General features: G+C 35.7%; 65 protein-coding genes and 1 tRNA gene (2 of these 66 running past the window's edge). 42 read left to right on the top strand and 24 right to left on the bottom strand.

All coding sequences use genetic code 11. The annotated features are described in order from the left end of the window. The 4 genes from purH to M9C83_07360 all read left to right on the top strand — a co-directional run. Positions 1-750 carry the final stretch of a bifunctional phosphoribosylaminoimidazolecarboxamide formyltransferase/IMP cyclohydrolase gene (purH, locus tag M9C83_07345; protein ID URQ66454.1) on the top strand. It extends 819 nt beyond the left edge of the window, so 750 of the gene's 1,569 nt are visible here — the last part of the coding sequence; its start codon lies off the left edge, out of view; it ends in the stop codon at positions 748-750. A 3-nt stretch (positions 751-753) separates the two neighbouring features. Beyond that, positions 754-2,040 carry a phosphoribosylamine--glycine ligase gene (purD, locus tag M9C83_07350; GenBank protein ID URQ66455.1) on the top strand — a complete coding sequence of 429 codons (1,287 nt, stop codon included), beginning with the start codon at positions 754-756 and terminating at the stop codon, positions 2,038-2,040. Further along, complete coding sequence (coq7, locus tag M9C83_07355; GenBank protein URQ66456.1) at positions 2,037-2,666, top strand: 2-polyprenyl-3-methyl-6-methoxy-1,4-benzoquinone monooxygenase; 630 nt, start codon at positions 2,037-2,039, stop codon at positions 2,664-2,666. The genes purD and coq7 overlap by 4 nt, the downstream gene beginning before the upstream one ends. A 95-nt stretch (positions 2,667-2,761) precedes the next feature. Then, positions 2,762-3,007, top strand: a complete 246-nt coding sequence (locus tag M9C83_07360) for an RNA-binding protein (protein URQ66457.1) — start codon at positions 2,762-2,764, stop codon at positions 3,005-3,007. A 95-nt stretch (positions 3,008-3,102) separates the two neighbouring features. Here the strand turns inward: M9C83_07360 and trpC are convergent, their stop codons facing one another. From trpC to M9C83_07395, 7 genes are read right to left on the bottom strand one after another with little or no spacing between them, the layout of a single operon-like run. After that, the gene (trpC, locus tag M9C83_07365) at positions 3,103-3,897 is read right to left on the bottom strand and encodes an indole-3-glycerol phosphate synthase TrpC (protein ID URQ66458.1); all 795 of its coding nucleotides are present in this window, start codon (positions 3,895-3,897) and stop codon (positions 3,103-3,105) included. Further along, positions 3,897-4,913, bottom strand: a complete 1,017-nt coding sequence (gene trpD, locus M9C83_07370) for an anthranilate phosphoribosyltransferase (GenBank protein ID URQ66459.1) — start codon at positions 4,911-4,913, stop codon at positions 3,897-3,899. Before trpD ends, trpC begins: the two co-directional genes overlap by 1 nt. A gap of 2 nt (positions 4,914-4,915) precedes the next feature. Next, positions 4,916-5,482 (bottom strand): aminodeoxychorismate/anthranilate synthase component II, encoded by a 567-nt coding sequence (locus M9C83_07375; GenBank protein URQ66460.1) that lies wholly within the window; start codon positions 5,480-5,482, stop codon positions 4,916-4,918. A 3-nt stretch (positions 5,483-5,485) separates the two neighbouring features. Further along, positions 5,486-6,880 (bottom strand): anthranilate synthase component I, encoded by a 1,395-nt coding sequence (gene trpE / locus M9C83_07380; GenBank protein URQ67410.1) that lies wholly within the window; start codon positions 6,878-6,880, stop codon positions 5,486-5,488. A 52-nt stretch (positions 6,881-6,932) separates the two neighbouring features. Further along, complete coding sequence (rpe, locus tag M9C83_07385) at positions 6,933-7,607, bottom strand: ribulose-phosphate 3-epimerase (protein URQ66461.1); 675 nt, start codon at positions 7,605-7,607, stop codon at positions 6,933-6,935. 12 nt (positions 7,608-7,619) lie between these two features. Next, entirely contained in the window at positions 7,620-8,285 is a 666-nt protein-coding gene (locus M9C83_07390; protein URQ66462.1) for a nucleotidyltransferase family protein, read from the bottom strand. Beyond that, positions 8,282-9,295 (bottom strand): phosphotransferase, encoded by a 1,014-nt coding sequence (locus M9C83_07395; GenBank protein ID URQ66463.1) that lies wholly within the window; start codon positions 9,293-9,295, stop codon positions 8,282-8,284. Before M9C83_07395 ends, M9C83_07390 begins: the two co-directional genes overlap by 4 nt. 87 nt (positions 9,296-9,382) lie before the next feature. Between M9C83_07395 and lptD the strand changes: the two genes are divergently transcribed. Genes lptD through M9C83_07450 form a run of 11 tightly spaced genes read left to right on the top strand, consistent with a single transcriptional unit; the run spans position 9,383 to position 20,988 of the window. Continuing rightward, positions 9,383-11,596, top strand: coding sequence for an LPS assembly protein LptD (gene lptD, locus M9C83_07400; protein ID URQ66464.1), 2,214 nt, complete (start codon positions 9,383-9,385; stop codon positions 11,594-11,596). Positions 11,597-11,631: 35 nt separating this feature from the next. Next, the gene (locus M9C83_07405) at positions 11,632-12,951 is read left to right on the top strand and encodes a peptidylprolyl isomerase (protein ID URQ66465.1); all 1,320 of its coding nucleotides are present in this window, start codon (positions 11,632-11,634) and stop codon (positions 12,949-12,951) included. Further along, positions 12,948-13,946: a 4-hydroxythreonine-4-phosphate dehydrogenase PdxA gene (pdxA, locus tag M9C83_07410; protein URQ66466.1), complete on the top strand. Its 999-nt coding sequence runs from the start codon at positions 12,948-12,950 to the stop codon at positions 13,944-13,946. Before M9C83_07405 ends, pdxA begins: the two co-directional genes overlap by 4 nt. Continuing rightward, on the top strand, positions 13,933-14,697 hold the full coding sequence (gene rsmA / locus M9C83_07415) for a 16S rRNA (adenine(1518)-N(6)/adenine(1519)-N(6))-dimethyltransferase RsmA (protein URQ66467.1): 765 nt from the start codon (positions 13,933-13,935) through the stop codon (positions 14,695-14,697). The genes pdxA and rsmA overlap by 14 nt, the downstream gene beginning before the upstream one ends. Beyond that, complete coding sequence (locus M9C83_07420; protein ID URQ66468.1) at positions 14,697-15,530, top strand: symmetrical bis(5'-nucleosyl)-tetraphosphatase; 834 nt, start codon at positions 14,697-14,699, stop codon at positions 15,528-15,530. The genes rsmA and M9C83_07420 overlap by 1 nt, the downstream gene beginning before the upstream one ends. Before the next feature lie 4 nt (positions 15,531-15,534). Beyond that, a complete protein-coding gene (locus M9C83_07425) occupies positions 15,535-16,599 on the top strand; it encodes a multifunctional CCA tRNA nucleotidyl transferase/2'3'-cyclic phosphodiesterase/2'nucleotidase/phosphatase (protein URQ66469.1) in 1,065 nt (354 codons plus the stop codon). After that, complete coding sequence (locus M9C83_07430) at positions 16,596-17,327, top strand: pteridine reductase (GenBank protein ID URQ66470.1); 732 nt, start codon at positions 16,596-16,598, stop codon at positions 17,325-17,327. The genes M9C83_07425 and M9C83_07430 overlap by 4 nt, the downstream gene beginning before the upstream one ends. A 47-nt stretch (positions 17,328-17,374) precedes the next feature. After that, positions 17,375-18,439, top strand: coding sequence for a phosphotransferase (locus M9C83_07435; protein URQ66471.1), 1,065 nt, complete (start codon positions 17,375-17,377; stop codon positions 18,437-18,439). Between the two features lie 9 nt (positions 18,440-18,448). Next, positions 18,449-18,952 carry a MaoC family dehydratase N-terminal domain-containing protein gene (locus tag M9C83_07440; protein ID URQ66472.1) on the top strand — a complete coding sequence of 168 codons (504 nt, stop codon included), beginning with the start codon at positions 18,449-18,451 and terminating at the stop codon, positions 18,950-18,952. A gap of 9 nt (positions 18,953-18,961) precedes the next feature. Then, a complete protein-coding gene (locus M9C83_07445; GenBank protein URQ66473.1) occupies positions 18,962-19,381 on the top strand; it encodes a MaoC family dehydratase N-terminal domain-containing protein in 420 nt (139 codons plus the stop codon). Positions 19,382-19,410: 29 nt separating this feature from the next. Further along, on the top strand, positions 19,411-20,988 hold the full coding sequence (locus M9C83_07450) for an MFS transporter (protein URQ66474.1): 1,578 nt from the start codon (positions 19,411-19,413) through the stop codon (positions 20,986-20,988). 4 nt (positions 20,989-20,992) lie between these two features. On the opposite strand, the gene folK is transcribed toward M9C83_07450, so the two are convergent. The 3 genes from folK to tsaD are packed head-to-tail and all read right to left on the bottom strand — an operon-like array spanning position 20,993 to position 22,789. Beyond that, the gene (folK, locus tag M9C83_07455; protein URQ66475.1) at positions 20,993-21,442 is read right to left on the bottom strand and encodes a 2-amino-4-hydroxy-6-hydroxymethyldihydropteridine diphosphokinase; all 450 of its coding nucleotides are present in this window, start codon (positions 21,440-21,442) and stop codon (positions 20,993-20,995) included. Further along, positions 21,439-21,786 carry a dihydroneopterin aldolase gene (folB, locus tag M9C83_07460; protein ID URQ66476.1) on the bottom strand — a complete coding sequence of 116 codons (348 nt, stop codon included), beginning with the start codon at positions 21,784-21,786 and terminating at the stop codon, positions 21,439-21,441. The genes folK and folB overlap by 4 nt, the downstream gene beginning before the upstream one ends. Next, on the bottom strand, positions 21,779-22,789 hold the full coding sequence (tsaD, locus tag M9C83_07465) for a tRNA (adenosine(37)-N6)-threonylcarbamoyltransferase complex transferase subunit TsaD (GenBank protein ID URQ67411.1): 1,011 nt from the start codon (positions 22,787-22,789) through the stop codon (positions 21,779-21,781). The genes folB and tsaD overlap by 8 nt, the downstream gene beginning before the upstream one ends. 99 nt (positions 22,790-22,888) lie before the next feature. Between tsaD and rpsU the strand changes: the two genes are divergently transcribed. Next, on the top strand, positions 22,889-23,104 hold the full coding sequence (rpsU, locus tag M9C83_07470; protein URQ66477.1) for a 30S ribosomal protein S21: 216 nt from the start codon (positions 22,889-22,891) through the stop codon (positions 23,102-23,104). An 11-nt stretch (positions 23,105-23,115) separates the two neighbouring features. After that, positions 23,116-23,568 carry a GatB/YqeY domain-containing protein gene (locus M9C83_07475; GenBank protein ID URQ66478.1) on the top strand — a complete coding sequence of 151 codons (453 nt, stop codon included), beginning with the start codon at positions 23,116-23,118 and terminating at the stop codon, positions 23,566-23,568. On the opposite strand, the gene M9C83_07480 is transcribed toward M9C83_07475, so the two are convergent. Together M9C83_07480 and pyrE are read right to left on the bottom strand one after the other, a co-directional pair. Next, entirely contained in the window at positions 23,565-24,167 is a 603-nt protein-coding gene (locus M9C83_07480) for a riboflavin synthase subunit alpha (GenBank protein ID URQ66479.1), read from the bottom strand. The genes M9C83_07475 and M9C83_07480 overlap by 4 nt on opposite strands. Further along, on the bottom strand, positions 24,168-24,797 hold the full coding sequence (gene pyrE, locus M9C83_07485; protein ID URQ66480.1) for an orotate phosphoribosyltransferase: 630 nt from the start codon (positions 24,795-24,797) through the stop codon (positions 24,168-24,170). Positions 24,798-24,856: 59 nt separating this feature from the next. Here pyrE and gmk point away from each other — a divergent pair, with 59 nt between their 5' ends. The 5 genes from gmk to recG all read left to right on the top strand — a co-directional run bounded on the left by gmk (position 24,857) and on the right by recG (position 30,473). Next, the gene (gene gmk / locus M9C83_07490; GenBank protein ID URQ66481.1) at positions 24,857-25,471 is read left to right on the top strand and encodes a guanylate kinase; all 615 of its coding nucleotides are present in this window, start codon (positions 24,857-24,859) and stop codon (positions 25,469-25,471) included. Positions 25,472-25,521: 50 nt separating this feature from the next. Then, the gene (gene rpoZ / locus M9C83_07495) at positions 25,522-25,794 is read left to right on the top strand and encodes a DNA-directed RNA polymerase subunit omega (protein URQ66482.1); all 273 of its coding nucleotides are present in this window, start codon (positions 25,522-25,524) and stop codon (positions 25,792-25,794) included. Between the two features lie 66 nt (positions 25,795-25,860). Next, on the top strand, positions 25,861-28,002 hold the full coding sequence (locus tag M9C83_07500; GenBank protein URQ66483.1) for a bifunctional (p)ppGpp synthetase/guanosine-3',5'-bis(diphosphate) 3'-pyrophosphohydrolase: 2,142 nt from the start codon (positions 25,861-25,863) through the stop codon (positions 28,000-28,002). Position 28,003: 1 nt separating this feature from the next. Beyond that, entirely contained in the window at positions 28,004-28,384 is a 381-nt protein-coding gene (locus M9C83_07505; GenBank protein URQ66484.1) for a Rid family detoxifying hydrolase, read from the top strand. A 4-nt stretch (positions 28,385-28,388) separates the two neighbouring features. Continuing rightward, complete coding sequence (gene recG, locus M9C83_07510; protein ID URQ66485.1) at positions 28,389-30,473, top strand: ATP-dependent DNA helicase RecG; 2,085 nt, start codon at positions 28,389-28,391, stop codon at positions 30,471-30,473. Here the strand turns inward: recG and cmoB are convergent. Both cmoB and cmoA read right to left on the bottom strand, forming a co-directional pair. After that, positions 30,470-31,399, bottom strand: coding sequence for a tRNA 5-methoxyuridine(34)/uridine 5-oxyacetic acid(34) synthase CmoB (cmoB, locus tag M9C83_07515; protein ID URQ66486.1), 930 nt, complete (start codon positions 31,397-31,399; stop codon positions 30,470-30,472). The two genes, recG and cmoB, sit on opposite strands and share 4 nt — an antisense overlap. A gap of 2 nt (positions 31,400-31,401) precedes the next feature. Beyond that, on the bottom strand, positions 31,402-32,124 hold the full coding sequence (gene cmoA, locus M9C83_07520; protein ID URQ66487.1) for a carboxy-S-adenosyl-L-methionine synthase CmoA: 723 nt from the start codon (positions 32,122-32,124) through the stop codon (positions 31,402-31,404). Between the two features lie 30 nt (positions 32,125-32,154). On the opposite strand from cmoA, the gene M9C83_07525 reads away from it, so the two are divergent. Beyond that, on the top strand, positions 32,155-32,598 hold the full coding sequence (locus tag M9C83_07525) for a GNAT family N-acetyltransferase (GenBank protein ID URQ66488.1): 444 nt from the start codon (positions 32,155-32,157) through the stop codon (positions 32,596-32,598). Here M9C83_07525 and M9C83_07530 read toward each other — a convergent pair. The 3 genes from M9C83_07530 to M9C83_07540 form a co-directional block, all read right to left on the bottom strand. Continuing rightward, entirely contained in the window at positions 32,595-34,601 is a 2,007-nt protein-coding gene (locus tag M9C83_07530; protein URQ66489.1) for a sodium-translocating pyrophosphatase, read from the bottom strand. The two genes, M9C83_07525 and M9C83_07530, sit on opposite strands and share 4 nt — an antisense overlap. A gap of 73 nt (positions 34,602-34,674) precedes the next feature. Further along, entirely contained in the window at positions 34,675-35,937 is a 1,263-nt protein-coding gene (locus M9C83_07535; protein URQ66490.1) for a dicarboxylate/amino acid:cation symporter, read from the bottom strand. 3 nt (positions 35,938-35,940) lie between these two features. Next, positions 35,941-36,108 (bottom strand): rubredoxin, encoded by a 168-nt coding sequence (locus M9C83_07540; GenBank protein URQ66491.1) that lies wholly within the window; start codon positions 36,106-36,108, stop codon positions 35,941-35,943. A 93-nt stretch (positions 36,109-36,201) separates the two neighbouring features. Here M9C83_07540 and ubiA point away from each other — a divergent pair, with 93 nt between their 5' ends. From ubiA to ntrC, 7 genes are all read left to right on the top strand, one after another. Beyond that, positions 36,202-37,062 carry a 4-hydroxybenzoate octaprenyltransferase gene (gene ubiA / locus M9C83_07545; GenBank protein URQ66492.1) on the top strand — a complete coding sequence of 287 codons (861 nt, stop codon included), beginning with the start codon at positions 36,202-36,204 and terminating at the stop codon, positions 37,060-37,062. After that, positions 37,059-38,222 (top strand): GNAT family N-acetyltransferase, encoded by a 1,164-nt coding sequence (locus M9C83_07550; protein URQ66493.1) that lies wholly within the window; start codon positions 37,059-37,061, stop codon positions 38,220-38,222. The genes ubiA and M9C83_07550 overlap by 4 nt, the downstream gene beginning before the upstream one ends. Beyond that, positions 38,209-38,835 (top strand): DNA-3-methyladenine glycosylase 2 family protein, encoded by a 627-nt coding sequence (locus tag M9C83_07555; GenBank protein ID URQ66494.1) that lies wholly within the window; start codon positions 38,209-38,211, stop codon positions 38,833-38,835. The genes M9C83_07550 and M9C83_07555 overlap by 14 nt, the downstream gene beginning before the upstream one ends. Further along, positions 38,822-39,277: a DUF1249 domain-containing protein gene (locus M9C83_07560; protein URQ66495.1), complete on the top strand. Its 456-nt coding sequence runs from the start codon at positions 38,822-38,824 to the stop codon at positions 39,275-39,277. Before M9C83_07555 ends, M9C83_07560 begins: the two co-directional genes overlap by 14 nt. A 113-nt stretch (positions 39,278-39,390) precedes the next feature. After that, positions 39,391-40,374: a glutamine synthetase beta-grasp domain-containing protein gene (locus tag M9C83_07565; protein URQ66496.1), complete on the top strand. Its 984-nt coding sequence runs from the start codon at positions 39,391-39,393 to the stop codon at positions 40,372-40,374. Positions 40,375-40,423: 49 nt separating this feature from the next. Then, complete coding sequence (gene glnL / locus M9C83_07570) at positions 40,424-41,509, top strand: nitrogen regulation protein NR(II) (protein ID URQ66497.1); 1,086 nt, start codon at positions 40,424-40,426, stop codon at positions 41,507-41,509. Next, positions 41,502-42,881 (top strand): nitrogen regulation protein NR(I), encoded by a 1,380-nt coding sequence (gene ntrC / locus M9C83_07575; protein URQ66498.1) that lies wholly within the window; start codon positions 41,502-41,504, stop codon positions 42,879-42,881. Before glnL ends, ntrC begins: the two co-directional genes overlap by 8 nt. Here the strand turns inward: ntrC and M9C83_07580 are convergent, their stop codons facing one another. Beyond that, a complete protein-coding gene (locus M9C83_07580) occupies positions 42,882-43,301 on the bottom strand; it encodes a rhodanese-like domain-containing protein (GenBank protein URQ66499.1) in 420 nt (139 codons plus the stop codon). A 57-nt stretch (positions 43,302-43,358) separates the two neighbouring features. Here M9C83_07580 and M9C83_07585 point away from each other — a divergent pair, with 57 nt between their 5' ends. Then, on the top strand, positions 43,359-43,964 hold the full coding sequence (locus M9C83_07585; GenBank protein ID URQ66500.1) for a 2,3-bisphosphoglycerate-dependent phosphoglycerate mutase: 606 nt from the start codon (positions 43,359-43,361) through the stop codon (positions 43,962-43,964). On the opposite strand, the gene hisF is transcribed toward M9C83_07585, so the two are convergent. The 4 genes from hisF to hisB are packed head-to-tail and all read right to left on the bottom strand — an operon-like array spanning position 43,961 to position 46,664. Next, positions 43,961-44,728: an imidazole glycerol phosphate synthase subunit HisF gene (hisF, locus tag M9C83_07590; protein URQ66501.1), complete on the bottom strand. Its 768-nt coding sequence runs from the start codon at positions 44,726-44,728 to the stop codon at positions 43,961-43,963. The genes M9C83_07585 and hisF overlap by 4 nt on opposite strands. A 2-nt stretch (positions 44,729-44,730) precedes the next feature. Then, positions 44,731-45,453, bottom strand: a complete 723-nt coding sequence (gene hisA / locus M9C83_07595; protein ID URQ66502.1) for a 1-(5-phosphoribosyl)-5-[(5-phosphoribosylamino)methylideneamino]imidazole-4-carboxamide isomerase — start codon at positions 45,451-45,453, stop codon at positions 44,731-44,733. Next, positions 45,454-46,065: an imidazole glycerol phosphate synthase subunit HisH gene (hisH, locus tag M9C83_07600; protein URQ66503.1), complete on the bottom strand. Its 612-nt coding sequence runs from the start codon at positions 46,063-46,065 to the stop codon at positions 45,454-45,456. A gap of 11 nt (positions 46,066-46,076) precedes the next feature. After that, a complete protein-coding gene (gene hisB / locus M9C83_07605) occupies positions 46,077-46,664 on the bottom strand; it encodes an imidazoleglycerol-phosphate dehydratase HisB (GenBank protein ID URQ66504.1) in 588 nt (195 codons plus the stop codon). Between the two features lie 79 nt (positions 46,665-46,743). On the opposite strand from hisB, the gene mutY reads away from it, so the two are divergent. From mutY to M9C83_07655, 10 genes are all read left to right on the top strand, one after another. Continuing rightward, positions 46,744-47,796, top strand: coding sequence for an A/G-specific adenine glycosylase (gene mutY, locus M9C83_07610; protein ID URQ66505.1), 1,053 nt, complete (start codon positions 46,744-46,746; stop codon positions 47,794-47,796). Beyond that, complete coding sequence (locus tag M9C83_07615) at positions 47,777-48,043, top strand: oxidative damage protection protein (GenBank protein URQ66506.1); 267 nt, start codon at positions 47,777-47,779, stop codon at positions 48,041-48,043. The genes mutY and M9C83_07615 overlap by 20 nt, the downstream gene beginning before the upstream one ends. A gap of 51 nt (positions 48,044-48,094) precedes the next feature. Further along, positions 48,095-48,170 (top strand) — tRNA-Phe (locus M9C83_07620). A 518-nt stretch (positions 48,171-48,688) separates the two neighbouring features. Then, positions 48,689-48,988 carry a hypothetical protein gene (locus tag M9C83_07625; GenBank protein ID URQ66507.1) on the top strand — a complete coding sequence of 100 codons (300 nt, stop codon included), beginning with the start codon at positions 48,689-48,691 and terminating at the stop codon, positions 48,986-48,988. A gap of 9 nt (positions 48,989-48,997) precedes the next feature. Next, positions 48,998-49,429, top strand: coding sequence for a hypothetical protein (locus M9C83_07630; GenBank protein URQ66508.1), 432 nt, complete (start codon positions 48,998-49,000; stop codon positions 49,427-49,429). A 578-nt stretch (positions 49,430-50,007) separates the two neighbouring features. Continuing rightward, the gene (locus tag M9C83_07635; protein ID URQ66509.1) at positions 50,008-50,889 is read left to right on the top strand and encodes an alpha/beta hydrolase; all 882 of its coding nucleotides are present in this window, start codon (positions 50,008-50,010) and stop codon (positions 50,887-50,889) included. After that, entirely contained in the window at positions 50,876-51,838 is a 963-nt protein-coding gene (pip, locus tag M9C83_07640) for a prolyl aminopeptidase (GenBank protein ID URQ66510.1), read from the top strand. The genes M9C83_07635 and pip overlap by 14 nt, the downstream gene beginning before the upstream one ends. 9 nt (positions 51,839-51,847) lie before the next feature. After that, the gene (locus M9C83_07645; GenBank protein ID URQ66511.1) at positions 51,848-52,918 is read left to right on the top strand and encodes an alpha/beta fold hydrolase; all 1,071 of its coding nucleotides are present in this window, start codon (positions 51,848-51,850) and stop codon (positions 52,916-52,918) included. Positions 52,919-52,972: 54 nt separating this feature from the next. Further along, the gene (locus tag M9C83_07650; GenBank protein URQ66512.1) at positions 52,973-53,863 is read left to right on the top strand and encodes a phytanoyl-CoA dioxygenase family protein; all 891 of its coding nucleotides are present in this window, start codon (positions 52,973-52,975) and stop codon (positions 53,861-53,863) included. A gap of 12 nt (positions 53,864-53,875) precedes the next feature. Further along, positions 53,876-55,237: an MATE family efflux transporter gene (locus M9C83_07655; GenBank protein ID URQ66513.1), complete on the top strand. Its 1,362-nt coding sequence runs from the start codon at positions 53,876-53,878 to the stop codon at positions 55,235-55,237. Here the strand turns inward: M9C83_07655 and M9C83_07660 are convergent. Together M9C83_07660 and M9C83_07665 are read right to left on the bottom strand one after the other, a co-directional pair. Beyond that, positions 55,224-56,000, bottom strand: a complete 777-nt coding sequence (locus tag M9C83_07660) for a phytanoyl-CoA dioxygenase family protein (GenBank protein URQ66514.1) — start codon at positions 55,998-56,000, stop codon at positions 55,224-55,226. The two genes, M9C83_07655 and M9C83_07660, sit on opposite strands and share 14 nt — an antisense overlap. A gap of 6 nt (positions 56,001-56,006) precedes the next feature. Beyond that, positions 56,007-56,369, bottom strand: a complete 363-nt coding sequence (locus tag M9C83_07665) for an MAPEG family protein (protein ID URQ66515.1) — start codon at positions 56,367-56,369, stop codon at positions 56,007-56,009. A 76-nt stretch (positions 56,370-56,445) separates the two neighbouring features. Between M9C83_07665 and M9C83_07670 the strand changes: the two genes are divergently transcribed. Continuing rightward, on the top strand, positions 56,446-56,810 hold the 5' portion of the coding sequence (locus M9C83_07670) for a hypothetical protein (protein ID URQ66516.1). Its footprint extends 304 nt past the window's final position; 365 of the gene's 669 nt are visible here — the first part of the coding sequence; the start codon lies at positions 56,446-56,448; its stop codon lies off the right edge, out of view.

Here is a 56,810-nt window from a genome sequence, read left to right on the forward strand (position 1 = left end):
CCGGCTTGCGTTATAGTAAAACATGCCAATCCTTGTGGAATAGCACTTGGGTCTAATATTAAAGAAGCATATGAAAAAGCTTTTGCTTCAGATGAAACATCAGCGTTTGGCGGAATAATAGCTTTTAATCGCTCTCTTGATCAATCTACCACTAAAAAAATTATTGAAAATCAGTTTGTGGAGGTAATTATTGCTCCAGGAGTAGATCATCAGGCACGTGAAATCCTATCTAAAAAAGAAAATGTCAGACTTTTAGATACAGAGGAATTGGGTGAACCTACAAAAGAACCAAAAATATTGAGTGTTAATGGTGGATTATTAATCCAAGATAATGACTCAGCGGTTATCACGAGTGCAGATCTAGAATTAGTATCTAGCCGTAAACCAAGTAAAGACGAAATAGACAACTGTCTTTTCGCTTGGAAAGTATGTAAGTTTGTTAAATCAAATGCCATTGTGTATACAAAAGATTATCAAACAATTGGCATAGGTGCCGGACAAATGAGTAGGATTGATAGTGCAGAGATAGCAGCCTCTAAGGCGGAAGAAAGAGGTTTTGAAACACAAGGATGCTCTATGGCGTCTGATGCTTTCTTTCCTTTCAGAGATGGAATTGATGCCGCAGCTAAAATAGGGATCACATCTGTCATCCAGCCAGGAGGTTCGATGCGCGATCAAGAAGTAATTGATGCTGCTAATGAAGCGGGTATGGCCATGCTATTCACCGGCGTGAGACACTTTAGACATTGATAAATGAAGGTCTTGATAGTTGGGTCAGGTGGAAGAGAACACGCTCTATCGTGGAAAATATCTAAAAGCCCCTTGGTTAAAAAAATTTTTGTTGCTCCTGGAAATGGGGGAACAGAATTGGAAAATTCTATTATCAATATTGATATACAAGCTGATGATATTGAAGAATTGGTACAGTTTGCCATCAATAAACAAATCGACTTGACTGTCATTGGACCCGAAAATCCTTTGGTCAATGGAATAACTGATAAATTCGAAGAATCAGGATTAAGGTGTTTTGGGCCATCAAAAGGAGCCGCACAACTTGAAGGGTCAAAGGAGTTCATGAAGGATTTCCTTAGAAAATATAATATCCCTACGGCAGAATATTCCTCGTTCACCGACTCCATTAAAGCAATCGACTATGTAAGAGAAAAAGGATGCCCTATTGTAATAAAAGCTGATGGTCTAGCTGCTGGAAAAGGTGTAACAATTGCAAATAATATTGATGAGGCCAAAGAAGCAATAGATCTGGCGCTAGAATCTGAAATTTTTGGAGAAGCCGGAAGAAAAATTGTAATAGAGGAGTTCCTAAACGGAGAAGAAGCGAGTTTTATCGTAATGACCGATGGGATTAATGCTATTCCGTTTCCTTCTTCACAAGATCACAAAGCAAGAGATGAAAAGGATAGAGGACCAAATACCGGTGGTATGGGTGCATATTCTCCAGCACCAGTAGTTGATAGCATTGTCCATGAGAAAATCATGCAAGATGTAATTTATCCTACGCTAAATGGTTTGCGAGAAGAGGGATATAAGTATGTTGGTTTTTTATATGCCGGGATGATGATAGATCAAGATAAAAATCTAAAAGTACTCGAATTTAATTGCCGTTTTGGTGATCCTGAGACGCAACCCATAATGATGAGACTCAAATCGGATCTAGCTGACCTTTGTTTTAAAGCATGTGAAAGTGATCTTAGTAATGAAACGCTTGAGTGGGATGAAAAAAAATCTCTAGGAGTGGTGATTGCTGCAGAGGGATATCCTTCAAAGTATGAAATAAATAAAAAGATTAAAAACATCCCTTCAGAAAAAAATGATCTTAAGGTTTTCCATGCCGGTACTAGATTCCAAGAAGATAGCTTAACTTCAAATGGAGGAAGGGTAATGTGCGTCACTGCACTGGGCTCTTCAATTCAATCTGCTCAAAAAAAAGTTTATAATGCGATATCTGAAATTGCATATGAAGATGCTTTTTACAGAAAAGATATAGGTTACAGAGCAATAGATAGAGAAAAAGAAAAATGAGCTTAATAGATAAATTTATCACTGAGATCGATAAAGGTTTGAAGTTTTCTACACATAACTACCAGAAAGAATCGAGGCAGTATCCTGCACAAAACATTGATAAAGACTCTTTGAATGAACTTGAAAGAAGTATTTCTGCAAGCCTGATGAGAATAAATCATGCTGGTGAAGTTTCTGCTCAAGGCTTATATAGAGGCCAGGCCCTAACGGCTAGACTTGATGGCACTAGAGAAAAAATGGATGAAGCGGCTGAAGAGGAACTTGATCATTTGGCATGGTGCAATAAAAGACTTGAAGAACTTGATGAGAAACCAAGTATTTTCAATCCTATCTGGTATGGACTATCTTTCACTATGGGGGCAATTGCTGGCATGGCTGGAGATAAATGGAGTTTAGGTTTTGTCCATGAAACAGAAGAGCAAGTTGTTAAGCATCTGAAAAGTCATATGGATAGGATTCCAGCTAGCGACGCAAGGACTGCTTCAATTCTAGAACAAATGGCCATTGACGAAGCACATCATAGCGAAGAAGCTCTACAATCAGGTGCTGTTGAGTTACCTGATAATGTAAAAAAACTAATGGCTGGCATTGCTAAAATAATGACTAAATCCAGTTATTATGTTTAGTAAAAAATTATTTTTAAATTACCCATTGCTAATTAAATCTACACAGGTATAGTTGCGCGCGTAGCAATTATGCTATGTTTTTTGAAAAGGATAATATGAATATATACGTTGGAAATATTCCCTGGAGTACATCTGAGGAAGAATTAGAAGCTCATTTTGCTCAATACGGAAACGTCAACGCAGTCAGGATAATCACTGAAGGTCACTCAGGTAGATCGAAAGGTTTCGGATTTGTAGAGATGGAATCAAAAGAAGCAGGTCAAGCAGCAATTGAAGCGCTTGACGGAAATGATTTTGGTGGTAGAGATTTAAGAGTAAACGAAGCCAAACCTAGAGACTAGCTCTCACTAGAAGAATTAATCTTTTCTTCTAAATAAAGAAACAAAGTTCAAAGCCCAGATATTATCTTGGCTTTGCTTTTTTTTGTATTTCCAGTTTATTCTGGGGAGAAAAAAAGCTTTCTTAGTTCAGTTCCTGGATTTTCTGCTCTCATAAAAGACTCCCCGACTAGAAAGTTTAAAACATCGTAATTGAGTATTTGGTCTATATCTTCTCTTGTCTTTATTCCACTTTCAGAGACGATTAGTTTGTCTTTTAAATTTAGAGATAATTCTTTGGTAGTTTTAAGGTCTACTTCAAAAGTACTCAAATTCCGATTATTAATGCCAATAAATGGAAAATCTATTGGTTGAATACGTTCCAGTTCAGCTTGGTTATGAATCTCCACCAAAACATCTAGATCTAGACTTTTAGCAATATTTTTAAACTCCTTAAGTTGACTATCTGATAAAGCAGATACGATTAATAAAATACAATCTGCACCATATAATTTGCTCTGATAAATCTGATACTCATTAATAATAAAATCTTTTCTTAAAAGAGGAATCTCTACTTTAGACCTTATCTTCTTGAGATACTCTAAAGAGCCATGAAAGAATTTTTTGTCAGTCAGTATGCTCAGACAAGTGGCATTATTTTCCTCATATTGTTTAGCGATAGTTTCAGGTGAGAAGTTCTCTCTGATCACACCTTTGCTAGGAGAAGCCTTTTTTATCTCTGCAATTACAGATACAAGGCCTTTATTATTTCTTTGCTGGATAGATTGAATAAATCCTCGTCTTGGAGGCAAATCTAAAATCTTAGATTTGATATCTTCTAAGCTTTCTCTTCTCTCTTCCTCAGCTACTACTGAGTGTTTATCTTTTATAATTTCGTCAAGGTAGCTTGCCATTAGAATTTAGAGGAGTATTCAACTAATTGATTAAGTTTTTCAATCCCACCGCCATCTTTTACACATTCATTAGCTAATCTAATACCCGCCTCCAATGAGCTTGATACTTCAGAAACATATAGTGCAGCACCAGCTGCCATCGAGATCATAGAAGAAGCTTCTGGATGTTTATCAGCTAGCCCTAATTTTACGAGATTAAGACTTTCTTCTGGAGAATTCACTTGTAATCCATTAAGCGAAGAAGTTGTAAAATTAAAATCTTCTGGGTTAATAGTATACTCAGAGATATCTCCATCTTTCATCTCTACAACCAAGGTTGGAGAGGCGATACTTATCTCATCCAAGCCATCTTTAGAGTGAACAATCATGGTATGTTCACTTCCCAATTCCTTTAATACATTTGTAATGGGCTTCATCCACTTCTTATCATAAACACCCATAACTTGTCTTTTAGCAGATGCGGGATTAGTCAAGGGCCCAAGGACATTGAAAATACTCTTTTGAGCAATTTCTTTCCTAGGACCAACAACATGCTTCATAGCACTATGATGGGCTGGAGCAAACATGAATCCTAAGCCGATATTTTTTATACAATCTGCTACTTCAGTAGGTTTAAGTGCAAGAGGAACACCTGCTTGTTCAAGAAGATCAGCGCTACCGCTGCTCCTCGTCGCTGACCTATTGCCATGTTTTGCGACTTTTGCTCCACATTGACTTGCAACAAATGCAGAAGCTGTTGATACATTAAAAATACCAATTCCCGATCCTCCTGTACCGCAAGTATCTACTAGGTGAGTTAAATCAGTTTTGACTTTTAAAGAAAGTTCTCTCATTACTTCAACTGCGCCAATTACTTCTTCAACCGTTTCTCCTTTCATCGATAAAGCTATTAAAAAAGCACCGATTTGAGCATCAGTAGCCTTACCTTCTAATATCTCAAACATAACAGAAGACATTTCTTGTTTTTGAAGATCTTGATTTGAGACTACTTTGCTTATTCCTTCCTGTATATTCATATCTAGTAAGTATCCAAAAAGTTCTTAAGAAGAGATTTGCCGTGTTCAGTCGCGATGGATTCAGGATGAAACTGTATTCCGGTGATTGGTTCTGAATTATGTTGAATGGCCATTATGGTCCCGTCTTCAGATCTAGCCGTGATATCAAATTCTTTTGAAAGTGATGATTCTTCAATAACAAGGGAATGGTATCTTGTAGCGAGAAAGTCTTTTTCTACTGAAGAGAATATACCTTTTCCATTATGACTAATTTTCGAAAGCTTGCCGTGCATAATCTCATTAGCTTTTATTATATTTGCACCATAAGCAGCACCAATGGATTGATGGCCTAAGCAAACACCTAAAATGGGTACTTTACCTGAAAATTTTTTGATCACTTCAACCGATATTCCAGCTTCTTTTGGGGTACAGGGGCCAGGAGATATAACAATATAATCTGGAGATTTATTTTTAATTTCCTGAACGCTTATTGCATCATTCCTATGTACCTCTACTTCCTGTGACATTTCGTAAAAGTATTGAACAAGGTTGTATGTAAAAGAATCATAGTTATCGATCATCAGTAACATATCTCAACCTTCTAGTTTTTCCTGTACCATTTCTGCAGCTTTGAAAATAGCTCGACCTTTATTTAGTGACTCTTTCCATTCTAGATCCGGAACTGAGTCTGCAACCCAGCCTCCTCCTGCCTGAATATAGAGTACTTCGTCTTTAATGACTGCTGTCCTGATTGCAATTGCCATATCCATATTACCCTGCCAAGAAAGGTATCCTATTGCTCCACCGTAAATACCTCTTTTCACAGGCTCGAATTCATCGATGATCTCCATAGCTCTGATTTTAGGAGCACCTGATACGGTTCCTGCTGGAAAAGTAGCCTTAAATAAATCAATGGCAGACAAGCCGTCTTCCAATTCAGCTTCAACATTAGAAACCATATGCATAACGTGACTGTATCTTTCTATCCCGAATTGTTCAGTAACATTTACAGTTCCAGGTTTAGCAATTCGTCCTACATCATTTCTTCCTAAATCGATTAACATGAGATGTTCCGCAATTTCTTTAGGGTCATTAACCATATCTTTTTCCATAGCTATATCATCTGCATCATCTTTACCTCTTCTTCTAGTGCCGGCAATTGGTCTTACCGTAACCTTATTATCTTCAAGTCTTGCTAAGATTTCTGGAGAGGATCCCACTATATGAAAATCATGCAAGTTTAAATAATACATATAAGGTGATGGATTTAATTGCCTTATAGATCTATATAACGCAACCGGATCGGCAGTAAAAGGAATTGACATACGCTGCGAACAAACCACTTGCATGATGTCTCCCTCTTCGATGTATTTTTTTGCTTTCTCTACTGATTTTTTAAATTCATATTCACCAAATCCAGATGTGAAATCAGATTCATTTATAGTTTTTTCAGGTTTCTTGAAATCTTCAAATATAAGAGGCTCTTTAAGCTTTTCCTCTAACTCATCTAATCGTCTCTCCGCAATATCTCGATCATCTTCTCTATCAATTAATATAATTAAATGAAGTTTATTCTTTAAATTATCAAATACAGCAACTTCTTCAGAGACCATAAATAATGCATCTGGTGTCCCTAAGGAATCTGGAGGAACAGATTCGATCAATTTCTTTTCAATGTATCTGACACAATCATATGAAAAATAACCGACAAGACCGCCATTGAACTTTGGTAAATTTGTATCTTCTTCAAGAGTGAAGCTTTTCTGTAGCTGGTCTAAATAATCTAAGGGATCATCTATTGTTATGGTCTCAATTTGCTTTCCATCTTGAAGAATTACAACTTCATTTTTTACAACCTTTATTAATCTCCTGGCTTTTAAGCCGATAAGGGAGTATCTTGCCCACTTATCTCCGCCTTCAACCGACTCAAACAAATAACTATAAGAACAGTTAGCTAATTTCCTGTAGACACTAAGAGGGGTCTCCATATCGACTAGGATTTCGCGAGAAATTGGAATTTTTTTTTGTATATCCACTATTTTAGAGAGCTTCTAAAGAGGATCTCATTTGTTTGATTATCTTAGAATAATCTTCTTGATTAAAAATAGCTGATCCAGCAACAAAAGTATCGGCACCTGCTTCAGCTACAGAAGCAATATTTTCTAAGTTAATTCCACCATCAACCTCAAGCCTTATATCTAAATTTTTCTTATCGATCGTATCTCTTACTTTTGTGACTTTCGTAAGTACAGAATCAATAAATTTTTGTCCTCCAAAACCGGGGTTAACGGACATTAGCAGAATCATATCTAATTTATCGATTGACTCCTCAATTAAACTAACTGGAGTTGCAGGATTTAAGACTAAACCAGCTTTACAATCATGGCTTTTGATAAGTTCTATTGACCTATCTATATGATCAGTAGCTTCAGGGTGAAAAGTGATATAAGTTGATCCTGCTTTTGCAAAACTCTCTATTAAACTATCCACTGGTTTGACCATCAAATGAGTGTCTATAGGCGCTTTAATTCCATAATCCCGCAGTGCCTTACATACCATAGGCCCAATAGTTAGATTGGGCACATAATGATTGTCCATAACATCAAAATGAATCCAGTCAGCACCAGAATTTAAAACGCTCTTAGATTCTTCTCCCAGGCGAGCAAAGTCCGCTGATAAAATAGAAGGCGCGATTATGTAGTCTTTAGTTGTCATGAGGGTGCAAGTTTACTCCTCGCTCAGTAAACCGTCTAATCTTTCAACATCTTCTAGTGTATTGAGATTCTCGTATCTTCCCTTAAATATCTCACCTGAAACAAGATTATTTGAGGAAGCTGGTTTTAGAATATCATTCCAAAGTTCCATAGGTCCCGTCTCGGATAAACTAAACAAATCTGGTGAAATAATCATTATTCCGGAAAAAGTATATTTATTTTCTTCTAGGTCAGACCTAACATAACCATTAATAAGCGAAACATCTCCTTTTGGATTGCTCTCAGGATTAGGAATAAGAATCATATGCGCCAAAAAATCATCCTTAAGCTCTAAATTATTAAAATCAAAATCTGTCCATATATCTGAACTAAGAACAAAAAAAGGTTCCTCGAAGTGATGAATAGCATTTTGTATCCCACCACCCGTGCCCAAAAGTTCTTTTTCCAGGGAATAGGAAATCTTGAGCCCATAATCTGAGCCATCTCCTAGTAAGTTCACAATCTTTTCACCTCGATGGTGAAGATTAATAACAATTTCTTGAATATTGGTATTTTTTAAAATCTTAATAATCCTTTCAATCAAGGAAACTCCGCCAACTTTTACCAATGGCTTAGGGTTATCCTCTGTGAATGGAAGAAGTCTTTTGCCCTTCCCGGCTGCAAGTAAAAATGCTTTCATGGATTATTTCTTAAAATTTTAATAAGTTTTGGTTCAACTTTTTCTGTTAAGAAAGTAGCCAATTCTTTCGAAGCAGGATATTTTTCTAAATCTGTTTGAAGATATTTTAGAGTCTGTTTTAAATCCTTAAGTCTAAAAGATTTTTTATCTCTAAGGTGTAACCTAGATAGTGTTCCTAAAATCCTAAACTGACGTTGGAAGCCAGCAAAATCTAAATCCTTTTCAAGATCTGAGAGTTTTAACTCTTCTAATTTGTTGCCCTTGATACCTTCCTTATAGAATTTAAGATAATTTAGTAAATCTTCATGACTCAAGGGGTTTTCTATATCTTTTAAAATAGACACAAGATCTATAGCATAAGGTCCAAAGCATAAATCTTGGAAATCTAATATTCCAATTTCATTTTTTTCTAAAAGCATGAGATTTCGGAATTCGAAATCAAAATGACATATTACATGTGATTGTTGTGAACACTCTTTAACTATCAAGTCCCAACTATCATTTAGCATTTTTTTATCATTAGTAGAATAATCTAATTCTAGAAAACTCGTCAAAAACCAATCTTCAAAAAGATACATTTGCTGTTTCAACATCTTCGGCGTAAGCTTGAGAAGATCATCAGGTGGTTTAATTTCTTGAAGTTGATGGATTTTTTGTAATGATTTTTTAAAAAGGAATTCTTTGTTTTCTTCATTAATTTCCAGTTGAACGACTTTGTCACCAAAATCCTCTAAAATCATAAAGCCTTTAAGATGATCAAAAGCTTCAACTTTGGGTACTCTAATGCCATTTTTTCTCAGAAAATTGGAATGAATCTCAAATAGTTCATTTTGTTTGGAATTAGGCTCAGATATCATGCCTATTTTTGTTCCTGTATCGGTCTGAAATCTGAAATAATTCCTCAGACTTGCTTGCTCTCTAAGAGGCTGCAAGCTTTCAATATCTTTAAATCCTAAACTTGATCCTTGCATTAAGGCCCAATTTAACAAGTCATCTTTCATCTCTGTCATAATATTATAGTAATCTGAAGAGGTCTTCCTTTATGATCTGAATAAGTTTATGGAACAATCACTGCCAAAAATACTCTAATTTGTGCTATGTCTAAAAAGTACTCCTTTATTTTATTGATAATCATTTCTTCTATGATTTTTTTTTCAAACTTCTTGAAGGGAAATGAAGACAAAACTCTAAGGATAAATTCTATTGACGCCGAAGTTATAGAATCCTTAGATCAGGAAATTCTTAGTTTAACGGGCAATGTTGTTATTAAAACTGATATTGTTCAATTATGGTCAGATAAAGCCATTTATGACCGTGAAAACCAAACCATACAGCTTGAGGGAAATATCAAGGCGTTGTCTAAAAACCTTTCTATTGAAGCTCAAAACATGGAAGCTGATTTTATTGATAATGAGTTCTACATCTCAAGCTCTAGTTATAACTTTATGGAAAGAGGATTTGGCGAAGCTCAATTTATAAATTTCAAGTTTAATGGCGATATTGAATTATTAAATATTTCAATTACAAGTTGCAAAAAGGAAGACCTATCTTGGAATTTAAATTCCAAGAGAATAATTGTTCTTGAAGATAGAAAGAATGCTGTTATTAAAGACGTGACAATTGAAGTTAATGAGGTACCAATCTTTTATTTGCCTTATGCGAGGACAGCAATAGGAAAAGAAAAATTCTCTGGGTTTTTAGCACCATCTATTAAACAAGGCAAAGATGGACTAGATCTATCAGTGCCTTACTTTTTTAGTTTAGCTCCAAACTATGATCTAACAATCTCACCACGATATATAGAAAAAAGAGGATCCGGGATCAGTTCCGAAGGAAGGTTTCTTACTCAAGATTCTGAGGGCCTTATAGCATTCTCATATTTTATCAATGATAGAAGATTTCAAGATCAAACTGGAGAAAATAAAAAAAGATGGGCAACAAAAGTATACAGTCAAACAAATTTAGGTTCTAACTTATACCTCAGCATTGGTACTGAACACGTAAGCGATGACCTATACTTTGAAGACTTAAATGACGATATCTTAGGAACTCAACAAAAGGATTTCTTGAAAAGAAATCTCAACGTCGCCCTCAATACAAAAAATTTGAAAATAATAGGTAGTTTGAAGCAATTTCATAATTTAAATCCTTTTTCTGCCAACGAATATAAAACTCAACCTCGCTTAAATGTTGAATATCAAGGAAATATCTTTGGTGTGTCCGCAAGGTTAGTAACCGACTATGCGAAATTTTCATTTGATGAAGAATTTAATCCATTAGAAAAAGAGGCAGATATAAAGAGAATATACATCGAACCCTCATTATTATTTGAAAAGGGAAATAGATCTTCTCTCACTTCATTCAAGGTCGGAAGAAGAGAAACAGAGTACCGAACTAAATTGGATCCTGTTGATAACTCATACAACTGGGCTGAACTTAGTTATAGAATTTATATGGAAAAGAAATCGAAAAATGAATTCCATAGTCTTACTCCGATATTTAAGTATGTTTACATTGATGGAGAAAATAATTACGAGAAAGGGATAGATTCAAAACTTGAAAATTTAAACTTTGATACTTTGTTCAAAAGGAACTGGTACTCTGGTTCAGATTTTTTTTTAGAGCAGAATAGATTAATTCTTGGTTTTGAACATAATTTCTATAACGCCAGTACTGGTGATGAAAGATATTTCTCTTTAGGAAGAGCATTCTTTCGTGATAAAGAAAATAGTCTGAATAATAAGATTTCCAAAAAATCTTCTATTGTTACTGAGTTCAAAGCCGACATATCAAGTCATCTGAAAATCAATAGTTCATTAGCGTTTGATTCTGACTTGGAAAAAATATCTAGAGGAAGTTTAGGAATCGTTTATGAAAGAGAAGAAAGAAAAAACATACAAATAAGATCTACTTATAAGAGAGAACCAAAATATCTTAATTTAATAGGTGGTTGGTCTGATGATGGATTGCCAATAAATGAAATTGAACTAATTTCTCAGTGGGAACTTTCAAATAAATTTTTAGCCTTTGGAAAAGTCTCCAGGGATTATGAAAAAAATTATTCAAGAGATCTATCCTATGGCATAGAGTATGCTAATTGTTGCTTAAAATTAGGCTTAATGAAAAGAAAATGGCTTGATCAAAATTACTATGCTTTTTTTGGAATGAATAAAGAAGATATTAATTTAATTGAAAATAGACCTTTTTCCGAAAGGGAAAGAGATAATATTTATTTATTTTTTGAGCTAACTGAATTAGGTAGATTTGGAAAGAGGATATCAGAAGTTTTGAGCTCTAGACGATTTCAGTAATTGCAACAACTAAAAAAAAGAAGACAATAGTAAATATGGATCTAACAAAAATACTTTTAATCATGATTTCAATTAAGAAAAGGACAGTCTTTATCTTGCTTGGTTTTCTGGTGTCTACAAATACTTATACGAAAATTGAGCTGATCGATAGAGTCGTAGCTGTTGTAGATTCAGGAGTGATAATGGAATCTCAACTAAATTCTAGAGTTGAAGAGATACTTGTAAGATTAAAAAATGATAAAGCCGAACTACCTCCTTTAAACCTCCTGGAAGAGCAAGTTTTAGATAGATTAATCATTGAAGAAATACAGCTTCAGCTTGCGGACAGGGCCGGCATAAAAATTAGTGATTCAGAGCTAAATCAAACTCTTTCCAGAGTTTCATCACAAAATAATCTCAGTTTGGAAGAATTCAGACTGAAGCTAGAGGCGGAAGGAACTTCTTATAAATCTTTCAGGGATACTATAAAGAAAGAACTAATAATCCAAAGAGTGCAAAGAGGTAAAGTTGGTGCAAAGATAGATATTTCTGAACAGGAACTTGAAAATTTTATCAATTCTGAAGAAGGCAGAACTCAGCTAGCTGAGCAATATAATGTTCAGCATATCCTCTTGCCTGTTAAAAGTGGTTTATCTGAAATAGAAATAGAAACAATTGAAAACGAAGCAATTTCATTATTAGAAAGACTTGAAAGCGGAGAAAGTTTTGAAAAGCTTGCCGCATCTTACTCTGCAGGACAAAAGGCTCTGGAGGGCGGTTTCCTCGGCTGGAGAACTTCTGCAGAATTACCAAGTCTTTTTGCTGAAGTAGTAACAGGACTAACAGTTGGAGAAGTAGCGCAACCAGTAAGGAGTGGAGCTGGGTTCCACATACTTAAATTAACTGAGAAAAGAGGAAATACTGTTAAGTTCCTAGATCAAACTCTAGCAAGACATATTCTTGTCCAGCCCTCTGAAATAAGAACAGAGAATCAAACTAAAATGCTAATCAATGATATCTACAACAGATTAAAAGAAGGAGAAGATTTTAAACAACTTGCCCGACAATTCTCTGAAGATCCTGGGTCAAAAATGGATGGGGGTGAGTTGGGTTGGAGTAATCCTGGAGATTATGATCCTGCATTTGAAATGACTTTGAATGCAACTGAAATAGGCCAGCTATCCGAACCTGTTAAGTCTTCTTTTGGATGGCATATCATTGAGGTCATGGATCGAAGAAATGAGGACGTAAGTCAAGAAGAACAAAAAAATAGGGCCTATCAAATAATTTTTAAAAGAAAATTTGATCAAGAACTACAAAGTACTCTGATAGAGCTAAGAGCAGAGGCTTATGTAGATATAAAACTAACCTCATGACCAAAATTGCTGTCTCTTCTGGAGATCCAGCTGGTATAGGTCCCGATATCTGCATTAAAGCTTTTGGTCAGAAGAAATCACTAGCCTATAGACCAGTAATTTTTGGAAATATAGATCTCTTGAAAGAAAGAGCTGATGAAATCAAGATTAAGGTTGATATAAAGAAATACAATGGTGAAGATTCAAATTCTCTAACTGATGAATCTTTATGGGTAGTAGATAGACCTATAAGTTCGGAAGTAAAACCAGGTATTCCTGAATCAAGCACTGCTAAATACATAATGTCTATTTTCGAAGAGTCAGTTAAAAAAACCATTTCAAAGGAATTCAATGCATTAGTAACGTGTCCAATAAATAAAAAATTAATGAATGAAGGAGGCGTATCATTTACTGGCCATACTGAAGAACTAGCAAGTCTTGGTAATACCAAGCATGTTGTAATGATGTTAGCTAATGAGAAAATCAAGATAGCATTAGCTACAACTCATCTACCTCTCAGTGAAGTTCCCTCTCATATAAATGAAAATCTTCTAATCAACGCGATATCTATAATTAATCAGTCTCTGAAAAATCACTGGAAATTAGAAAATCCAATTATCAAAGTGCTCGGCTTGAATCCTCATGCCGGAGATGGAGGTTATTTGGGTACGGAAGAAAAAGATATTATTGGCCCTACTTTGGACAAATTAAGAGAGCAAGGTCTAGAAATAATAGGCCCAGTTTCTGCAGATACAGCCTTTGTTGAATTAGATAATACTCAAAAGGCAGATGCTTTTCTTGCAATGTTCCATGATCAAGGACTTCCAGTAATTAAAACTATGGGATTCGGTGAGACCGTTAATATCACTTTAGGACTACCATTCATACGCACCTCTGTGGATCATGGAACTGCATATGATAAGACTGGAACTGGTCAAGCTGATGAATCAAGTCTTCTTGCAGCAACAGAAATGGCATACTCAATGAGCAAAAGATCTAAAAATGCCAAAAGCTAAAAAAAGTTTAGGGCAGAATTTTCTAATTGATCCAGCTGTTACAAACCAAATACTTCAGTTTATCAATCCAGATTCCAAAGATATTTTTTTAGAAATAGGACCAGGCAAAGGAGCAATTACTCAACAACTTGCGCGTAGAGTAGATACCACTCATGCAGTTGAAATAGATAAGGAATTATCTTACAAACTAAAGAAATTAGAAGACGAAAAAAATTTCTATGTTCATAACAAAAGCATATTAGATTTTAATCCTATAGAAATTTTTACAAGTAAAGTAAGAGTCGTTGGAAACTTACCATATAACTTATCTACGCCTATCATGTTTTGGAGTTTTAAATATTTAGGTAATTTTTATGATATGCACTTTATGTTACAAAAGGAATTTGGAGAGAGGCTTATTGCTAAAAATGATAATAAAGACTTTGGGAGAATCACAGTTATTACTCAATACCTAACGAAGCCAGAGTATTGTTTTTTAATCTCGCCTGAAAGCTTTTCACCAAAACCGAAAGTGGAGAGTGTCTTTATAAAATTTAATCCTATTGCGGGAAGAAGTATAGATGATCCAGTTGCAATAAGATTACAAGAAGTAACGCGTATTGCTTTTATGCATAAAAGAAAGATGGTTGGAAAATCTCTTGAAAAAATTATATCTTCTGAAGAACTAGATGACTTAGGTATAGATAGAAAATGTAGACCAGAAAATATATCAGTTGAAGATTATGTAAAAATTTCTGGAGCTCTCATCTGATGTCAAATTATGCTATTGGTGATTTGCAAGGTTGCTATGGTGAGTTGCAATGCCTGTTAAAAAAAATCTCATTTAATAAAACTGAAGATTCATTGTGGTTTTGTGGTGATCTAGTAAACAGAGGTTCTGAATCTCTGAACTGTCTTCAGTTTCTTTATTCTATAAGGGAAAGATGCCATATTGTCCTAGGAAATCATGATCTCCACTTAATTGCAGTGCAAAACTCAATCAGAGATATAAGCAAAAATGATACATTCCAAGATATTTTATATAGCTCAAAAGATAACTTTTTAATTGATTGGTTAAGATCGCTTCCCTTTCACTTCATTAAGACAATTGATACAAAAGAAGGTGAAAAAGAATTTGTAATGACCCATGCCGGTATCCCACCTCATTGGACAAAAAAAGAGTTGGTTAGTCATTCAAATAAGCTTAGTTCGAATCTTGCAAGTAATGACTACCGTAATTTTCTTAAAAAAATATTCGGAAATAAACCTGATCATCCAGATAAATGTAAAAAAGATGAAGAAGTATTGAGGTTAAATATTAATTTTTTAACGAGAATGAGATTTTATAACGCCGACGGGTCCCTTGAATTGGATTACAAAGGGAAGGTTGAAACAGCTCCCAATAATTTAAAACCTTGGTTTGAATATAAGCTTAAAATTTTAGAAGAAAATACGCACATACTTTTTGGGCATTGGGCGGCATTAAATGGTGTTACTGGGAAAGATAACATAACGGCCCTAGATACAGGTTGTGCATGGGGCAATAAGTTAACAGCGATAAGGCTAGAAGATAGAGCAACCTTTAGCTGTGATAAGCTAAATTAGTTATATGAATATTTTTTTAGTTGGCGGGGCAGTTAGAGATGCCCTATTGAATATAGAGGTTCAAGAAAGAGACTGGGTTGTTGTAGGTGCCTCTGAAAGTGAGCTAATTGATAAGGGATATAAAAAAATTGGTAAAGATTTTCCCGTTTTCTTACATCCCAAAACTAAGGAAGAATATGCGCTTGCAAGGCAAGAACGAAAGACGGCCCTAGGACATAAAGGTTTTGAATTTAAATTTGATACTTCTGTAACGTTGGAAGAAGATTTGCTGAGACGAGACCTGACAATCAACGCGATAGCAGAGGATAAAGATGGTAATTTAATTGATCCATACGGCGGGATGGAGGATATTAAAAATAAATTACTCAAAAGTGTCTCTACTTCTTTTGATGAGGATCCTTTGAGAGTCCTAAGAGTTGCAAGATTTGCTTCTAAGCTCAAATTCTTAGATTTTAAAATAGAAAATAATACATTAGAACAAATGAAAAAAATTAGCTCTTCAGGAGAAATAGAGACTCTAAGCAAAGAGAGAGTCTGGTCGGAAACATATAAAGCTCTATCTACAAGCAATCCTGAGGAATATTTTTCTATTCTTTTAAAGGTAGGTGCCCTAGAAAAAATTTGCCAACCTATAGATCTCAATCTAAATGCTCTAGAAAAGACATCATCAGACAATCAAGATCACACTATAAAGTGGTCCGTTTCGGTTTCAGAAAATGAGAATATAGAGAAAATAAATAACTCTTTTAATGCTCCCAAAGAGTTCAGCGAAATATCTGAAATCTGTAGTCAGATAAATTTATTTTCTGGTAAAAAGGTATCCCCTGAATCTTTGATGGATCTAGTAAATAAATGTGACTTGTTAAGAAAGCCCGAAAGATTCTATAAAGCTTCAAAAGCTTCCTCATATATAATTGAATCATCATTAAAGCCCGAAAAATGGATAGAAATTTATGATCTACTCAGTGATGTCAGCGTTGATAAAACATTAAGAGAAGGTAAGTTGATTGCAAAAAAATTAAATACAGATAGATTAGCTGCCGTTAAAAATTATTTAGATAAATTATGAAACAAAAATTTATCTTCCTTACTGGTGGTGCAAAAAGAATTGGGAAGAGTACTTGTCAACATTTCCACAATGAAGGTTTCAATATCATATTCCACTACAATTCCTCTGAATCAGAAGCGAATGAGATTAAGAAAACTTTAAACAAAATTAGAAAAGACTCTTGTTTCACTTTACAGGCAGATTTTGATGAGGAATCTTCAATTAAAAAATTGACTCAAGGCTTGTCTGAAATAACTGACGAGCTATCAGTTTTAATAAATAATGCATCTAGTTTCTACCCTACTCCAATAGAAGATGCATCAATGGACGAGTGGAATAACTTAATGGCCACTAACGCAACAACTCCGTTATTCTTGACCCAAGCCCTTCTGCCCTTCTTAAAAAAAGGCAAGGGATGCATCATAAATATTTCTGACACATTAGCTCCAAGTGGTATAAAAAATTTCAGTCTGTACTCGGGTGCCAAATCTGCTTTGGAAGGTATTACTAAGTCTTTAGCAAAGGAGTTAGCCCCAGATATAAGGGTAAATGCAATATCTCCCGGAGCGATACTATGGCCTGAGGATGAAGACTTGAGTGAAGATCAACAAAAGCAAAGATTAGCAAAAGTCCCCTTAGGGAGGATTGGCTGTCCAGAGGATATTTCATCTTTGGCAGTCTTTTTATCCGAGGCAGAATATATAACGGGTCAGGTGATAAAAGTTGATGGTGGTCGATCCATAAACTAGATAAATTTTTTCTTTTATCATTTTTACATCTATCTTATTATTGAGTTATGGGGAATGAATTGCACGAGACTGACGAAAATACTGGAACAATGGAAGTTCTGGAGAGACATCAGTTTGATGTCTCTAAACTTCAAGATTTCATGTATGAAAATATAGAAGGTTTTGAAGGAAATATTAAATTAGAAGAATTTAAAGGTGGTCAATCTAATCCAACTTACAAAGTAATAACGCCGAACCAATCCTATGTTCTAAGACGTAAACCTCCTGGTAAATTATTAAAATCTGCTCATGCAGTGGATAGAGAATATAAAGTTATTACTGGTCTTAATAAAACTGATGTTCCTGTGCCAAAAAGCTACGCTCTTTGTGAAGATGATGATGTGATTGGTACTGCATTCTACTTAATGGAATTTAAAGATGGAAGAGTTTTATGGGATGCAGCAATGGAAGATAGTGATAAGGATGAGGCTTTAGGCGTTTACAAATCTATGAATGATTCTATGGCTAAACTACATTTAGTAAACCCTAGTGAGATTGGTTTGGAGGATTTTGGAAAACCTGGGAATTATGTTGGTCGCCAAGTTTCTAGATGGTCAAAACAATATGTTGATTCTGAAACTGAAAATATTGACTCGATGAATTGTCTAATCGAATGGTTACCCAAGAATTTACCCTCAGAAAAAAGAACTGGAATTGTTCATGGGGACTATAGTTTAACGAATGTCATGATAGGGAAAAATGATCCAAATGTAATTGCTATACTGGATTGGGAGCTTTCAACTTTGGGCGATCCTTGTGCTGACTTTAATTATCACTGCCTTCAATACATAATGAACCCAAAATTAGCTGATAAAGATTATTGTAGAAATCAGGGTATTCCTGTGATTGATGATTACGTAAAAATGTATTCAGAAAAAATCAATGTAGATTTAACTGAAGAATGGGATCTATATTCTGCATATAATTTGTTTAAATTAGCTGGTATTTTACAAGGCATATTAGGTAGAGTAAGAGATGGGACAGCCGCTCACGAAAATGCTGCCGAGAGAGCTAGCGGAGTAAGGAACTTGTCTGATAAAGCATGGGATTTAGTAAAAAAGAATTTTTTATAGGAGAGGAATATGGCGATTGAGAAATTTTTAGTAGAGGCTAGTCATATCATGATGTTTGCAAGATCGGTAGGAGATGCAAACCCAATTTATCATGATGAGGATTACGCTAAAGAAACAGAATTAGGGGGAATAATTGCTCCACCCACATTTGCACAATCTAGTGCGCAGTTTGATCCTGACTACTTTCTTAGGCCTAAGATAGGCGGTGAAGGTTGGTTTGGTTCAGGTAAAGAAGCATCTGGGGCAAAGCCCTCAAAAGATAAGGGTGGTGGCGGAGGTGGTGCAGCTATGGGTCTTCATGCTGAGCAACACTTTGAATATCATCTGCCTGTGAAGGCTGGAGATGTTTTAACTGCTACAACCAAACCAGGAAATACATGGGAAAAAGAAAGTAAAAGAGCTGGAAAATTAAAATTTAGTGAAAGTGTAACTGAATACAGAAATCAAAATGGTGAATTAGTTATAACTGCAACAGGTGTTGGAGTTCAAACTGAAAGAGCCGTAGATAGTTAGGAGAAACAGATGCTAAAAGAAAATGAAATAAAAGTCGGGGATACTCATACAGCTATATTGGTAGAGGACTTAAAAAGAACCCAAATAGTTCAATATGCTGGAGCTTCAGGTGATTATAACCCTCTGCATACCGATGAAATATTTACAACGCAAGTAGCAGGATATCCCAGTGTTTTTGCACATGGCATGTTATCCATGGGACTTACTGGGACAATGCTCACAAATTATGTTGGCGACGGCGCGTTAAAGAAATACGGAGTTAGATTCACAAATCAAGTTTGGCCCGGTGATACACTGACTGGAAAAGCCACAATTATTGAAATCCGTGAAGAAGAAGGGTCTAAAGTAGTTGATCTAATGATTGAAACAACAAATCAGAATGATGTTGCGGTAATTACTGGCAATGCAACTGCAATCATAGAAACTTAAGAATAAAGTAAATTAAATAAGGAAAGACTTTGTCAGAAGATAAAAGTTCTGAGGTAGGAGGCTATCACGCAAAAATTGCTTTAAGCCTTCTAGTGTTGGTTTATATTTTTAATTTCATTGATAGACAAATACTTTCGATATTAGCCGAAGATATAAAAGCTGATTTAGGGATCTCTAACAGCGATATAGGTTTTTTATTTGGGACAGCATTTGGTGTTTTTTACTCAGTTGTAGGCATCCCGATGGGAAAATTAGCTGATTCTTGGAATAGAAAAAACTTAATCAGTATTGGTCTGGCTTTTTGGAGCTTCATGACATTCCTTTCAGGAACAGCAAAATCTTTTCTAAGTTTATCAATCTACAGATTCGGCGTAGGCATTGGTGAGTCCAGTGCATCTCCCTCGGCATACTCATTACTTTCAGATTATTTCTCTCCAAAAGTTAGAGCTACGGTTTTATCTATCTATTCCAGCGGATTGTATATTGGAGCAGGAATTGGTCTGTTTCTTGGAGGAGCAATTCTTGATACATGGAATTCTGCATACCCCGATCACACTTTAGCCCCTTTTGGATTAAAAGGATGGCAAGCAGCTTTTATGGGAGTGGGACTTCCTGGTATTTTATTATCGATAATCACTTTTTTCTTTATAAAAGAGCCAGTAAGAGGAATGAGTGAAGGGATTGCCACTGAGACAAGTAAGGAGCCTTTTAAAGATACATTTAAAGAATTTATTGGGTTAACGCCTATTTCTCTTATTGGTGAAAAAGAATCTTTAAAGGCAATTGCCATAAATGCACTTCTTGCTTTTGTTATCTTTGGTTCATGCTATGTTTTATATCAGCTTACTGGTGACTTTCTTCAATGGACCGCATGGGGAATTGGAGCCTATTTAGTATCTACATGGATACAAAGCTTAAGTAAAAGAGATGTCGTAGCTTTTACGTTGATGTTTAAAAGTAAGGCGGCCTTGTATTCTTTTATGGCATTTCCTTGTATACCTTTTGTAGGATATGCCTACTCCGCTTTTACTCCTTCTTTTTACATAAATAATCATGGGATGTCTGCATTAGAAATAGGAACACTTATTGGCCTTATTACAGCAATTGGCTCTTTTATAGGTGTCATAGGAGGAGGTTATTTTGGAGATAAGCTTCGCGAGAGATATGTAGGGGGAAGACTATATGTAATTTTTGCAGGCGGTGTGTTAATTACTCTTGTAGGCTGTTTTGGCATGATTTATGCTGAATCGAAGAATATTTCTTTAATATTCAATTTCATATATCACATTGGTAGCTCTGTCTATGTGGGTTGTGCTGCAACGACCGTTACAAATTTAGTATTACCCAGAATGCGGGCCATGGCCGGAGCTTTTTTTATTCTCACTTTAAGTATGATAGGCCTTGCCCTTGGACCTTATACTCTGGGAAGAATTAGTGATATGTTTGAAACTCAGGGTTATACAGCAGGTGATGCAATGCAAACGTCTATGGCCCTTATACTAATCATACTTATCATCCCAAGCATTTTTCTTTTCTTGGCAGCCAAAAACCTTAAAGCGGACGAAGAATCAGTGGTTGAAAGAGCAAAAAAACTGGGGGAAAAATAAATAATCAAATAATTTGATCTTTTATTTCTCTAAAAGAAATCTTTAGTTCTGGATGAATAGCATCGCCCGCTAATTCACACAAAGGTTCAAGCACGAAGTTGTATTTCTCAATATCTTTGCTGGGTATATCCAATTGGTCTGTTTTTTCTATCAAATTTCCATAAAGAATTAGATCTAAATCAATCACTCTACTCGACATACCCTTTTGACTGGGCGTTCTGCCCATTTTCTTTTCAATTTCTTTTAAAAACGATCTTAATCCAAGAGGATCAAAATTTGTCTCAAATGAACAAACCAAGTTCAAAAAATCTTGTCCAGGAAAGCCTTCTGCTGGAGTTTTATAGATGCTTGAATAGGTTACTTCAAAATGGCTGTCGAGATGAATCTTAACCTTATCAATATTCTTCTCAGGATCTAGGTTTGAACCTATGCTTATGAATACTTTTTCAGTCAAGGTCGTTCAATAATTATTCCAACAGACTCAGATCCTCTTAGAGCTCCCGGTTTGCTTAAAGTTACTTTAACCTTTCCAACAGGAAATTCTTTAAGAATTATCTTTGCTATATTCTCGGCAAGTGACTCAACAAGTTTAAATTTTGACTTTTGTACGAAAGCCGTGACCCTCTTTCCTACTTTCTTATAATTCAGTGCATCTTCTATAGAATCTGACTTAGCAGCTAACTTATTATCAAATTCCATTTCTATATCTACGGATATAACTTGTTTTACCTCGCGTTCCCACTGAAAAATACCAATGATTCCTTCGACTTCCAAACCTTTAATGAAAACTTTATCCATTTGTTATCTCTGATAGAGGCCATCTGGGCTTAATATCCAGATCAAGATTCTCTTTTGCGTTTTTAATGTAAAAGCTGCCGGCATAAGCAATCATAGCTCCATTATCTGTGCATCTATTAATGGGCGGAAAAAAGATTTTTTTATCTTCCAAACCTTCTATTAACTTACTACGAATATACTTATTAGATGCAACGCCCCCACCTATTACTAATTCATCAAGGTTAGTTGCCTCCATTGCTTCCTTTGTTTTTATTAAGAGTGTATCTGCAACTGCAGCTTGAAAAGAAGCTGCCAAATCTGCTTTTTTGGAAGCATCTATTTCTTTTATTTTTTTAAATTCATAATAAACCGCCGTTTTTAAGCCGCTGAAACTAAAATCAAAGTTTTTCTTATTTGTCATTGGTCTGGGGAAATTAAATGATTCAAGATTTCCTTCTTTTGCTAGAGACTCTATCAAAGGGCCACCTGGATATCCTAGGTTTAGAATCTTAGCCACCTTGTCGAAAGCTTCTCCAACTGCATCATCTAAAGTTTGCCCTAAAATCTCATAATCTCCCAGAGCCTTAGCATTGATCAACAAACAATGACCACCAGAAATTAAAAGTGTTAAGAAAGGAAAAGATGGAGCGGGATTTTCTAATAAATTAATTAATAGATGCGCCTCCATATGATGTATACCGATACAGGGTTTGTTCAAAGACATTGAAATCGCTTTAGCTGTAGAAGCTCCTATCAATAGAGGTCCTCTCAAGCCAGGTCCAGCGGTGTAAGCAATTGCATCTATAGCCTTAAGATCTTGGCCAGATTTTTCAATAGCTAGATTTATAAGAGGGATTAATTTCTTAAGGTGATCTCTTGAAGCCAATTCGGGAACAACACCACCATATTCGGCATGCTTAGAAGCCTGACTATATAGTTGCTCAGAAATAATACTATTTGTCTCCATATCGAATATGGCTACACCAGTTTCATCGCAAGAGGTTTCTATTCCAAGTATTTTCATTAGCTTAAAGATAGTCATTTTCGTTGAAAATAAAAAAAAAGAAACACTTTCCAAATTAAAAATGGTTCTATAGAATTGCGGCCTCTTAAGAGATTATTTATGCCATCAATAAAAATAAGACCAAATGAATCTTTTGATGTAGGGCTCAGGAAGTTCAAGAGAGCATGTGAAAAAGCAGGTATCATCCCAGAAGTCAGGAAAAGAGAATTCTATGAAAAACCGACATCTGTTTTAAAGAGGAAGAAAGCTGCCGCTGTTAAAAGAGAACAAAAAAATCAAAGAAAAAATAGATTAGGAAGACCTCCTAGATTTTAATCAATAGCCTTATGGCAGATTCAATAAGACATCTCATAGAAGAGGCAGTCAAATCCTCAATGAGAGAAAGAAACAAAGATAGAACATCTACATTAAGGATGGCCCTGTCTGAGTTAAAAAAAGAAGAAATAGATAATAAAATTGAATTATCTAACGAGGATTCAATTAAGATTCTTCAAAGAATGATAAAGCAAAGAAAGGAATCAATGTCTCAATTTTTAAATGCTCAAAGAAATGATCTTGCGGAAAAAGAAGAGTCGGAAATCGTCATATTGCAAGACTTTCTCCCAGAGCAAATGAGCGAGGAAGACATCTACAAACTAGTCATAGAGGCGATTAAAGAAACTGATGCGAAAGAACCTAAGGATATAGGAAAAGTAATGGGCTTTTTAAAAACCAACATTCAAGGAAATGCTGATATGGGAATTGTCAGCAAACTAGTTAAAGAGAATCTTCAAGGCTAGTTTTCTTCAAATCTTGCCTCAGAAGCTTTCACAGCAGCATAAGTCGTCTGATCTACCTCAATATTTAATGAATCACCATCTTTGATATCAGAAAGATTGGTTGCATTTAATGTCTCTGGAATTAAATAAACCGAGAAAGTATCATCTGTTTTATTCGCAACAGTAAGGCTAGCGCCATTTAAAGCAATATAACCCTTATGAAAAATGTAATTTATCCACTCCTTCGGACACTCTACTTTAAGCTCAATTTCATCATCCGAACTAATTAGCTTTGAAGGCGCTCTACATGAGATATGCCCAGATAAAATATGACCTCCCACTTCATCGCCAAACTTTAGAGATCTTTCAAGATTAACTTTTGAGTCAACAGATAGAAATTCTATGTTTGTAACTCTCAAGGTTTCAGGTATTACATCAAAAGAAATGGTATCGTTTCCAAATTCGATGACTGTTAAACAAACACCATTGACAGAAATGCTGGCTCCCTTCTGTAATTTAATAAGAAAAGTTTTTGAAACTTTAACTTCAAGCCTTACACCTGATTCAGTTTCTTCTTTGTTAGAAATAATACCGATTTCTTGAATAATTCCTGTAAACATTTAAGCACCTAAAAGATAGTTTTTTATAATTTCTGCTTCACCTTGACGTTCACAGTTTTCTAAAAATTCTATAAGTTTTGAAATTTTAGCTATAGAAGTTACAGAGATATTAAAATCTTGAAATATTTTATCTCTTGCCAATAAATCATCTAGGATTTCTTCTCTATCTAACGCAACTAAACAACCTATTGCACTACCGCCTTCTTGAGTAATTATTTCTAGTGACTGTTTAAGAGCAGTACCTGCGGTAAGCACATCATCAACCACTAAAACTTTCTTATCCTTTAACTCCCCTACTATATTGCCGCCTTCTCCGTGAACTTTCGCTTCTTTTCTGTTGAATGCAAAGGGAATAGGTTTAGAAATCTTAGTACTTAACGACGCTGATACGGCTGCAGCCAGAGGTATACCTTTATATGCAGGACCAAAAACTACGTCAAACTCTAATTTGCTTGAAATGATTTCTTCGGTATATAGATTTGATACCTCAGCTAAGAAGCCTTGATTAAAAAAAGATCCAACATCAAAGAAATATGGACTTTTTTTTCCAGATTTTAAAATGAAATCACCTAATAAAAGTGCATTTGACTTTAGAGCCAATTCAAAGAAAAGAGTTTCATTTTTTAACATAAATTCTAAAAACTTAAATATTTTAAATGTATTTCACCTACAATAAACTTTTTTTAATCATGGGCAAATTATTTGTTATATCGGCACCGTCTGGAACCGGCAAGACTTCTCTTATACAGGCTGTTCTTGAAGACCCAGTTGCCTCTAATACCTATCTGGGAATTTCTTATACAACAAGGAAGGCAAGACCGAAAGAAAAGGATGGTGTTTCTTATTTTTTCATATCAGAAATTAGTTTCAAGGAAAAAGTAAAAAATAATGATTTTCTGGAATATGCAGAAGTGTTTGGTAATTTTTATGGCACTCCTAAAGACTGGGTCCTTTCAGTGCTTTCAAAAAAAGAAAATGTACTGCTTGAACTTGATATTCAAGGTGCATTACAAGTCAAAAAAGCTTTTCCTGAAGCAAAGACTGTATTCATAATTCCTCCTTCTTATAAGGATTTGACCAAAAGACTCGAATCTAGAGATCAAGATTCAAAAACGGAGATAGCTAAAAGACTTAAAGAGGCTAGAAATGAAGTAAATATTGGAAAAGATTTTGATCAGGTAATTGTAAATAATGAATTTGATGCTGCTTTAGAAGATTTGAAACAATTTATGTTCACATCAGAGGGGATAACTAATGAAAGAAGTGAAATTATCAAAAATTCTCTAGATCTATTACTGGATTGAAGCTTAAGTTTGCATTAAAATGCGCGTCCGCATATTAAAACACTAAGAATATGGCTAGAATTACAGTAGAAGAAGCTTTAGAAAAAGTCAGTACAAGATACGAGTTAATTATACTTGCTGCTAAAAGAGCCAGACAACTGGCTACTGGTGGAAGACGTCCCACTCTTGAGTGGGAAGACGATAAACCTACAGTAATGGCATTAAGAGAGATTGAAGCTGGAACCGTTACAACAGACAATATTAATGAGCTAAAAGTTGATATTGCTGATTTAGAACAAGAGTTCTCCGATGAGCTTGCAGCCGAAGATCTACCTCAATCATAAAAAACCTAAAAAGATTCGCAATAAGCTCTAAAAACAGGGATACTTAATCTCTGTATTAATATTATTATGGAATCAATTGGAGCCCTATCAAAGAAACTGTCAGACTATTTAGATCCAAAAAAGGTTAAACAAGTTAATAAAGCTTATAACTTTGCTTGTGAAGCTCATTCCGGTCAGTTTAGATCCAGTGGAGACCCATACGTAACACATCCAATAGCTGTTGCTTCAATCTTGAGCTCTTTCAGGATGGACGAAGATAGCCTATCAGCTGCTATGCTTCATGATGTTATTGAAGATACAGGTATCCCAAAAGCCATTATAGAAAAAAAATTTAATAGGGATGTTGCCAACCTTGTAGATGGGGTCAGCAAACTAGATAAGCTTTCAATATCTAATCGGACTGAGGCTGAAGCAGAAAATCTCCAAAAAATGGTTTTAGCAATGTCTAAAGACATTAGGGTGATCGTCGTAAAACTTGCAGACAGGCTTCACAATATGAGAACTTTGATGTATCTGAATAGAGAGAAGCAAATAAAGATAGCAAAAGAAACACTAGAAATTTATGCCCCAATTGCTCATCGGATTGGCATGAATAATTTATATCGTGAACTTGAAGACTTGGCATTTAAGGTTATTTATCCAAAGCGTTATGAAAGGCTCACCTCCGCCGTTAAAAAGAATAGAGGCGGTCAAAAAAGAATACTAAATAAAATACAAAAAGAACTCAGTAAGAGACTTCTAGATCAAGGTATCCCTGCTTTAGTTGAAGGGAGAGAAAAGCACACCTATAGTATTTATAGGAAAATGAAAGAAAGGCACAGGTCCTTTGAAGAGATTATGGATGTATATGCCATAAAAATTATTGTAGATACTCCAGAAAACTGTTATCGCACTATTGGCCATATTCATAACTTATACAAACCAGTGGAAGGTCGTTTTAAAGACTATATAGCTATTCCCAAATCGAATGGATATCAGTCCCTTCATACGGGTGTAGTCGGATTGAAAGGATTTCCCGTGGAAGTACAAATAAAAACACAAGAAATGAATGATATGGCAGAAAATGGGATAGCTTCTCACTGGCTATATAAATCAGGTGATAAGTCAGATTTTAATCCCCAGATAAGGGCAAGGAGATGGGTAGCTGGTCTTCTAGAGATGAGAGAAAATTATGATTCTACCGAAGAGTTCATTGATTCAATAAAAACTGATATTTTTCCTGATGAAATATATGTGTTTACTCCACAAGGTAAAATTATTGAAATGTCTAGCGGCTCGACTGCTATAGATTTCGCATATGCAGTCCATACAGACATTGGCCATCATTGTAGAGCATGCAGAATAAATAAAAGACTCGCCCCTCTGAGTGTACCTCTAGAAAGTGGTCAAACAATTGAAATCCTTACCGAGAAGGTTCCTCAAACTTCACCTGCTTGGTTAAATTTTGCAGTAACCCCAAGAGCCAGAAATAGCATTCGTCACTATCTAAGTAACTTAAAGACCTCCGAAGCAAGGAAATTTGGAAAGAAGCTGCTTGATCAATCATTGACGAATATGGGAATTAAGTTAAGAGAAATAGAAAAGGATGACCTTCGTAAAGTATTAAAAAATATCGGAGTAAGAAGTCTCAACAAACTACTAGAGGAAATAGGATTAGGTCAGAGAGTAGGTAATATTGTGGCTCAACAAATAACAGGATTCTTAAAAGATGATGACATTGAGCACAAGGAAGTTGTGCCTCTTGAGATTACCGGATCGGAGGGTCTGATTGTAAATTATGCGATCTGCTGTAAACCTATCCCCGGGGATTCTGTTATTGGTCATTTCACTGCTGAAAGAGGTCTCGTCATACACCAAGAAAGGTGCAAAAACATCCTATCTGTCAGAGAAGATCCTCAACAGTGCTTCCCTGTAAATTGGGGTAAACCCTCCGGAAGGTCCTTCTTAGTTCAAATAAAAGTAATTGCAAGAGATGAGCCAGGTCTTCTAGCAAATTTAGCTGCTGTAATTACAGGCCTCGAGACCAATATAGCTTCTATTCAAACAATGGATACAAATACTGAGATACATGAATTTATACTTGATCTTGAAGTATCAGATAGAACACATCTCTCCAAGATATTAAGAAAAATAAGAACAGTAAATAATGTAGTTTCTGTAACCAGAATACATGATTGGGAGATGAGGCAAGCAGCAGCATTACACTAATATGAAAAAAAAAATTAGCTCTAAAAAAGCACCGACAGCAATTGGACCATATTCTCAAGGAATAGAGACTGAGAATTTGATATTTCTATCAGGGCAAATACCCTTAGATCCCGAGACCATGAAATTAGTTGAAGGAGATGAAAATCAGATTCGACAAGTTTTTAAAAATATCGATGCTCTATGTACTGCAGCTGATCTAAATATGAATCATATTGTTAAACTCAATGTCTCTCTTCATGATCTATCACTCTTCAGTTTAGTAAATGAAATTATGAAAGAAATATTTACAGAGCCTTATCCTGCAAGAGCCGCGCTTCAGGTAGCAAGATTACCCTTGGACTCTTCTATTGAGGTAGAAGCCATTCTAGCCAAGACTATATAAATAAATGACTGAAGAATCTAAAGATCTTCATTCAATCCAGGAACTGAAGGGCGTAGGTCCAAAAAGTGCAACATCTCTCAATAATTTAGGGATATTTAATATTACAGATGCCGCGTTTCATCTTCCCTTTCGTTATGAAGATAGAAGTTTTATAACTCCAATAAGTTCAGCGAATTATCAAACACCAGTTTTGATAGAAGGTGAGATTATGAAATCCACAGTAGTCTTTAGAGGGAGAAGGATGCTTTTTTCGGAGATTTATGACGGTACTGGAAAATTGACAATGAGAATGTTCAATTTTGCAATGGCTCAACACAAAGCCTTAGAAAAAGGAAAAATGATTAGATGTTATGGAAATATTACTCCAGGGCCTAATGGTAAACAAATGATTCATCCTCAATATCAAGTATTCGGCAAGGAAGATTCAATAGAAGTTGAAAAGAATCTTACGCCGGTTTACCCAACAACTTCTGGGATGCAACAAAATAAACTCAAAAAGATAATTGAGAGCTCACTGATTTACTGTGATGAAAACAATCTGCTGAAGGAAGAATCGCAAAACAAAGATTACTCTGAATTTGGTAATCTTCTAGAAACTTTAAAGTTTCTTCATAAGCCGCCTGTAGAAACTAATCTTTACGAATTAATTGAAGGTAAACATCCAGCTCAACAAAAACTGATAAAAGAGGAACTAGTTGCACATATGCTATGTGCAGGTATTTTAAAGAATGAACTTGAAGGAAGAAAAGGACCATCAATGGTAAAAAATTCAATCTATGAAAAAGATTTTTTTAACTCTTTACCTTTCGCTTTAACAAATTCGCAAAGAAAAGTTTGGGATGAGATTAAGGATGATATGTTGGCCATGGTTCCAATGAGGAGATTATTACAAGGTGATGTAGGTTCAGGTAAGACAATCGTGGGAGCATTAGCTGCCCTTCATGCTAAATCCAATGATTGGCAAACTGCAATTTTATGTCCTACTGAAATATTAGCTGAACAACACTTTACCTCTTTTTCAGAGTGGTTTAAGTCTCTAGGTATAAAAGTTAGTTTGCTGACAGGATCTACAAGAGCTAAAGATAAAATACTAATAATTAGAGAGCTGGTTAAAGGTAATATAGATATCCTCATCGGAACTCATGCGATATTCCAACAAGGAATTAAATTTAAAAATCTTGGCTTAACAGTTATAGATGAGCAGCATAGGTTTGGAGTTCATCAGAGATTTTCAATGTTAGAAAAAGGAGGAGAGACAAATCAGAGTCCACATCAATTAATTATGACTGCTACCCCAATTCCTAGAACTCTGGCAATGACGGTTTACGGCTCTCTAGAAACATCCATAATCGATGAGCTTCCACCCGGTAGAAATCCAGTTCATACATCATCGAGGCCTGATTCGCTTAGAGAAAAGGTCATCAAAAGAGTAGAAGAAGTTTGTTTAACCGGGAAAAGAGCTTATTGGGTTTGTACGTTAATAGAAGATTCTGAAGAGTTAGAAGCTCAGTCAGCAGAAGAACTATACAAAGAGATCTCAAATTCGTTACCAAAAGTTAAGGTTGGGCTTGTACATGGCAGGCTTAAGAAAGATGAAAAAGATTCAGTCATAGAAAAATTTAGGAATGGAGATATACAACTTTTAGTTTGTACTACAGTTATTGAAGTCGGTGTAGACGTACCAGAGGCTACGCTAATGATTATAGAAAATCCGGAGAGATTAGGATTATCTCAGTTACATCAATTAAGAGGTCGAGTGGGAAGAAAAGCTAACACTGATTCCCATTGTCTGCTTCTCTATAAAGAACCTCTTTCTGGTCTTGCTGAAGAAAGAATAAAGACTATGGAAGAGACCAATGATGGTTTCAAAATAGCAGAGAAAGATTTGGAATTAAGAGGAGCCGGAGATATTTATGGTATCAGGCAGTCTGGTCTAATGGATCTGAAGATTGCAAACCCGATAAGAGACTCAAATCTATTGTTAGCTGCTCAAGAAGAAGCTATTGAACTAAGCAGGAATGAACAGGGATTCGCTAAGATGCTTGTTGATAGATGGATAGGCAATAGAGTCGATTATTCTGAGTCTTAAGAAGCTTTTCCTAATACATAAAATTTTCTTTTAGGTGCAGGGTATCCCTCTACGGTGATAGATTTGTTTTTCAGATTTAAAGCTGATTCAAATGATTTAAATGGCATCCAATTGGTGCTCCTTTGCTCTTTGTCATTTGTTACTGCTAGATCGCTCTCAGCGTAAACTTGTAGACTAAGATCTCTAAAAATGGACTTGCACCCATTATCAGTATGGACAAAATGAACATTTGGCATTGATGCATATTTTCCATTCGAAGGTTTTAGAGCTATGCCGCATTCTTTTGGTGAGATAATTGTTTCAACAACTAACTTTCCATTATCTGCTAATAAATCTTTTAAGTTATTCAGATGCTCAGGAGGATTTCTTTGGTGATACAAGAGGCCCATACTAAATATTACATCGAATTTAGAATTTTTTAATCCTGACTCTTCTATACGCTCAGGTATCATCCTGATATTTTCAGAGTCAACGAAATGATTAATGGCATAGAATTGTGCAACATGTACCAGGTTAGGTTCTAAACAAAGAACTTTATCTGCACCCATGCCCAGCATTCGAAAAGCATAGTATCCATTACCAGATCCCACATCAAGAATGGACTTACCATCTAAGTCAATATTAAGTTTTTGAAATCTTTTCCATTTTTTTGCAGAGTCCCATTCACTATCAATAAATATATCATTTATTATAAAAGGCCCCTTCCGCCACGGGATTAATTGCAAAAGTAAGCTTTCTATTTCGTCATTGTCTTCAATATAGAAATTTATGTTAATCTCATTAATTAATTCCACTTCTGCATTTAGAATATTTGGTAATCTACTTAAGATTTCTAACCAACTTTCAATTCTTCTATCCTTCTTGTTACCAAATGGATTGTCTTTATATCGGTAATACAATGCCTCTACTTCTTTAGAAATAAACATGTTCACTTTGAAAATACAAAGGTCCTGAAATTTAAATTAGATAAAATTTTCTCAGCCTTAATAAAACCAACTTTTCTTGCTCTTAAAATATGTTCTTCTTCACATTCCGTCTTTAGAATCCCTTCCAGAGAATCTCGTTTTCTGGAAATTTCTATATCGGAGTAACCATTTGCTGATTTAAATAGATGATGTGTATTGATAATTCTTTGATTCTCAAACTTATTTTCATAATGAACTTTCTCTGACAAAATTAAAATTCCATTCGGGATTAAAGCTTTAAATATTTTTTTAAATAGAATATCTCTTTCTTCCAAGTCCAAAAATTGAATGAGATAGTTTACAACTATTAGAGAAGCATTCTTTAAATTGCTTTCCATAATATCTTCATTCAAGAAAACTAATGAGCTAGGATTTTTATAGTTTTTAAATATACGCTCGCACTCATCTATCATGGCCTCTGATTTATCAATCGCTATTACTTTAGCTTTGTTTGCACCTTGAAGGATTGAAAAGCTAGAGGCCCCTAGTGAGCAACCAATGTCATAACAATTTGTATCAGTTTTATAAAACTTTTTAGCATAATGGGCAATGATATTTAGACTAGTTTTATAGCCGGGAACAGATCTTTTTATCATATCTTCAAAAACTTCAGTTACCTCTTCATTGAAGGTAAAAGGCAAACCACTTAAATTGCCTTTTTCATAAATATTATCCTGCTTTCCCATAACAGCTATTGTAGAATCTTACGCCTTAATATGCCTAATTACTCTATAAAATCTCCTGAAAGTATTGAAGAATGGGAAAGCTATCTCTTATTTAGATGGGAAGTACTTCGAAAACCCCTAGGCATGTCAAAAGAATCTTTAGCAGATACCATAGAAGATAAAAGTTTTCATTTGATGGGAATAGATGAAAAAGAAAATGTAATCGCTTCAGGTAGAGTGCATTTCAATTCTGAGAATGAAGCTCAAATAAGATACATGGCCGTAGATAGCAGGTTTAAAAGAAGGGGTATAGGTTCAGAGATTGTTGATAAATTGGAAAGATATGCTACTTCTAAAGGGGCAGGAATTATGGTTTTGAATGCAAGAGAAGAGGCAATAGGTTTCTATTCAAATCTTGGCTATAAAGAGGTATGTCCATATCATTCTGATACAGGCATACCTCATAAGACTATGCAAAAAGATCTTCTTATTTAAAGCAAAGGAGCAATTACTAAACTTACAATTGCCATTACATTAATCAGAATATTCATTGATGGACCTGATGTATCCTTAAAAGGGTCTCCAACAGTATCACCAACAACAGCTGCTGAATGAGTATCAGTTCCTTTACCACCAAGGTTTCCTTTCTCAATATACTTCTTAGCATTGTCCCAAGCACCCCCAGCATTTGCCATGAATAATGCCATAAGCACACAAACTAGAAGACCTCCTGCAAGCAAGCCACCCAAAGCCTCAGCTCCAATTCCTAATCCAACTAAAGGTGGTGCCGAAACAGCAATAACACCGGGTAGGAGCATTTTCTTAAGTGCGGCTGCTGTTGCAATATCTACACATTTCGCAGTATCAGGCTCTGCATTACCTTCTAAAAGTCCTGGGATTTCTTTAAATTGCCTTCTAATTTCGTTAATCATCTCAAAGGCTGCGTCTCCAACAGCTGTCATAGTAATTGAAGCTATTAAGAAAGGTATAGCACCTCCAATAAATATACCTATTAATACTGTAGGATTAGATAAAACAAGTTGAAGTGGCTCGGCCCTATTGGCAGAAACTGTTTCAACAAAAGCCGAAATTATTGCTAATGCTGCTAAAGCAGCAGCTCCGATAGCGAAACCCTTACCAATGGCAGCGGTAGTGTTACCTTGCTCATCTAATTCGTCTGTAATTACTCTAGTCTCAGAAGGCATACCTGCCATTTCTGCTATCCCTCCAGCATTATCTGCAACAGGTCCATAAGCATCTATAGCCATAGTTATACCTACAGTTGACAACATACCGACTGCAGCAATACCAACACCATAAAGGCCTGTTAATTCAGTTGAAATATAAATAATGAGAATAATGCAAGCTATAGGTAAGACCACAGATTGCATACCCACTGAGAGTCCAGTGATCATTACGGTCGCAGAGCCAGTTTGGCCGGCCTCAGCAATCTTTACTACTGGGCTAGAACCAGTGTAGTATTCCGTTATTAACCCAATAGCTATTCCACCTACTGAACCACAAACAACAGCCAACCAAACATCAAAACCATTAGTTCCTACTAAAACATTAGTTAAAAAATAAGCCGCTACGATGAAAATAAAAGGTGCACCCATAGTGCCCCATCTCATTGCATTTGCGGGTGAAGACTTAGAAAAAAGTCTAACAATCACAATACCTAAAATAGATGCTATCAAACCTATTGAAGCCAATGCCAAAGGTAAGAACATCATTCCTTCTTTATCTGCTTGAGAAAATTCAGAGGTTATAAGATAAGTTGAAGCTATTGCTATACAAGCCACCATTGAACCACAATAGGATTCAAAAATATCTGAGCCCATACCAGCTATATCACCTACGTTATCTCCGACATTATCAGCTATCACTCCAGGATTTCTTGGATCGTCTTCTGGAATCCCAGCTTCTACTTTGCCAACTAAATCTGCGCCAACATCAGCACTTTTGGTATAAATCCCTCCACCAACTCTTGAAAATAGAGCCACTATAGATGCACCCATTGCAAAACCTTCAATTGAATGTGCATCACCACTTAATATATAAAAAAGCGTTCCTAGACCAATCAAACCGAGTGAAGCTACACAAAGACCCATGATAGAACCGCCATAAAAAGCTACAGATAAAGCTGATTCAGCACCTGAGTCAGAAGCAGCTGTTGCTGTTCTTACATTTGCTTTAGTAGCAGAGTACATGCCTATCCAACCGGCTACAGAGGAAGATAAGGCTCCTGCGAAAACAGCTATTGCTGTTCCTTCACCCAAAGAAAACCATACTAAAACTATAACTATTAATGCAAAAATGCTTAAGTAGGTATATTCGGTCTTCATAAAGGTCATAGCACCAAGATGTATTTGGTCACCTATTTTCTTTACACTCTCATCTCCTTCAGGAAACCTGGTAACAACTAGATATATACCCAAAGCAACTAGTAAGCCCAAAACACCAAGCATTGGTGGTATAGCAAGATAACTTTCTAACATTATTTCTCCTCAAAAAAATTGGAATCTGTAATCCAAGCGCTTAGTCTAACGGTATAAAGGTTTAATTAAAATATTATTTTTCAGAATGAAAAGTTTCTATATCAAATTCATCCTCAGAGACTGCAACTACACTAGAAACCATTGCGTCTCCAGTAACATTGACAGCAGTTCTCGTCATATCTAACAACCTGTCAACCCCTATTATTAGAGCAATGCCCTCTACTGGTAAACCAACCTGTTCAAGAACCATTGCAAGCATAATTAAGCCAACTCCGGGAACGCCAGCAGTGCCTATAGATGCCAGAGTTGCAGTAAGAATAACCATCAAGTAATCGACCATAGAAAGTTCTATGTTGTAAGCTTGAGAAATGAAGACTGTAGCTATGCCTTGCATGATAGCGGTTCCATCCATATTAATTGTTGCACCAAGAGGGACCGTAAAAGATCCAATTGAAGAGTTAACTCCTATTTTATTTTTTACTGTATCTAAGGTTATAGGCATTGTTGCGCTGCTTGATGAGGTACTAAAAGCAAAAACTGCAAGCGATCTTACTTTCATGAAAAACTTAATAGGATTTAATCGTGCTAGAAGAGTCAATAAGCTGCCGTAAGTAATGAATGCATGGAAGATTAAAACAAAGACAAGCAAAAAGAAGTACTTTGCTAAATCCCCAATCATACCGAATCCTTGAACAGCAAATAGTGAAAAAAGTAACGCAAAGATTCCATAAGGAGCAAGTTCTATGAGCATCCTTACCAAACTCAAGATGACATCATTTATTAACTCAAAAGCATTTTTCAATGGTTCACCTGCAGATCCAAGACTCTTTAAGGCAATTCCAAATAAGAGCGAGAAAACAATAATTTGAAGCATATTTCCTTCAGCCATGGCAGCAATGGGATTTGTCGGAAAAATATTGATTAAAACTTCTTTTATAGATGGTGCCTCAGTTGAAGCGAAAGTTGTTGGCAAGGCTAGATCAATTCCTACACCGGGTTGAAATAAAAGAGCGAAGGAAAGTGCTATCGTTATGGCTATTGCAGTTGTTAATAAATATAGAGATAAAGTTTTGATACTTATAGTACCTATTCTCGATGTAGAAGAAATTGAAACAACGCCACAAACGAGAGAGAAGAACACAAGGGGAACAATTACTAATCTTAAAGAGGCTATGAAAATTTGTCCTACAACATCCAATAAACCTTCGGTAAAAAAATTTATCAAAATTAATTGGCCTATACTCCCTAATAAACCTGCATCATTTACCAATTTAAGCAAGATACCACCAGCCATGGCCAAGAGCATGGAAAGAATAATTCTAGAAGTAAGAGTCATTAATTAACCTATTTCAACCATCTCAAAATCTTCTTTGCCTACTCCGCAATCTGGACATATCCAATCTTCGGGTACATCTTCCCATTTTGTTCCAGGCTCAATGCCATCATCTGGCCAGCCTTCCTCTTCATCATAAATCAGACCACAAACAATGCATTCCCACTTTTTCAAAGCTTACTCCTTTTTCAAAAAAAGATATTCTAACTCAACTTTATTAGCAACTTAGACTAAAGTATCAATCTTCTCGACAAGTATTATTTGCCGATGTACAAAACAAAGAAAATTTTAAGCTTTATTAAATTAATGAGAGCAGATAAACCAATTGGTACTGCACTCCTTTTATGGCCTACCCTCAGTGCTTTTTTCATTCTGACAAATGGTAATCCAAACTTACGCTTAATATTTTTATTTATCCTTGGGACATTTTTAATGAGATCAGCAGGCTGCGTAATAAATGATTATTTTGATAGAGATTTTGATGGAAAAGTAGAAAGAACAAAAAATAGACCTATGATTAGCGGAGAAATTAGACCCGGTGAAGCCTTGGGCCTTTTTACTTTGTTGGTATTACTTTCTGCCTCTCTACTAATTTTCATGAATCTATTAACCACTTATATGGCTATGGTTGGTCTAGCCCTAGCGACTATTTATCCTTTAAGTAAAAGATTCTTTTCTGTCCCTCAGATTTTTTTAGGACTCGCTTTTTCCTGGGGGATAATTATGGTGTCTACAGCTGAAACAAATAACATTAGTAATATTAGCCTCTTATTATTTTTTTCGTGTTTTTTTTGGATTATTGCTTATGACACTGCTTATGCACTTTGTGATAAGAAAGATGATTTAAATTTGGGTATAAATTCTTCAGCAATTACTTTTGGGAGTATCGTAGTTCCTCTCTTCTTTTTGTTTCATCTCACTTCTATTCTGATATTAGTTTATGCAGCGGTTCTTCTTAATTTACATATTAGTTTTTACCCTTTTGCATTAATGAGTTTCTTACTAGCAATTTACCAAACCTATCTGATAAAAGATCAAATAAGTAGTCAGTGTCTTAAAGCTTTCAAAAATAATAATTGGTTGGGGCTTTCTATCTTTCTGGGTTCCATTCTGGGTGTTTCGTTATGAAGATAGATTTCCTAGATTCAATAGAAAAAATTTGTAAAGAAGACTGGGATACTGTTTTAAGCAGTCAATATCCTTTCTTAAAATATGAATTCTTAAAAGCCCTAGAAGTAACAAATTGTGTGTCTCCAGAGCAAGGATGGACTCCATTTCATTTGATAGCTTCAGAAAATGAAAGAATTTTAGCTATTATGCCTCTTTATATAAAAACAGATTCGCAAGGAGAATTTATTTTTGATTGGTCATGGGCTGATGCCTATTACAGAAATGGACTCAACTACTATCCAAAGCTAGTAAGCTCAATACCTTTTACTCCTGCAAGTGGTCCTAGAATACTTATTACCGATAAAACAAGAAGTAGAGAAATTATCCAAGAAATATCCGAGGCTCTTAAGCAAATAACTGAAGAGAGTGATTTCTCAAGTGTACATATTCTTTTGGCTAATAAAGAAGAAATTGAAGATTTATCGCAAGAAGGTTTTAGCTTAAGAACAAGTTACTCTTTTCATTGGTTTAATAATCACTATCTTAATTTTGAAAATTTTCTACAAGATATGACTTCACGACAAAGAAAAAATATTAAGAAAGAAAGAAAAAAGATTAATGACCAAGGCGTTACGGTATCTAGAATACGTGGCAGTGAAATCACTCCAGAAATGCTTGAGACTTTTTATCAGTTCTATCAAGTCACCTACTTAAAAAGAGGTATGCGCGGATATTTAAATTTTGAATTTTTTAAAAAAATTGTAGAGTCCATTCCCGAGACTATTATGTTGGTGCTTGCCAAAAATAATTCAGGAGAATATGTGGCGGGTGCTTTAAACTTTTTTGATGATGAAAAGCTTTATGGCCGTTACTGGGGATGTCTACAAGAATATGATTCTCTTCATTTTGAAACATGCTATTACCAAGGTATTGAGTTCTGCATTGAAGAAAAACTTAATTCTTTTGATCCAGGTGTTCAAGGTGAACACAAGATTAAAAGAGGCTTCTGCCCTATTGAGACCTTCTCTCTTCATTGGGTAAAGGATTTAAGATTTAAAGAAGCCATCGATGATTTTTTAGATAGAGAAAGAGAACATATTCTAGAATACAACCAAGCTCGAAGAGCTCTATTGCCCTTCAAGAAAGAAGTAGCTATCGACTTATATGACAAAATTTAAATTGCTCAATGAAGAAACCTTAAAAGAAGGTTTTGATTTCCTTGCAAAAAAAGAGCCAGGTTTTAAGAAAGTACTCGAAGAAAAAAATTATGAGATAAACCCCTTCAGTAAGAGAGATGGTTTTGAAGGGCTGGTAAGTTTGATTGTAGAACAGCAGCTCTCAGTCGCTTCCGCACAAGCTATCTTTGGAAGAATGAAAACTTTAATAAAACCCTTTACGCCAGAGAAGTTTCTATCTGTAAATCCAAAAAAATTTAAAGAGGCAGGATTGAGCAAACAAAAGATAGATTATTGTTCCGGTATAGCTAAACAAATTGTAGATAATGATTTAGATCTAAAGGCTCTCAAAAACAAAGAAGATTCACAGGTAATCAAGGAACTAATTAAAATTAGAGGAATTGGAGAATGGACTGCCCAATGCTATTTAATGGCATGCTTAAAAAGGCTTGATGCTTGGCCATATTCTGATTTGGGACTAATTGTTGCAGCCCAAAGAATGAAGGGTCTCAAAGATAGACCTGACTATTTGACAATGGAAAAAATCTCTGAACCTTGGTCTCCCTTCAGAAGTATAGCTGCGTTAATATTATGGTCTACTTATGACAAAGAATAAGATTAATAAATATAAACATAGCAAGAGAGTTTTGAATCAACTTCTACGTTTATATGAGAGGAATTATTTAAAACTTGTTCACTTCTTCCCTATAGCAGACCATGAGAAAAGTATGGTCTATTCGATGCCTGAAGGTCTATTTAACAATGAAATAAAAATTTCCTGTAGAAAGTTATCTAGTCATACTTCAGTGATAGAGATCTATAAATCTAAGTCTCTATCTTTACTACAAAATATGGAAATTGAAATATATGTCTACCATGATGCAAAAATGGCTGAGGTTAGAAAATTCAATGGTAAGAGGCAGTTCTGGCTAAGAAATAAATATCCTAATAAGCATATGCTCAGTAAAGATGAAAAATTCCAATGGAATTTCTTCTTGGAAGAGTTCTTAACTCATACAAAAACACATGGATTAAGCATTCTAAAGAACGCACTATAAAGGTGCTTCTGCACATTTTAAGAACTTTTCTATAGAATTTTATCTACTTTTTGCACAAAAATTGTTCTTTTATGCTTTTTGACGTGCTACTATTCGTCGGCTTTTAATAAAGAATGGAGAAATTAATGACAAAATATGAATATATATGGCTCGACGGTTATGAGCCTGAAGCTAACTTGAGAAGTAAAGTTAAAGTAACAGACGGAGAGCCACCTGCATGGTCTTTTGATGGTTCCTCCACTTTACAAGCAGAAGGAGGGAGCTCTGACTGTATACTTTTACCAGTTCAACAATACGAGAATCCAACAAATGAGGGTTCCTTGGTTTTGTGTGAAGTTGAAACTGGGGAGCATGAAACTCACCCTTCAAACTTTAGAGCAGCAGCAGCTTCTGTTGTGACGGATGAATGGTGGTTTGGGTTTGAACAAGAATATTTCTTAACTAATCCTGATGGAACAATACTCGGTTGGGAAGATGGAACTCCTGCTAGGCCACAAGGAGAATACTACTGTGCAGTTGGAGCGGCCAACGTCAAAGGGAGAGAAATAAGTGATGCACATTTAGATGCTTGCCTAGATGCTGGTATTGAGCTAACCGGCACAAATGCCGAAGTTGCTTTAGGCCAATGGGAATATCAATGCTTTGGAAAAGGAATTAAAGCTGCTGATGATCTTTGGATGAGCAGATATATACTCTTTAAAGTTGCTGAGGAATTCGGCGTATCAGTAAACATCCATCCTAAGCCAAAAACAGGTGATTGGAATGGATCAGGAATGCATACTAACTTTTCCAATGAAGAGATGAGAACTTCTGGTAGTGAAAAACTATTTAGTTCTATGTGTGATAAGTTAGGAGAAGTGCACAAAGAAGGAATAGCTCTATATGGATCCGACAATGATATGCGTCTAACAGGATTACACGAAACTCAAAGCATAGATCAGTTCTCTTACGGAGTTAGTGACAGAGGAGCGAGTATCAGGATTCCTATCTACACTGTTGAACATGATTGGAATGGATACTTAGAAGACAGAAGACCTGCCTCTAATGCAGATCCTTACAAAATTGTTGCGCATATAGTCGGAACATTAACTTCTTAAGTTCGTAAATTTAATATCCGGAGACTAGCTCTCCGGATATACTTTTAGAGTGAATATATCTTTTCTCTCAGAGCTCAGCACTGGCATTGTCATTCTTGACGATAGTCTAGAGATAATTTTTATAAACTCCTCAGCCCTATCAATTCTCGATACAACAGAGAAGAACTCGATTGGCAACACCATTGACCAAATTTTTTATGAAGAACCTGAAAGCATTAATGATTTTGTTGGTGCTTTAGAACTCAATAGAAATTTTACCAAAACAGATACCGTTCTAAATCTAAAGAAAGGAAGAAAGGTTTTTTGTACTTATATAGTTCATTCAATAGAAAACAATAATGAAAAAGGCTTAATGCTTGAAATAATAGATAAAGAAAGTTCTTCTGAATTAATCGAAAGATACAGAATGAAAACAAATCAACAGATATCTCAAGATTTTGTTAGAGGCCTAGCACATGAAATAAAAAACCCTTTAAGTGGCATTAGAGGTTCTGCTCAGCTGCTAAGCAATAAACTGGACAATCAAAATTTGCAAGAATACACGGATATAATAATAAAGCAGACGGATAGACTGACTTCCCTTGTGGATAATATTTTGGGACCGAATAAAAAACCAGATTTTCAGTTTCAAAATATTCACTATCCTATAGAAAATGTTCTTAACCTTATAGATAACGAGTCTGGATATAAAGATATCAAGATAATTAAAGATTTTGATCCCAGCATTCCAGATCTATTTATTGATAGTTATTTGATCGAAAATAGCATACTCAATCTTACAAAGAATGCACGGGATGCACTCATTGACTCAAAAATACCCAATCCTGAAATAAAAATTGTAACAAGGATTTCTCATGGAGAAATGATTGACGGCGAAAAAAATGCAATGGTTTGCAAGATATCGATAATAGATAATGGACCAGGTATTCATGAGGAAATTAAAGACTCTATATTCTTTCCAATGATCACAGGCAAAGACAAAGGGACTGGATTAGGACTTTCTATTACACAAGGCATCATTTCTCAACATAAGGGCAATATACACTTTACAAGTGAGCCTAACAGAACAGAATTTTTTATTAATATTCCAGTAAATATTCAAAAAGATATAGACTTAAAAACTAGCAATGGATAAAAATGTTTGGGTAGTCGACGACGATGAATCAATCAGATGGGTTCTTGAAAAAGGTCTTTCTGATGGAGGAATGGATGTGCAAACTTTTGATTCAGCCAATAAGGTTATTAAGAAACTTGAAACAGAAAATCCGCATCTCATACTTACCGACATTAGAATGCCCGGACCTAGTGGAATAGACCTACTCGATAAAGTAAAAGAACTTCGACCAGAAATCCCAGTTATCGTCATGACTGCTCATTCGGATCTAGATAGTGCTGTTGAATCTTATGAACATGGTGCGTGGGAATATTTACCTAAACCTTTTGATATTGAGGAAGCATTATCAATGGTTAAAAGGGCTACATCAGCTGATGAGATTAATAGGGAGGAACCAACAGAAACTCAGGCTGAGGTTATTGGAGAAGCGCCTGCGATGCAAGAAGTCTTCAGAGCGATTGGTAAGTTATCAAATTCAAATTCTACCGTTTTGCTAAATGGCGAATCTGGTACAGGAAAAGAGCTTGTTGCCAGAGCCCTTTATCAGCATAGTCCTAGAAAAGATAAAACCTTCATTGCCCTAAATATGGCAGATATTCCGAAGGAACTCCTAGAAGCAGAACTCTTTGGGCATGAGAAAGGTGCTTTTACTGGTGCAGATGAAAGAAGGATCGGAAGATTTGAACAGGCAGATGGAGGTACCTTATTTCTAGACGAAATTGGAGATATGCAACTTGAAACTCAAACTAGACTTTTGAGAGTACTTTCTAACGGAGAATTTTATAGGGTTGGTGGCAGGGAGCCGATAAAAGTTGATGTCAGGATCATTACAGCAACGCACCAAAATATCGAAGATTTAGTTAAAGCTGGAAATTTTAGAGAGGACCTTTTCCATAGACTTAATGTAATTAAACTATCCTTACCGAAGTTAAATGAAAGAAAAGAAGATATTCCAACTTTAGTAAAACATTTCTTTAAGAAATCTTCTGATGAACTTGCTGAAGAAAAAAAATATCTTTCTGCAGAGGTAGAAGACTACTTTATGACTCTTTCTTGGCCGGGTAATGTCAGACAACTAGAAAATACTTGTAGATGGCTCACAGTCATGTCTCCAACTAGAGAAGTAAAATTGGAAGATTTACCCGATGATCTCAAAGTAGAAAATATAGAAAATATGAATGATTGGACTAAGGTCTTACAGTCTTGGTCAGAGAATTATTTAGCAAAAGGTAATAACAATTTACTTGAAGAAGCTATACCAGACTTTGAGAGAACCATCATTAAAGTCGCGCTCAATAAAACTATGGGAAGAAAAAAAGAAGCTGCGGAATTGCTCGGTTGGGGAAGGAATACTTTAACTAGAAAAATTAAAGAGCTTGGCTTAGATAGCTAATTATTTTGCTTTTACAAGGGGCATGCCACTCTGTGTCCAGTTCATCATCCCACCAGAAAGAACATTTACGTTTATATAACCCTGCTTTTTTAACTCTCCTGAGGCTTTGGAAGAAACAGTACCATTTTTACAAATTAGAATGATGCAATCTTCTTCGCCAGCCTTAAAGAGTGCATCTTCTTTTAAGAGATTACTAGGTTGAAGATTCATAGCGCCTGCAACGGTTCCAGCTCCATATTCAGCAGAGCTTCTTAGATCATAAATAAAAGGACTTTCCTTGTTGATCAACCTTGTCATCTCTGAATTGTCTACTTTATTACCACCTTTTCTTCTTTCATAAACAATCAAAGCGAATATGAGTGTCAATAGGACTAAGACAGCCAAAAAATTATCACTGATAAATACAAAGAATTTATTCATTTCGGGACAGGATTATATAGATTACTAAGTTAAAATATAAAAACTTTTAATAATATTATGAAATCAAAACTTGTTCTGGTCAGACACGGTCAAAGTGAATGGAATGCAAAAAATCTATTTACAGGTTGGAAAGATCCTAAATTAACTGATCTAGGAATTCGGGAGGCAATAAAAGCTGGAGAGCTATTGGATATAAGAAATCTAAAGTTCGATCTAATGTTCACTTCAGATCTATTTAGGGCTCAAGAAACCGGTCGCTTGATCCTAGAACAGATAAACCAAAAAGATATAGAAATAATTCAAGATCAGTCTCTTAATGAAAGAAATTATGGAGACCTAGCAGGACTAAATAAAGACGAAGCGAGAGAGAAGTGGGGAGAAGAACAAGTCCATATTTGGAGACGATCTTTCGATGTCCCTCCGCCAGGCGGAGAGAGTCTAAAAAATACTGCCGAGAGAGTGCTTCCTTACTTTGAACGCGAAATCATGCCAAAGGTTAAGAAAGGCTTAAATATCTTAGTTGCAGCTCATGGAAATTCTTTGAGGGCTTTGGTAATGCATTTAGAGAAAATTAGTTCGGAGGAGATTGTGAAATTAGAAATAGCTACTGGGGACCCTTTAATTTATGAATTTTCGAATGGAGACTTTCTTAGGGTTGATTAAAACCTAACAGTAATACCGGAAGCCTTCATAGCCTCTTTGGCATCTTTAATGGAGAACTCTGAAAAATGAAAGATACTTGCTGCTAAAACTGCTTCAGCGCCTCCAATTTTTACTCCATCTATTAAATGATCAAGATTTCCCACTCCACCAGAGGCTATAACAGGAATAGATATTCTTGAAGAGACTTTAGAAACCAAGTTATTATCGAAACCTTCTTTTGTTCCATCTCTGTCCATACTGGTAAGTAGAATTTCACCTGCTCCATATTCAGTAACTTTTTCGGTCCACTCTAAAACATCTATACCAGTTCTATTCCTGCCTCCGTAAGTAACAACTTCCCATGTATTATCTTTATCTGTCTTGGCTTTAGCATCAACAGCAACAACAATACATTGTGATCCGAATTTATCAGCCGCTTCCTGCACGAAGCCAGGATTCTCTACTGCTGAAGTATTTATGCTTACCTTATCTGCACCAGATCTTAAAAGTTTCTTAATATCTTCTATCTTCCTTACTCCACCTCCAACGGTAAGAGGGATAAAAACCTGGCTCGCTATACTTTCTACAGTCTTATAAGTCGTGTCTCTAGTCTCGTGACTGGCAGTAATATCTAACATAGTGATTTCATCAGCTCCTTCGGTATCATATCGTTTTGCAATCTCGACTGGATCACCAGCGTCACGGATATTTAAGAAATTTACTCCCTTCACTACTCTACCCTTATCTACATCAAGACAGGGAATAATGCGCTTTGCAACTGACATAGTTAGTTTCCTAGTACCTCGAGAACATCGGCATAAGTAAAAGCTTTCTCATATAGTGCTCTTCCACATATTACACCTGAGATATTCTTTCTATCATCAAGTTGGATAATATGATCTAGAGAGGAAACACCTCCAGAAGCAATTACAGGAATTTTTGTTTGGTTAGCTAAGTCCGATGTAGCCTCGATATTGGGTCCTATCATCATTCCATCCTTTGATATATCAGTGAAGATAATAGCTGCGATAGGATCATCCTCAAATTTTTTGACTAACTCGGCAGGAGAAATTTCAGAACCCTTTAGCCAGCCCTGAGTTTTTACAATACCATCAAGGGCGTCAATGCCTAGAACCAAGCGATTTGGGTACTTAACGCAAAAGTCTTTTAACATATCGGGCTCTTCAACAGCAGAAGTGCCCATAATAACCCTCTCGATCCCAGCTTTTAAATATTCCGATGCCGACTCAAAACTTCTAATACCTCCTCCTATTTGTATTCTTTCTTCCGGAAACTCTGAAATGATAGAAAATATGATTTCTTGATTCATGGGTTTACCTTCAACAGCACCATCTAAATCAACTATATGTAGAATTTCTGCTCCCTGAGAAAACCAAGAGCCAGCTGTTGAGATTGGATCTTCAGAGAATATAGTTTCTTCATCCATTTTCCCTTCTCGCAGCCTAACGCATTTCCCATTTTTTAAGTCTATTGCTGGAATTACGATCATCTAAACACTCCAATCCAAGAAGTTTTTATATAACTGTAATCCTGCACTTTGGCTCTTTTCAGGATGAAACTGGACAGCAAAAATATTATCTTTCGCAAAGGACGATACAAACTTTTCACCATGAATTGTTTCGGTAAGAGCATCTTTAGATGAAGGACAGCAATAACTGTGAACAAAATAAAAATAACTGGAATCTATAATATTCTTCAGTAGAAAGTGCTCTTTTAGATAATAAACCTGATTCCATCCCATATGAGGGACTTTGATATCTTTATTAGACTGAATCTTACATACTTTTCCATTCAACAAGCCCAACCCTTCAACTCCACCATTTTCTTCACTTGATTCTAAAAGCATTTGCATACCTACACAGATAGCGAGAGTAGGTTTCTTTTTAACCTCTTCAAGTACTGTCTCTTTTAAATCGATAGAAAAGGCCTCCATGCAATCCTTAATGGCACCCACTCCTGGAAAAACTAATTTATCAGAAGTTTTTATCACTTCCTGATCAGAAGTTATGACTATACTTTCTTTCTGCGAGACAGCCTCTAGGGCCTTGCTCACTGAGTGCAGATTACCCATTCCATAATCGATAACAGCAATTTGTGTCATCTATTAAAGCCCTACAAAGCTCCTTTTGTTGAAGGGATAATATCGGCCTGTTTTGAATCTATTTCCAGAGCCATCCTTAATGCTCTTCCAAAAGCTTTAAAAATGGTTTCAATTTGGTGATGAGTGTTTTCACCATAGAAGTTCTCAATGTGAAGAGTCATAAATGCGTGATTACTGAGTGATTGAAAGAAGTGCTCAAACATGTTGACATCAATACCGCCAACCTCTTCTTTGACAAAATCGACTTTCATGAATAATCCAGGTCTTCCAGAAAAATCTAATACCACTCTTGAAAGAGCCTCATCTAGTGGGATATAGGACTGACCATATCTTCTTATGCCCTTCTTATCTCCTATTGCTTTATTAAAAGCTTCTCCTAATGAAATACCTATATCTTCGATAGTGTGGTGATCATCAATATGTAAATCGCCCTTAGCTTTAATACTAAGATCAATCATTCCATGTCTACCAATCTGATCAAGCATGTGTTCAAGAAAAGGTAATCCGGTATCAAACTCTGTTTTACCTGTCCCGTCTAGATTTAGCTCAATAGCTATTTGGGTCTCCGAAGTATCTCTATTTACAACTACCTTTCGCATAATAAATTCCAATAAGGGCGCGCATTATATCTAATATGTTCAAGTTCTTCATTACTAGTACAATTAACGTAATATTTGTATGTCTGAACTTAGTAAAAAACTGATCAAATGGCACAAGAAATCAGGTCGTAAAGATTTGCCTTGGCAGATTCAAACAAATCCATATAAAGTTTGGATATCTGAAGTCATGCTTCAGCAGACTCAAGTACAAACGGTAATACCTTATTACCTGAGATTTATAGATAGGTTCCCTAATATCAATTCACTTGCCGAATCCAATGAAAACGAAGTTTTAAGTTACTGGTCAGGGTTAGGTTATTACTCAAGGGGAAGGAATTTACTTAAGACTGCAAAGATTCTTAAAGATGATTTCAATTCCATGATGCCTCAGTGCTCGCAAAAATTAGAATCATTGCCTGGAATTGGAAAATCGACTGCTGGGGCCATTCTCTCTTTAGGTTTTAAACAAAAAGCTCCTATTCTAGATGGAAATGCAAAGCGACTATTAGTTAGATATTTTAAAGTGGAGGAACCTATTGATTCTACTAAGACAATTAAGAATCTTTGGGAAATAGCCTCTAAGAATTTGCCTCATCAAGAATGCGATATTTATACTCAGGCAATTATGGATGTGGGCTCCTTGATTTGTAAAAGAAAGAGTCCTGACTGTGAAAATTGTCCATTAAATAAAACATGCCTCTCATTCAAAGAAGGTATTCAAGATTCACTTCCTCTTAAATCTCCTTCAAAAAAGAAACCAAGCAAACAGCTCTATTGGCTGCTTTTGCAAAATAAAGAAGGTGAAGTTCTCTTGGAAAATAGAACCTCAAAAGGTGTATGGAGAGGTTTATGGACCTTTATAAGTTTTGATGAAATAGAATCAAGAAAAGAATTTATTAAAAGACTCCCCAAAGGTTATGAATTTATAGAACAGCATTTAAAGCTAAAACACACCTTCACTCACTATAAATTAGATATAGATACTACTTTAGTGAGATTAAACGAAGATTTCCAAAATCTAGATAATAATAAAGTGTGGTTTAATAACAAAGAATTATCAGAGATTGGCATGCCAATGCCTGTAACTAAAATTTTAAAAGATCATATTGAAGATGCGCAAAGTTTTTTGTAAGAAATACGGTGAAGAGTTAGAGGGATTGGATAAACCTCCCTATCCAGGACAAAAAGGTGAAGACATATTTGATAATGTATCAAAAAAAGCTTGGGAGGAATGGTTGGAACACCAAAAGATGCTCATTAATGAAGGTCAAATAAACCTTGCAGATAGGGACTCTCGAAAATGGCTAAATGAGCAAATGGATCTTTTTCTGTCAGGAAAAGATTACGCAAAACCAACGGGGTTCAAGCCAGTTGAGTAAAACCTACTTTTTTAGAGTCAATTAATTGTATACAATCGCAACACCTTAAATGCCCAGATAGCTCAGTCGGTAGAGCAAAGGACTGAAAATCCTTGTGTCGGTGGTTCGATTCCACCTCTGGGCACCACTTCCCAAGCATGTTTCAGCTTGATAGTCTATTAGCCAAATAGAAAAAGTCACCACATAGTCACCACATCTATATCAAAAGCTTTCGCAATCTATAAATCTGTTCGGGTTAGTTTCATCTTATGTTTGATGGGTACGCATGAGCCATGCCACATACCGGGGGAGTATATGAACTGCTCAAACATTTTTAGCCAAAAAAGGTTGTAAAGTAGTAGAGTAAGAATCATGTTAAAACTACCCAATCCAAGAGACCTTGTTCTAGATAAAGAGGTTAAAGTTTCTAATGGGATTAAAGGACACCAACACCGGGAAAAGAATCAATTAAAGAGAAAGTATTTCCAGATACATGACTTAGAGGAGTTTGATTGATGGATATGCTTATATTCCTAATAGCCCTTTCAGTTGCTTTCGGATGCTACTATTTGTTTAGAGGCAAAGAAAGGAAAGATAATTAGCTAGTGTTTGCAGTTGCTTTTGTAACTATGGTCTTTTTAGTTATATTTAATTCATAGATAACTTATGCAAGAAGACGAAGAACTAACTCTTGAAGATGTCGAAGATAAGATTGAGAAATTAGAGTCTGATATAAATGACAGGCTAGATGCTCAAGAAGAAGTACTTGAATCTTTCAACGAAGCCTTGGAAAGAATTGATGACTACCTAACAAATACTCTAGGAAATGAACTTGAGATTATCGAAGTAGAGATAGAGCATGCCAAAGAAAGAAGATTAGAGGTATCACAAGAACTTCGAGAAGAGATTCGTGAAGAAGTTATGTCTCTAAGAGAATATATTAATGAAAATTTTAAACATAATTAAGACTACCTAATGAAACACCTACTTCTCTCACTAACCTTAATACTCTCTGCTAATGCTTGGGCTGAAGATTACGAAAATGAAATAATTTTTTATCAAGAATTTAGCCCGCTTAAAAATGAGCAAGAAACTGCTAAGTTTGCTGAATACTATCAGAGCATAGTCGATAAAAATGAGCCAGACACTCTCGGATGGAAGTTTTTTAAAGCAGACGACAAAGTCATAGAAATACTAAGATGGAAAGATTCACAAGCAATAGTTAGACATCTAGAAAATGTTTCTGAAGGTGGAATCTTTGAAAACGATTTTAAATCTTTTAATGAACACTTTGCTATCGAAAGCATAAAAGTATACGGAAATGTAGATGCTGATGTTAAAAATTTGCTTATGGATTTTGGACTGCCTTTTGAATTCTATCCACTAATTGCTGGATATAGCAGATAAATGAAACACCTAACCACTTACTGAAATTTGATATGTATTATCCCGCTTTAATTGTTTTTGTTATAACCCTAATCCCCCTATTTTTCACAAAGTTCCTTTTTCTTGCTGAATGGGAAAGACCTAAAGATTTAAATGGTTTAGATGCTAGAGTGATTATCTTCTGGGGCTATGTGTTTGGCATGGTTCTACCAATAGGTCTTGTAGCGTTTAGAGGTTATATTATTTAGAAGTATGAAAGCTCCATTGATATTTTTATTATGCGTAGTGATATTTGTAATCTCTATGGTGTGGCTTTCTGCTTAATTGTTATGAAAGACCTAGAACTAGAACTCCAAACTCTCCTATAATTAGTGAATAAATGTTTATTAAAACTATATCTTTTTTACTTTTCTTTTTTTGTACCTTCTTTTTACTGATAGGTGTTTATTTAATAAGCGTCTCATTGACGAATTTCCAAGGAGAACTGCTAATAGTAAATCTCTTATCTTCTTTGATGTGTTTTGCAATTTCTGGAGCTTTATATCTTCTTAGAAAAAAATTAAATGAAAAAAATATTGATTAGTTATTTCAATATCCAAATGAAAAAATTCCTAGTCTTATACCTCATTTCGTTCGCTTCTCTGAATGTTTATTCAAACTACACATTAGATCAAGAGACGACAATTGCAGAGATCAATGGAATCTCGCTTGCTTATAAAAGTATTGGCATGGAGGAAGATCCACCTGTATTAATGGTAATGGGCCTACTGGCATCACATAAAGTTTGGGGAGAAACCATTGTCAATGGACTTGTCGATTCTGGGTACAGGGTTATCCTCTTTGACAATAGAGATACAGGGGATAGTGAGAAGTTAGATAGGCTAGGAAGACCTAATCTTTATTGGAAGTACTTTCTTTATTCCTTGGGTATTGGTTTTAATGCGCCATATACACTTGAAGATATGGCATATGATGGTATTGCATTATTAGACCACTTAGATATTGAAGAGGCTCATATAATTGGAGCTTCTATGGGAGGCATGATAGCTCAAATAATAGCGTCCAAATTTCCAGATAAGACGACCAGCTTAGTGTCACTTATGTCATCTCCTAGAATTCCAAAAACCTCTGAGATTTCACAAGGAAATCAAGAAAATCTAAGAAATATGGAAAATGTTGATACAGAAGGTGCGCGAGAATATGGCTTTTATCCAAGGGCAATGCCTAGGCAATTGACTGCAGTTTTTAAGGCCGGAGACAGGTCTGATATTGTAAAAAATATCTCCGTACCAACGCTGGTACTTCATGGAGAAGATGATGCTTTAATACCCGTAAGTTATGGAAGGCTTACTTCAGAACTCATACCAAACTCAACATTTAAGGTTTACAAAGATATGGGTCATAATTTACCCAAAGAAGTTATACCTATTTTGATCGAGGATATTGTAAATTTTTACAAAAAAGTAGATGAAGTTCTTTAATAAAGAAAATAAATTATATCCACCAATCGAACCTTATGATTCCGGCTATATAAAGCAAGGAATCCATGAAATTTATTATGAACAATGCGGGAATCCCAAAGGTAAACCTGCAGTATTCCTTCATGGTGGGCCTGGTGGAGGTGCTGGAAGCTTTTCTAGAAGATTTTTTAATCCTAAGAAATATCGCATAGTTCTTTTCGATCAGAGAGGATGTGGAAAAAGCAAACCCCACACTTGTCTTGAAAATAATACTACTTGGCACCTAGTTGAAGACATTGAGTCAATAAGAAAAAAATTAAGCATAGATAAGTGGCTTGTTTTTGGTGGTTCTTGGGGTAGTACTCTCGCATTGGCTTATGCACAGAGTCATCCTCAAAACGTAACAGAGCTTGTTTTAAGGGGTATCTTTATGTTGAGACATAAAGAAATCCAATGGTTCTATCAATATGGAGCAAGCGAATTATATCCGGAAGCATGGCAGGGATTTTTGAACGAAATTCCAAAAGAAAAGAGAGGCGATTTGGTTGATGCCTATAGGGAAATCTTTAATGGAGATGATGAAGAAAAAAAATTATCAGCTGCAAAAGCCTGGTCTAAATGGGAGGCATCTACTAGTTTTATTAATCATAATCCCGAAGCTGTAAAAGATTCTGTGGACAGCAAATTTGCATTAGCTTTTGCTCTTATTGAAAACCATTACTTTGTGAATAATGGTTTCTTGGAAAATGAAAATCAACTTCTCGATAATATCGATAAAATCAGAGACATCCCTGCTGTAATAATTCAAGGAAGATACGATGTAGTATGCCCTCCTACGACTGCTTATGAGCTACATTCGAGATGGCCAGAATCTGAACTAAAAATAGCTCCTTTTTCAGGTCATTCTGCATTCGAAAAGGAAATAACACACCTACTAATAGAAACAACAGACAGATTTTCCAAAACCTAATAATCAAAAATGATAAAAATTCTAAAATTCCCAATTCTGATAACTTTAATTTTATGTAGCCCACTCTTTTATGCTGAGGGTAATCACAAGATATTCAATCTAGGAGATTTTGACCTAGAGAGTGGAATCACATTACCAAATGCTAAGTTATCTTATGTAACTCATGGAAAATTAAATAAGGAAAAGGATAATTTAATAGTTGTTCCTTCTGCATACCTTGGTGATCATCATGGATTTGATTTTTTAATTGAACCTGGGAAAGCTCTGGATCCTGAAAAATATTTCATAGTTGCTACAGATATGTTTCAAAATGGTTTGTCTAGCTCACCAAGCAATACCCTGCCTCCATTTGATGGGCCGAATTTCCCTTTAATTTCAATAAGAGACAATGTGAAGGCAGGATATAAATTAGTTACTGAACTCTTTAAAGTTAAAAAGATAAAAGGTGTTGTAGGATTCTCAATGGGAGCTCAACAGGCCTTTCAGTGGGCTGTAAGTTATCCAGATTTTGTTGAAAAAATAGTGGGTATAGCAGGCTCAGCAGTAGAGTATCCGCACGGCATAGTAAGACTGGAAGGTTTTATATCTGCAATAAAAGCAGATGCCTCTTTTGAGAATGGTCAGTATATGTCCCCACCTGAAGTAGGACTCAGAGCAGGAGGAGCGCACTGGGCCAGTTGGGGCTGGTCTCAAGAATGGTATCGACAAGGCCTCTATAAAGAAATGGGCTTGAAAGATACCGATGAAGTTATAGATTGGTTTGAAGAATTTGTATTAACCTGGGATGCCAATAATCTTATAGCCCTAGCTAGAACCTGGCAAAATAATAATATTGGAAATACACCTGGATTTAATGGTAATTATTCAGAAGCATTAGGATCTATAAAAGCCGATGTCTTATATATGCCGAGCGAAACGGATATGTACTTTCATATTGATGCATTAACCAGAGAAGCTAGCATGATTCCTGGGGTTAAGCTTAAAGTAATTCCTTCACTTTGGGGTCACATAGCTGGAGCAGGCTTTTCAGCTGAAGATATAGAATTCATGAATAATGAAATAATAGAGTTTTACAAATAATTTCTAATTTTATCCTGAATTACATATAAGTTCGTTTTGGTTTAAACTCTATCTGTGGGGAATATAAAGCACGTAACAACCGTCACTCCGGTAGAAGAAATATTAAATATTTTAGATGAGGATGCGGGTGTTATTATTGATGACTTTCTTGAATCAGCAGACTTAGCTCAAATTAAAAAAGATCTTCGACCCTTCCTGAATGTTACTAACAATGGCCAAGATGAATTCACTGGTTTCGAGACTAAAAGAGTTGGTGCTCTATTGGCCAGATCAGAAACATGTCAAAATTTAGCGCTGGATCCATTAATTAATAAACTAGCAGACGGGTTTTTGGGACCTCACTGCGAAAATTATCAACTGCATTTCTCTTCTGCTATTCAAATTGGACCGGGAGAATCAAGTCAAATTCTTCACAGAGATCGGGGAGTTTGGGGAGGGTATATTCCAAGAAAGATTGAAACACAATTCAGTACCGTCTGGGCAATTAATGATTTCACTAAAGAAAATGGAGCAACACAAGTAGTTCCTGGATCGCATAAATGGGATAAAAATAGACAACCACAGATTGAAGAAATTGCTTATGCAGAAATGAAAGCAGGATCTGTATTTATCTATACTGGATCGGTATTACATGGTGGTGGAACTAACACAACTGAGGAAACTAGATTAGGAATTTTCTTGCACTATGCACCTAGCTGGTTAAGGCAGCAAGAGAATCAATATCTCTCATATCCTCCAGAAGTCGCTAAAAAATTTACTTCTGAACTTCGTTCTTTGATTGGCTACTCAAAGGGGGGGTATGTTCTTGGATTCTTTACGGATCCAAATGACAAAGAAGGCAAATTGGAGTCAGTATCTCCTGAAAAGTTATTTGGTGATTCAAAAGATAAATATGCAACTTTAGCCACACCTGAAAAGCTAGTAAAAGAATCTTCAAGAAAATAAGCTAAAGGATTAGTGGATAACAGAACCCAAGAGTTTCTTACAAAACCGATCGTGCCATTGCTGATAAGAATGTCAGCTCCAAATACCTTAGCTTTTTTTATCCAATCAATAGTTGTACTTACAGAAGTCTGGTTTATTAGTAAGTTGGGAACAAAGTCACTTGCTGCAGTAGCGCTTGCTTTTCCATTATTGATGCTAACACAAACTATGTCCGGTGGCGCACTCGGAGGGGCTATCAGCTCAGCTATAGCTCGAAGTATGGGGGCTAATGATATAGATCGCGCAGAAAAATTAATTTGGCATTCAATAGTTATCTCGATTTCTGGAGCATTTACCTTTTTAATTTTATTTTTATTATTTGGGAAAGGTCTTCTTTATTTACTGGGAGGTAGAGGAGAAATTCTTGAAGAATCCTATTTGTATTGCTCAGTTCTCTTCTTCGGAGGAATACTTATATGGTTATCAGGAAGTTTAAGTGCCGTCTTAAGAGGAATGGGAAATATGCGCTTTCCTGCAACACTCATGATCATTGCTTCTCTTCTACAAGTTCTTCTCTCTGGAGGATTTATTTTGGGGTGGTATGGATTTCCTAAACTAGGAGTCGCTGGTGCCGCTATCGCTGCCTTGATCAGCAGTATGATTATGGTATCGATAATTGTCATGAAGCTATTATCTACCTCAGTTCCGGCGATGCTGAAACGAGAAAAATTAATTTTGAGCAAACCGCTATTCTCTAATATCTTTGAGGTAGCTATTCCAGCATCGGCCTCTCCACTTCTAACTGTAGGCACAATATTAGTGTTGACCGGTTTAGTTGGAACCTTCGGAACAGAAGCTCTTGCAGGATATGGCATTGGTTCGAGGGTAGAATTTCTTATGATTCCTCTTATTTTTGGGATTGGCACGGCCATGACATCTATTGTGGGTGCGAATATAGGCGCTAATAACATAGTGAGAGCAGAGAGAGTTGGTAATTATGGTGGATCAATGGCGGGTTTAGTTTCAGTGCTTATAGGCTTTTCTTTGGCCTTTTTTCCTGACTTGTGGATCCATTATTTTACTGATGACCCAAAAGCTTACGAAGTCACAAAAAAATATATTCAAATTGTCGGCCCTTTTTATGCCTTTCAAGGGATAGGTCTTTCTCTATATTTTGCTTCTCAAGGCGCTAACGCAATGTTTTGGCCGACAGTGGCGACGATTGCAAGATTTTTGATAGCAGGCTTAGGAGGAAGTATTTCAATTTATATCTTAGGATTTGGTATAGAGTCGATTTTCCTATCCTCTTCGATAGCAATGATGATTTTCGGCACTATGATTTTTGTCTCACTAAAAAGAGGAGCATGGAGAAAGCATGGCCCTAAATATTCTTAACTTCGCCAGATTTGAGCATGGCTCTATTTTTTGGTTGATAGGTCACGATATACGCCCTCCTCTCTTGATTAGATTGATTAGGCTTCGAGCCGTGAACTATATGTTGATTAAAAAAGATTAGAGATCCCGCTGAGGCTATTAAATCAACTGCATCATCGATATCGAATGTATCTTGGTCCGTAAAAAACCCTCCTAATTGAGAATTATCAAATGTTCCAGGTAAACAACCTTTCTTATGACTACCTTTAATAACACTGAAACATCCATTTGATTCGTTAGCATCATCTAAACAGACATAAACATTAGGCAAAGTATCGACATCTTCACTATCATGAATCCAGTATGGTGAATCTTGATGCCAGCCAAACCCTGACCCAATTTTTGGTCTCTTAAGGTTCAGCTTATCCGTCCATAAACTAACTTCATCTAGAGACAAGATAGATCTTATTGGATCAGTTAATTTTCTATCTGCAATAATCTTTTCAAGATCTGAATTGAGAGAATGAGCTGGTTCGATAACTTTTAAGAAATTTTCATGAGGCTCTGGTTCAAATTGAAGAGTCAAGTAATCAATATCAACAAATCTCTTTGCATCTAAGAAATACTCTTTGCCCTCTCCGGCTATTGAGTGAGCTTTAGAAACAGTAGTCTCAAAGAAATTCCTGAAAATATCTATTTCAGTTGAAGAAAACTGATTTTCTCTAAGGATATAACCATCATTCTTATATTGAAGTTTCTCGTGATCTGATAGGAAATACGACACCTCGTTTCAAATCAACGCTATAGCCATCATTACCAGACAAACAATAGAGACTCCCCAAACAAGTGTTCTAAGATACAAAATACCAAACATATAAGTGAAGTAATAAAGCACCCTTGAGCCTAGCCAAAACATCGCTAGATTATAATTATCAATTTCCAAAACTATAGACAGAATGGCTAGTGCTAAAAATGCAGGTAAACTCTCTAAGATATTAGACCCTGCTCTTCTGGTTCGACCAACAACTGGGGCCTCTTCAACAGAACCTTCTCTATTTGAGATGAGAAAATCTAAGTTTTTGCTATTCAGTACTGCTGGAGTTAAAAGTTGAATTAAGGTTAGTAATAAAGAGAGAATAATTAATGTGATCATTGCAAATTTCCTGTGTTAATCTCCTGGAGAGATTAAACTAGATTCAGCTGATTTCAAAACATAATTTAGAGGTTACATGAGATTTCTGAGAAGAATTTTCACCATCAAAGAAGTGCCGTCTGTGAGTTGGAGTTCTGACTTTCCACTCAATACTAAGCCGAGATCTTATACAGTCATTATGTTGATTACTGGACTATTTTTCTTTGGTTTGGGTGAGGCAATTATCATAAGAAGCGGATCTGGCGTAAGTCCTTGGACTGTTTTGGCACAAGGTATTTCGACAAAGACTGATCTTTCTGTGGGTACAACAACTTTCCTAATAAGTATTACAATCCTTATCTTCTGGTTACCTCTTAAGCAAGTTCCTGGAATTGGAACGATTCTTAATGCAATTATTATTGCTTCTACTATAGACTTAACCTTGCCTTATCTGCCCCAACC

This window comes from SAR86 cluster bacterium, from assembly GCA_023703575.1.
Taxonomy (GTDB): Bacteria; Pseudomonadota; Gammaproteobacteria; order Magnimaribacterales; family Magnimaribacteraceae; genus Magnimaribacter.

Coding starts and splice junctions, on each gene's coding strand:
- lptD (URQ66464.1), top strand. CDS start 9,383: ATGTCTAAAAAGTACTCCTTTATTTTATTGATAATCATTTCTTCTATG.
- recG (URQ66485.1), top strand. CDS start 28,389: ATGACTGAAGAATCTAAAGATCTTCATTCAATCCAGGAACTGAAGGGC.
- M9C83_07425 (URQ66469.1), top strand. CDS start 15,535: ATGAATATTTTTTTAGTTGGCGGGGCAGTTAGAGATGCCCTATTGAAT.
- folB (URQ66476.1), bottom strand. CDS start 21,786: ATGGATAAAGTTTTCATTAAAGGTTTGGAAGTCGAAGGAATCATTGGT.
- M9C83_07585 (URQ66500.1), top strand. CDS start 43,359: ATGAAATCAAAACTTGTTCTGGTCAGACACGGTCAAAGTGAATGGAAT.
- coq7 (URQ66456.1), top strand. CDS start 2,037: ATGAGCTTAATAGATAAATTTATCACTGAGATCGATAAAGGTTTGAAG.
- gmk (URQ66481.1), top strand. CDS start 24,857: ATGGGCAAATTATTTGTTATATCGGCACCGTCTGGAACCGGCAAGACT.
- M9C83_07405 (URQ66465.1), top strand. CDS start 11,632: ATGGATCTAACAAAAATACTTTTAATCATGATTTCAATTAAGAAAAGG.
- rpoZ (URQ66482.1), top strand. CDS start 25,522: ATGGCTAGAATTACAGTAGAAGAAGCTTTAGAAAAAGTCAGTACAAGA.
- M9C83_07440 (URQ66472.1), top strand. CDS start 18,449: ATGGCGATTGAGAAATTTTTAGTAGAGGCTAGTCATATCATGATGTTT.
- M9C83_07525 (URQ66488.1), top strand. CDS start 32,155: ATGCCTAATTACTCTATAAAATCTCCTGAAAGTATTGAAGAATGGGAA.
- trpD (URQ66459.1), bottom strand. CDS start 4,913: ATGAATATACAGGAAGGAATAAGCAAAGTAGTCTCAAATCAAGATCTT.
- M9C83_07630 (URQ66508.1), top strand. CDS start 48,998: ATGAAACACCTACTTCTCTCACTAACCTTAATACTCTCTGCTAATGCT.
- tsaD (URQ67411.1), bottom strand. CDS start 22,789: ATGAAAATACTTGGAATAGAAACCTCTTGCGATGAAACTGGTGTAGCC.
- M9C83_07565 (URQ66496.1), top strand. CDS start 39,391: ATGGAGAAATTAATGACAAAATATGAATATATATGGCTCGACGGTTAT.
- cmoB (URQ66486.1), bottom strand. CDS start 31,399: ATGTTTATTTCTAAAGAAGTAGAGGCATTGTATTACCGATATAAAGAC.
- M9C83_07445 (URQ66473.1), top strand. CDS start 18,962: ATGCTAAAAGAAAATGAAATAAAAGTCGGGGATACTCATACAGCTATA.
- M9C83_07505 (URQ66484.1), top strand. CDS start 28,004: ATGAAAAAAAAAATTAGCTCTAAAAAAGCACCGACAGCAATTGGACCA.
- M9C83_07625 (URQ66507.1), top strand. CDS start 48,689: ATGCAAGAAGACGAAGAACTAACTCTTGAAGATGTCGAAGATAAGATT.
- M9C83_07430 (URQ66470.1), top strand. CDS start 16,596: ATGAAACAAAAATTTATCTTCCTTACTGGTGGTGCAAAAAGAATTGGG.
- M9C83_07500 (URQ66483.1), top strand. CDS start 25,861: ATGGAATCAATTGGAGCCCTATCAAAGAAACTGTCAGACTATTTAGAT.
- mutY (URQ66505.1), top strand. CDS start 46,744: ATGTCTGAACTTAGTAAAAAACTGATCAAATGGCACAAGAAATCAGGT.
- trpE (URQ67410.1), bottom strand. CDS start 6,880: ATGGAGACCCCTCTTAGTGTCTACAGGAAATTAGCTAACTGTTCTTAT.
- M9C83_07395 (URQ66463.1), bottom strand. CDS start 9,295: ATGACAGAGATGAAAGATGACTTGTTAAATTGGGCCTTAATGCAAGGA.
- M9C83_07480 (URQ66479.1), bottom strand. CDS start 24,167: ATGTTTACAGGAATTATTCAAGAAATCGGTATTATTTCTAACAAAGAA.
- rsmA (URQ66467.1), top strand. CDS start 13,933: ATGCCAAAAGCTAAAAAAAGTTTAGGGCAGAATTTTCTAATTGATCCA.
- M9C83_07535 (URQ66490.1), bottom strand. CDS start 35,937: ATGACTCTTACTTCTAGAATTATTCTTTCCATGCTCTTGGCCATGGCT.
- M9C83_07635 (URQ66509.1), top strand. CDS start 50,008: ATGAAAAAATTCCTAGTCTTATACCTCATTTCGTTCGCTTCTCTGAAT.
- M9C83_07475 (URQ66478.1), top strand. CDS start 23,116: ATGGCAGATTCAATAAGACATCTCATAGAAGAGGCAGTCAAATCCTCA.
- trpC (URQ66458.1), bottom strand. CDS start 3,897: ATGGCAAGCTACCTTGACGAAATTATAAAAGATAAACACTCAGTAGTA.
- hisF (URQ66501.1), bottom strand. CDS start 44,728: ATGTCAGTTGCAAAGCGCATTATTCCCTGTCTTGATGTAGATAAGGGT.
- M9C83_07550 (URQ66493.1), top strand. CDS start 37,059: ATGAAGATAGATTTCCTAGATTCAATAGAAAAAATTTGTAAAGAAGAC.
- ntrC (URQ66498.1), top strand. CDS start 41,502: ATGGATAAAAATGTTTGGGTAGTCGACGACGATGAATCAATCAGATGG.
- rpsU (URQ66477.1), top strand. CDS start 22,889: ATGCCATCAATAAAAATAAGACCAAATGAATCTTTTGATGTAGGGCTC.
- pdxA (URQ66466.1), top strand. CDS start 12,948: ATGACCAAAATTGCTGTCTCTTCTGGAGATCCAGCTGGTATAGGTCCC.
- M9C83_07555 (URQ66494.1), top strand. CDS start 38,209: ATGACAAAATTTAAATTGCTCAATGAAGAAACCTTAAAAGAAGGTTTT.
- ubiA (URQ66492.1), top strand. CDS start 36,202: ATGTACAAAACAAAGAAAATTTTAAGCTTTATTAAATTAATGAGAGCA.
- hisB (URQ66504.1), bottom strand. CDS start 46,664: ATGCGAAAGGTAGTTGTAAATAGAGATACTTCGGAGACCCAAATAGCT.
- pyrE (URQ66480.1), bottom strand. CDS start 24,797: ATGTTAAAAAATGAAACTCTTTTCTTTGAATTGGCTCTAAAGTCAAAT.
- M9C83_07390 (URQ66462.1), bottom strand. CDS start 8,285: ATGAAAGCATTTTTACTTGCAGCCGGGAAGGGCAAAAGACTTCTTCCA.
- M9C83_07580 (URQ66499.1), bottom strand. CDS start 43,301: ATGAATAAATTCTTTGTATTTATCAGTGATAATTTTTTGGCTGTCTTA.
- rpe (URQ66461.1), bottom strand. CDS start 7,607: ATGACAACTAAAGACTACATAATCGCGCCTTCTATTTTATCAGCGGAC.
- M9C83_07435 (URQ66471.1), top strand. CDS start 17,375: ATGGGGAATGAATTGCACGAGACTGACGAAAATACTGGAACAATGGAA.
- M9C83_07530 (URQ66489.1), bottom strand. CDS start 34,601: ATGTTAGAAAGTTATCTTGCTATACCACCAATGCTTGGTGTTTTGGGC.
- hisH (URQ66503.1), bottom strand. CDS start 46,065: ATGACACAAATTGCTGTTATCGATTATGGAATGGGTAATCTGCACTCA.
- M9C83_07360 (URQ66457.1), top strand. CDS start 2,762: ATGAATATATACGTTGGAAATATTCCCTGGAGTACATCTGAGGAAGAA.
- M9C83_07645 (URQ66511.1), top strand. CDS start 51,848: ATGATAAAAATTCTAAAATTCCCAATTCTGATAACTTTAATTTTATGT.
- purD (URQ66455.1), top strand. CDS start 754: ATGAAGGTCTTGATAGTTGGGTCAGGTGGAAGAGAACACGCTCTATCG.
- pip (URQ66510.1), top strand. CDS start 50,876: ATGAAGTTCTTTAATAAAGAAAATAAATTATATCCACCAATCGAACCT.
- hisA (URQ66502.1), bottom strand. CDS start 45,453: ATGATCGTAATTCCAGCAATAGACTTAAAAAATGGGAAATGCGTTAGG.
- M9C83_07615 (URQ66506.1), top strand. CDS start 47,777: ATGCGCAAAGTTTTTTGTAAGAAATACGGTGAAGAGTTAGAGGGATTG.
- M9C83_07420 (URQ66468.1), top strand. CDS start 14,697: ATGTCAAATTATGCTATTGGTGATTTGCAAGGTTGCTATGGTGAGTTG.
- M9C83_07665 (URQ66515.1), bottom strand. CDS start 56,369: ATGATCACATTAATTATTCTCTCTTTATTACTAACCTTAATTCAACTT.
- cmoA (URQ66487.1), bottom strand. CDS start 32,124: ATGGGAAAGCAGGATAATATTTATGAAAAAGGCAATTTAAGTGGTTTG.
- M9C83_07560 (URQ66495.1), top strand. CDS start 38,822: ATGACAAAGAATAAGATTAATAAATATAAACATAGCAAGAGAGTTTTG.
- M9C83_07375 (URQ66460.1), bottom strand. CDS start 5,482: ATGTTACTGATGATCGATAACTATGATTCTTTTACATACAACCTTGTT.